This window comes from Carboxylicivirga longa, assembly GCF_050589825.1.
GTDB classification, from domain to species: Bacteria; Bacteroidota; Bacteroidia; order Bacteroidales; family Marinilabiliaceae; genus Carboxylicivirga; species Carboxylicivirga longa.
This window is the reverse complement of record NZ_JBNGOZ010000001.1, coordinates 173015-230685: the sequence shown is the minus strand read 5'-3', so window position 1 is coordinate 230685 and position 57671 is coordinate 173015. Positions and strand designations below refer to the sequence as shown.

The following is a 57671-nucleotide window of genomic DNA, read 5'->3' as shown; positions in this document are numbered from 1 at the left end:
ACAATGGAAGTAGCTGGTGCTGCCGAAGTTAAACCTGACTCATTACTGGCAACGGATACTTTTTCTGTATTAAGTTGCTCCAACAGCATTAACTCTTCGTTAATGTTTGCTACTTTAGTGCGGGTTAAGTTGATAAAAGCTGCATTCAGCTCCTGTTTGCTCTTAAAGGTGCTAACCAATGTGTGAACCTCCTTAAGGTCGTGAAGGATAATATCAATGAGTGCTTCTTTTTCCATGGTGTTTGTGGCTTCTAACTTATTCCACAAAGTTAATGATTGCTATTAAATAATAAGGATACACTAAATGTTTCTTGAGAATAAGGCAAATAGAGATTCCCAAAAAGGCTGGATCGAAGTAATTGTAGGCTCCATGTTTTCGGGCAAAACAGAAGAACTTTTACGACGACTTAAACGGGCCAATATTGCACGGCAAAAGGTAGAGATATTTAAACCCATGGTTGATGTTCGTTACAGTAACGACGAAGTGGTATCGCACGATGCCAATGCCATACGCTCAACACCGGTGGAGTCATCGGGCAACATCCTGCTTTTGAGTGGTAACGTTAATGTGGTGGGTATTGACGAAGCTCAGTTCTTCGACCAGGGCCTCGCCGATGTGTGTCAGCAGCTGGCCAATCAGGGCATACGAGTGATTGTGGCCGGCCTCGACATGGATTTTAAGGGCAAACCCTTTGGCCCCATTCCCTCTTTATTGGCCACCGCCGAATACGTAACCAAGGTACACGCCATTTGCATGCGCTGTGGCGATTTAGCACAGTTCTCGCATCGCCTGAGTGACGATGACAAGCTCGTTGTCCTTGGCGAGAAGAATGAGTACGAGCCCCTTTGTCGTCGTTGTTTTATCAAGGCAAAAACAAAGGCATGAATTATTCACTCGCTCAACTGGCTACTTTCGCTTCGGCGCGCACCCATGGCAACGCACTTGCAAGGGTAGAGAAGATTGTTTATGACAGCCGAAAAACCTTTGTGCCCAACAACACGCTGTTTGCGGCTATCAGAACAGAGAGTAACGATGGACACGCTTATATAAATACCCTTTACGAACGGGGCATCAGAGCCTTTCTGGTGGAGGAAGATGCCGGGGTCAGCTATGTTGACTACCCTGAGGCCGGTTTTATTATTTGCGACGACACCATAACCTGCCTTCAAGCCATTGCCATGCAGCATCGCCATTCATTTACCGTGCCTTTCGTGGGCATCACAGGCAGCAATGGTAAAACCATAGTAAAAGAGTGGCTGACACGACTGCTTCTCCACACCCATAAAGTAGGACGATCGCCGCGTAGCTTCAACAGTCAGCTGGGCGTACCCCTATCCATCTGCATGCTGCCCGGCAACATTGATGTGGCACTTATTGAAGCAGGCCTCTCAAAGCCCGGCGAAATGGAGAAACTGGCGAGCTGCATTGAGCCTGAAGTAGGTATCTTTACCAATATCGGGCAGGCGCATCAGGAGAATTTTAAAGATACTGATCACAAAATCAAAGAGAAACTCAAACTTTTCAGAAGCGCACGTGTAATCCTGTTTAACGGCGATGATAGAAGAGTTGCTTCGGCCATAACCACACATTATCCAAACGCCAAACGCCTGAGTTGTGGCCATCAGCCCGGCAACAGCCTGCGTGTTATTGAACAAATTACAAGCAACAACATAACCCATCTGACACTTAACTGGCAGGGCGACTTGCTGCACATCAGCAGTCCCTATCAGGATGCCATATCCATTGATAACCTGATACTATCGATCCTGGCAGCCCTGGAGCTGGGCGTGCCGCCGGAAGCCATCAAAAAAGAATGTCCCCACCTGCAACCCATTGCCATGCGTCTGGAGCAGAAAGAGGGCATTAATAACTGCCTGCTTATCGACGATGGCTATAACGCCGATTTAACTTCGCTGGAGCTGGCACTGGACTTTTTAAATCAGATGGGCACCAAAAGCGGCTTATCCAAAACACTCATTTTATCCGATATACAACAGAGTGGCGTAAACGACAAACAGCTGTATGAACGTATTCAACAGTTAAGTAAAGAAAAGGGAATTAGTAAATTTATCGGCATTGGCAAGGTGCTATACCGCGCAATGGGTGGTACTAATGCCTATCCCACTACCGAAAGCTTTCTTGAACAAATTGACATTAATGGCTTTAAGAATGAGGCCATCCTACTGAAGGGTGCCCGTAACTTCGCCTTCGAACGCATTTCGGCCTTACTGGAGCAGCGCCGCCATAAAACAGTGCTGGAAATCAACCTCAATGCCCTGACCAACAACCTGCAATACTACAGAAGTAAGCTACACAAAAGCACGAAAACACTGGCCATGGTAAAAGCCTACTCCTACGGCACCGGAGCCTTTGAGATTGCCAACCTCTTACAGCACCAAAAAGTAGATTATCTGGGCGTTGCCTTTGCCGATGAAGGCATAGAACTACGAAAGGCCGGCATCACGCTGCCTATTATTGTGATGAACCCCGAGCTAAGCAGCTTTCCGATGATGCTCAATTACGAGCTGGAGCCTGAGATATACAGCTTTGAAGTACTGAAGGCTTTTATCAATGCTGTACAAAGGGAAGGCCTAACCAGAGTACCCGTACACATTAAACTAGATACCGGCATGCACCGCCTGGGCTTCCTAACCCATGAAGTGGATCGCCTGATACAATGCCTCAAGGAGGCACCTCAACTGCGTGTTTGCAGTGCCTTCTCTCACCTTGCCGGCAGCGACGAGGCTCAACACGATGACTTTACCCGCTCGCAAATAGACGCCTTCAAAAGCCTGTGCAGCCACTTGCAAAAACAACTGGGCTACCCATTTCTCCGACATATTCTTAACTCGGCCGGCATCGAGCGCTTTCCGGATGCTCAGTTTGATATGGTGCGCTTGGGCATTGGCATGTACGGCATATCATCCATCCAAGCCCCCTTAACACCGGTTAATACACTCAAAACTTATATCTCACAGCTAAAAACTGTTGAGCAAGGTTATACCATTGGCTATGGGCGCAAAGGAAAAGCCAAAGAAACAACGCGCATAGCTGTAATCCCCATTGGTTATGCCGACGGCTTTAATCGTCGTTTGAGCAATGGCAAAGGTTATGTACTAATCAACGGCCGGCAGGCGCGCATTGTAGGTAATGTATGTATGGACATGTGCATGGCCGATGTTAGCCATATTGATGCCAAAGAGGGCGATGTGGTAGAAATATTTGGCTGTGGCATTCGGGTGGAAGAACTGGCGGATACACTCGACACCATTCCCTACGAAATACTCACCGGCATTAGTCGCCGCGTAAAGCGTGTTTATGTGATGGAATAAACGCTCTTTACTTTTTGCCACCAAGGTCTGAATATAAACCAAGTACAAAGGTTTGTCAAATATTGGTCACTGAAAAGCTGATGCAGCCTACGTGTTTTCAGCATTGGGGCTGTCATATCACCGTAGATAAATCTTATTTTTGCAGCATGAAGCAATTAACGGGTGACATTTCTGATTTGGTGAAGGCGCATATTCAATCCCTCGATCCGTATGCCGAGGTGGTATTGTTATTTCCGCAGGGAACGAGCATGCACGAGGACATTCAAATTTATGTTTTAACCAACGAAAAGGTGGACTTTCAGCTGGAGCAACAGTATCTGGATGCCCGCTATCAAATCGAACTTCAGTCTGCGCAGTCCATCTCACTTTACATCTACTCAAAAGAAAACTGGCACCAGCAATTTAAGAATACACCCATCTACCATAAGGTGGATGTGGAAGGAGTTTACTTATGATTATTGATCGGGAGTGATACATAAAATATAGACCCTTTATCCGGGGCACTGTCCACCCATATACGACCTGATAATAACTCAACCATTTTCTGTGTGATAGCCAATCCGAGACCGGCTCCTTCGTTAACACTCCGGGCATGCTTAACTTGCCAGAAGGGTTTGAAGATGGAGTCCTGATCGGTAGTATCGATACCAATACCGGTATCGGCCACATAAAGAATAACATGGTCTCCGTCGATATGAAAACCCACCTCAATACTACCGTGTGGAGTGTATTTTATTGCATTGGATAAAAGATTGCTTAACAGTCGCTTAACCAATATTATATCGCTGTACAAAATACAGTCAGACTCGCACTCCTGAGCTCTATCAATGAGGGTTAGTGTACTGCCTGCCTTATAAGTAAAAAGACTCAGGCTGTCCTTAATTACTTCCTGTACCGAGAAGGTAGTGTAGGAAGGTTTAGTGAGACCCGAATCCATTTTGGCCACTTCAATAATATTGTTGAGGATCGCCAACAAATGGGTACCATTTTTTACAATAATGGCAGCATAGGACTGAAGATCAGATTGATCCGCCAAGTCTTCTTCGAGCAACTGAGCAAAGCCCATAATGCTGTTCATGGGTGTTCTGATCTCATGGCTGATATTGGCCATAAAAGCTTTGGTGAGCTTCTCATTCTCAGCGGCTTTTCGAATCGCCACACTCAAATCAGAATTTATATTTCTCAACTGCTTTCTTTCATTTTTAAGATCAATATTCGCCTGATTCAAGCGGTCGATCGTTCGCGCAAGTTGTTTTTGCATGGCATCAAAGGCGGTGGCCAGTTTACCTATCTCATCCGATCGTCTCAAAAGCTTATCCTTCACCTGAATATTCAAACGGGCATGCGCCATATCACTACTTAGCTGCGTTAAGTGCAGAATGGGTCTGGAAATGTTTCTGGCCAAAAGTGAAGTCACAATAAGTGTTAGTAGAAGCACCACCACCGTTAGCCAGATAGTGTTATAGCTAATAACATTGAGAATCGCCAATAAATCGCGCTGTGGAATGACCATCACTACCAGATATTGGGTGCTCCCCACTCGCATGCTTGCCATTTCACAGGTACGTCCCTTAAAGGATACTTCGCGGATAATTTGTTCGGCACCACCGCTTAACAGTTCATCCACAACAGCGCTATCCAGGAGGCTATTCAGCGAGGTATTTACCTCCCCTAACTTCTCCGACAAGAGAATTTTACCCTGCTGATCAAGAAGCCACAAACGCGTATTCTTAGAGGGCTTATTGTACTCAAACTGATGAATAAGAAACGATGGATCAATGCCGATACCGGCCACTCCCAATGGATCTTGCGTATCGCCTATCAATGCATTGACAAACAGCATCGACCGATTTAAATTATTGTCGTGATCGAAGTTAAGCTGACTCTTAAGACCTCCTTTAAGGGAATTAAAAAACCAGGCATCATCGGGGTCATCTTCCGACACGATATCAAGCAATGAATAGTCTTTATACCAATATTCCAAGGTGCTTTTGTTAACGGCAAAAATGGCCGGATAGTCCAACTCATCATTAAAGAAATCGAGTCTCTCCAGGGCAAGGGCCTTCATCACACTATCTTCTTTGCTACTGCCAAACCAAGCAACAAAGGCTGGATCGTTGGCCAGTATGTCAACCGCTTCAATGGCCTTTTCAATCGTTGTCAAAAACTGCCCCTGGTGCGCTTTTAAAGTCATTATGAGTTGATTATCATACACATCTTTCATTACAGCTTTACGTACTGCATAGTAGTGCACCAGTCCAAAGCTCATAATGCTAAACGTAACAAACAAGCCCATAATACGCATTAGCCGTTTTTGTAGTGTCCGCGGTTTTAAAAGCAAATTATTGTGTATTGATCGGTTAATGAGGAAAGCGAATTTGCAGAATATAATTGATTTAGACAAGCCCTGTAAGAAGTCAAACTTAACTTAGCACCACAGCGTATAATTATTTTCTTTGCCTTACCGCGCTTTTAATGGTAATTTAGATAAATTTGCTGAGGATTAATTTTATAACACGTCATGGGATTATCATAGATGAAGAACACGTATTTTGATTTGATTGAGCAAAGTTTTTACTTTCCACAGGAAGGTTTTGACTTAAAGAATGACTACCTCACCTTTCATGGGGTATCGCTAAAATACCTAATTGATAAATACGGAACACCGTTTCGATTTATCTATTTGCCAAAAATTGGTGACCAAATCAAAAAAGCACGTAATTTATTTAACCGTGCCATTAAAAACAACGCTTATAAAGGTAAGTACCATTTTTGTTACTGTACCAAATGCAACCACTTTAACCACGTTATTAACGAGGCACTTAAGCACAATGTAAACATTGAGACCTCCTCGTCGTTCGACATCGACCTGGTGCGTTACCTACACAAAAAGGGTAAGATAGACAAGGATATCATCACCATTCATAATGGTTATAAAACCGATGAATATCTTAAGAAAATCATTAAGTTACAAGAGGCCGGTTTTACCAATTCCATCATTGTGCTCGACAGCATCAATGAGTACGATCGGCTGATGAAACTTAAAGCCAAGCAAAAGCTAAAGATTGGCATCCGCATGGCCATTAACGAAGAGGCGCAGTCGGCTTACTACACCTCGCGCCTGGGTATTCAGCACAATAAAATCATCGATTTCTTTAATCAGAAGATAAAGAACAATGATAAGGTAGAGCTTAAAATGCTCCATTTCTTTGTGGACTCAGGTATTAAAGATACCCCCTACTACTGGGGTGAGTTTCAGAAGGCAGTAAAGCTGTATGTTGAGCTTAAAAAAGAGAGTAAAGAGCTGGAATCATTTAACCTGGGCGGTGGATTTCCCATACGCAACCACCTGGGCTTTGAGTACAACTATGAGTATATGATTCACGAAATTATATCAAATATCAAAACTGCTTGTACCAAAGAAAATGTGATGGAGCCCGATATATACACCGAATTTGGTAAATATACCGTGGGTGAGGCCGGTGCCATTATTTTTGAGGTACTGGAACAAAAGCAACAAAACGACACCGAGAACTGGTACATCATCAACAACAGCCTGATGAACACCATACCCGATGCCTGGTCGATACAGGAAAAATTTATTTTACTGCCGGTAAATAAATGGAATAACGAATATGGCCGGGTGAATATTGGGGGCATCAGCTGCGACCATTCGGACTATTATAACTCCGAAGACTTTAACCAGGAGGTACTACTGCCCAGCTACAAAGCTAGCGACAAAGAACCGTTGTACCTGGGATTTTTCCATACAGGTGCCTACCAGGATTCGGTGAGTGGATATGGCGGTATTAAACACTGCCTGATACCGGCCCCTAAGCATGTGATCATCGACCGTGATGATACGGGAAATATTGTGGATACAGTTTACCGCGATGAACAATCGGTGCGGGAAATGTTGGATATTTTAGGCTACCTGGAAGATGAATAAGATTTTTGGAGACATTGACGACCAGCCCATTGAGCTGAGCGAGGCACAAATATTGCTGCAATCTATCCCCTACGATGGTACCAGCACCTGGGGCAAAGGAGCCGATAAAGGTTTTGACGTTTTTATGGAGACTACCCCCAATCTGGAGTTTTACGATATAGAAACCGACTCAGAGGTGTATAAGAAAGGTATTCATATACTGCCTCAAATCGAAGAAAACAGATCGCCCGAGCAGGTTTATGAGGCTGTTCTCAATAGCACCACAGAACTGCTGAAACACAATAAATTTCTGACTTTCTTTGGGGGTGAGCACTCGATCAGCATCGGCATTATTGAAGCCTACCGTAAGAAATACAAAGACTTGACGGTATTGCAGCTGGATGCACACTCCGATTTGCGACCCCACTACCACGGAAGTGAGTACAACCATGCCTGTGCCCTGCACAAAGCGGCTCAAAGCACCAACCTGGTGCAGGTGGGCATACGTAGCATGGATGTGGTGGAAAAGCCTTTTTTGAACAAGGACAAATGCTTTTTTGCAGAGTCTATATACGGAAACGAGGAATGGATGGATAGAAGCATTGAGCTGATGGGCGATGATGTTTACCTGACCATCGACCTGGATGTTTTTGACCCCTCCATCATGCCATCAACCGGCACGCCCGAGCCGGGTGGCCTGAGCTGGGATACCACAATACGTTACCTCAAAAAAGTATTTCAGCGTAAAAACGTAGTGGGCTTCGACATCGTGGAGTTTGCACCCATCGATGGGTTGCGAGCGCCAGACTTTATGGTGGCTAAGCTATATTATAAGTTACTCAGCTATAAGTTTTTTGCCTAGAACAATTAGAGAATACACGGCAGACGCATTTAAAATTCAACCCCATTGTGGTTATTAATATTATGTAAAATCAATAGCCCTGCACTTCGTACAGGGCTATTGATTTTTAATACCCTAAAAATTATTAGTCTCCCCAAAATGCTCCATATCGTTAAGATGCAGATCGAGCGCGCGCACCGATATCCTAATCTCCCACCCCGACAGTAAAAGTGATATGATAAGCAATAAAAGCCCAAGGCCAAAAGCATAGGCAGCGGGTGCAAATACCTCTATATAAATCAGAAACATCGACAGTACACAAAACATAAGACTGGCAACACCCAGCAACTGCATGTTTTTAATAAGATACAAACGCTTGCGTAAATTTATGATCTGATATTGTAATACCATATCCGGATTACTACGGAATTGATCGTAGAGCTGACGTACCAGGGCGGCGTAGCCCATAAAACGGTTCGTATAAGCAAGTAGTATTAGTGATACTGCCGAGAATAATAAGGCCGGCGTTGTTAATGTTAAGGTCTCCATTATAATATTAATTTTAAACTCAAACCATGCACATGTCTGTTTGTTTGCCAGGCAGGAGCTTTTTAACAAAGATTAATTATAGCAATGCTTCCAACTGATTGATATTGCTAAGCTCAAAAAAGCAAGGCGACTCAATAGCTTCATCTACCAGTTCATGTTGCCAGGTAGTATGAAAAGGAATATGCACGGCCCAAGCTCCCGCTTCTATGACAGGTTGAATATCTGATTTCAGAGAGTTACCCACCATCAGCAACTCATGCGCCGACACATCGAGATGTGCCATCAGACTTTCGTAGGCTGCCTTATGCTTGTCACTCATCACCTCAATATGATGAAAATACCTTAACAGACCCGACTTACGCAGCTTGCGCTCCTGATCCAGTAAATCTCCCTTGGTGGCTACCACCAGCTTATAGCGCTGTGACAAAAGGGCAAGAGTGTCTTCTACTCCATCCAAGAGGTAAACAGGCTTATCCAACATGGCCTTCCCAAGCTCCATCAATTCATTAATCTCATGTGCACTAATGCGAAAACCGGACAGCAAATTAGCCGTCTCAATCATGGATAAGATAAACCCTTTGATACCATAGCCGTAAACGGGTATATTGCGCAATTCAACTTCATACAAAATACGCATAGTCTCTTCGCGATCGGCATAGTTCACCATTAGATCAGCAAAATGACGCTCAGCTTCTCTAAAATAAGTCTCATTCTCCCATAAAGTATCATCTGCATCAAAAGCGATAACCTTTATACCTTTAATTCTTCTCACTTCTACTATTTAATTGCTTATAGATAATTACTGATAATTTTATGCAAAGTACTTACATTTGCCATAAAAATTAGCAACAATGGCGAAAAAGAAAAAATGGAGAAACCTGGATGGAATCGTCTTTTCAACTAATCAGGATTTTGACTACCAATATAGCGGAGAGAATCAGGAGGATACCCTACCACCCCAACAACAGGACTTACGTGTGATGCTGGATAAAAAGCAACGGGCTGGCAAAAAAGTAACCCTGGTGTGCGGATTTATCGGACACGAAGATGACTTAAAGGATTTGGGAAAAACACTGAAAAGCAAGTGCGGTGTGGGTGGATCGGCCAAGAACGGAGAGATTATTATCCAAGGCGATTTCAGAGACAAAGTAGTTGACTTATTGCATAAGGCTGGCTACAAAGCCAAAAAAGCAGGAGGTTAAAGCCAAAATTTCCCTATTTTTTTCTACTACATCGTTCAGAAAGATAATGTTATTTAACGAATAACTCAATTATGGCATATGCCTTAGTAATCTGAACTGTATCGCGAGAAAACTTAAGATACGTAATAAAAAATAAGAAGAAAACATTATTTTCGGCACAAACTTAGAATACATGGGTCTATTAGAATCACTGATTGAACTGGATAAGCAACTTTTATTATTTTTAAATAGCTTTCACAATGGCTATTGGGACAATTTCTTCTGGATGTTTACCAGTAAAGAGGTATGGATTCCACTTTATTTAACCATGGCCTATGTTATCTTTAAAAAACACGGCCTTCGTGGTTTCGTCACCCTGCTTTCTATTGGCCTACTGATCGTGCTGTGCGATCAGATTTCTACCAACGTATTTAAGCACGGCATCGAGCGTTTTCGTCCCTCTCACGATGAAGAGCTAAAGTATCTGGTGCATCTTATTAATGGTAAACGCGGTGGCCTTTACGGTTTTGTATCATCGCATTCCACCAACTCATTTGGTCTAGCCATGTTCACATCTTTATTGTTCAGAAAACCTGCTTACAGCTTTTTCATATTTGCCTGGGCCACCATTAATGCCTACTCCCGCATCTATATGGGTGTACATTTCCCGGGAGATATACTGGGCGGCTTTTTACTGGGCTTATTGCTGGGCTGGGTGGTTTACCGTATCTACCTGCGGGTATTGCCACGTTTCATGGTTATATCGCACCATAACAAACGCCTACTCAAGTCGGGCATTGCCCGCACCTTCGACCGCGATGCCCGCCTTATCTATTTCAGTATTATACTGATGACAGGCACATTGCTGGCGGCCGCTAAGGTGATGCTTAAAATAACAGCTTAAAACCAAAACAATACCGCCACGCCTGCTACAGCCAGCAAAGCACCTACCACTTCTTTTAAAGTCACTTTTTCCTTAAAAAGAATGATGGCAGGAGGAATAATTAGCACCGGCACAATGGCCATAATAGTAGAGGCCACACCTGTGGTAGTGTATTTTATGGCCAACAGCGAGAAGGAAACACCCAAGAAAGGACCAAAAAAAGCACCAATAGAGATGCGCACCATGGCTGCTCCATGTTTTAAAGCCTGCAACACCCGAGGCCAGTGACCCGTAAAGAGAAAGAGAATGGCAAAACCTATGGTACCCGCAATAACGCGTATCATGGTGGCCGATGCCGCATCGTAAGTACCCATGCCCAACTTACTTAATACCAAACCCAAGGCCTGTCCTGTAGCACCCCCAAAAGCCAGTAATACACCCTTCAGGGGGTACTTAACATCAATCCGCTTACCTTTCACCGGCTTACCCAGTATCACCAATGCAATACCACTTATGGTAACCATCATCCCAATAAGATGAGCCAAGGTGAGCTGTTCGCCAAGCACCAGCCAGCCAAACAAGGCGGCCAAAGGTGGTGATAAAGACATAACCAGCATGGATATGCGTGCACCCACCACAACAAAGGCCTGGAACAATAACATATCGCCCACAACAAAACCCACTAAACCACTTACCGACAACCACACCCACTGATCAACGCTGGCTCCCTCCGGAAAAAAATATCCAAAACGTAGGTATTGCAAAGTCCCAAGCAAACCAATAGCCATCACCAGGCGAATAAGATTAACGGCCATAGAGCCTACTTTCTTACCGGCAGACTCAAAGGATAACGAGGTAAACATCCAACAGATGGCCGTAACCAAAGCAGCCAGCTCGCCCTGGTGCGTAGAAAAAATTGACATCTTACAGTAATTAACTATTATTCAATGTTTTAATACTTTAATACACAACTCAGAACAAGCGGATTTACGATCAATCGTTTCGGGTGGTTACGGGCTGTTGCTGCTCATCTTTTTTAAGCGAATATTTAAGCAAGTAAAATCCTAGCAATCCAGATATAATAGAGCCGATAAAAATACCCAGTTTAGCTTGATTCAATAGATCAGGCTGTCCTTTAAACCCGAGACTGGCAATAAATATCGACATGGTAAAACCAATACCGCCAAGTAAAGCCAAACCAAAAAAGGAGGTCCATGACGATTTGCGGGGTTTCACCGCAATGCCGGTACGAACTGCCAACCATGAAAAGAAAGTGATACCAATACCCTTACCAACCACCAGACTAAAGGCTATGGCCAGGGATAAAGTAGTAAAAACTTCGCCACTCCCCTCTCCTTGATGCACTAAGGTAACACCGGCATTGGCCAGGGCAAAAACAGGCAATACAAACATGCTGATAAACCCATGAAACTGATGCTCGATGAACTGTAAAGGACTCTGCACCTTTTTCACACAGTACGAAACTTCATTAATGGCATATAACTGATCATCGGTCAACACCCTTTTATTTTCACTCTTCGGTACCGAATTGAAACGAGTAAGAGCCGACTTAATACGTGCCAAAAACTCATTAATATGAACCTTGGGGCGCATGGGAATAGTAAAGGCAATGAGCACACCGGCAATGGTGGCATGTAATCCTGTTCCAGGGCCATCTACACCCGACTGCAAAAACAAGTACCAGATAACGCAGCCCAGCAAGGTATAAACCTTTAAATTCTGAACATCACGCAGGTTAGCCACTGTAAGCACCAACATAAGGCCGGCCGCTATCAAAAGGTAGGTCCAGTTTAGGTCGCCTCCGTAAAATAAGGCAATTACTAACACGGCACCCAAGTCGTCAACAATTGCCAAGGCAGTCAAAAACACCTTAAGTGCCAGTGGCACTCTTTTGCCTAAGATGGCCAGCACACCCAACGAAAAAGCGATATCGGTGGCCATGGGTATCCCCCATCCCTTTTGTGCATCACCCTCAAAGCCAAATAAGAAATACAGCAAAATGGGCACTAACATACCTCCGATGGCAGCAAAGATAGGCAGCGAGGCCTGCTTGAAGGAGCTCAGCTCACCGGCCAGAAACTCACGTTTTATCTCCAGCCCCACCACAAAGAAAAAGACCGCCATTAAACCGTCATTCACCCAGTGCATCAGCCCCATATTCACATTAAACATTTCGCTTGACAGGCCAAAGGGACTGTGCCAGAAATGGTGATAGCTTTCGTGATCGAGGTTAGCCCACACAACAGCAATAGCGGTTGCCATCATTAAAAGGGCACTACCACTTGAAAAGAGTTTAATAAAACGTTGCAATGGGTCACCCAAACGACGGCGCCCCGTTCCACTCTGATGTTCATTCATTAGTTCAATTATTTCCCTGATTTATAATATAATTCTGCTTCTTTTAATTTCTCAATTGTACCCACATCAAACCAAGGCACCTCATTGCTTACCCGATAACCAACAATACGATGCTGCGCCGCCAGCGACAGATAGGCTTGTATAATGGAGAAAGGACGCACATCGCCCATGGCCTCTACCAAGGGAGGCTCCACTATATGAACACCGCTAAACGCCAAATCAACAGACGAATGCACCTGACATACGTCAATATGCTCGCCTGTATTTATATTTTTCCAGCCACACAGGCGCATCTGCTCATCGAAAGACAGGTAACGCGATGAGTTGCGTTGCTTCACCATCAGCGTTGCGGCATTACCACCTTGTTGGTGCGCCTTGAGAAAAGCGTCCATATCAGCGCTGCTTATGATGTCCACATTACGAATTAATATGGGTTTTTGGGCAATAAACAAAGACTTGGCTTTCACCAGGCCTCCTCCAGTATCCAGCAATTGATCCGTCTCATCAGAGATGCACACATCAAGCCCCCAATCGTTGGATTGTAAATAGTCAATTATTTGGTGGGCAAAATGATGCACATTAACAATAACGCGCTCCGCACCCGCCTGCTCAACACTTTTTATAGCATGCCACAGCAAAGGACGCCCATTAAAAGGAGCCAAGGCCTTGGGCAAGTTATGAGTCAAGGGTTGTAATCGAGTGCCCAGGCCGGCAGCAAAAATCATGGCATTCACTATTTCTTAATTTTTTGAGGTTTGCACAGCTTTTCTTCCTTCTTTGAGCCACAGCCACATTTCTTGCATACATACTTATGACTCTCTTTAACCACCGGATGCTTGAGATTATCCGGATCCTTACACTTCTTCTTTCCCATAACCGTATAAACTATCACTTCTTCATATCCTGCTCCACATGTTTAAGCTCAACATTTAATTTGTATTTATGCTGAAGGTGCGCCGCCAACTGCTCTGCACTATAAACTGAACGGTGCTGGCCACCTGTGCAACCGAAGTTTACCATCAGATGCCTGAATCCCCTTGTAATGTACTTCTCTACCGACTTATCAACCAGGGCAAATACATCGCTAAGGAAGTTGGCCATCTCGGGTTCCTTACCAAAAAAGGCGATAACCTCTTCATCTTTCCCCGTTTTATCCGCATACTCGGGATAACGACCGGGATTATGAATGGCACGGCAATCAAATACAAAACCACCTCCATTGCCCGATACATCAACAGGAATACCCCGCTTATAGGAGAAACTGGTGATGCGAACCGTCAGTTGGTTGCTACGTTGCCCAATAGTCATTAACTCCTCCGACTCTGTTACATTGCGCAAGGCCGAAAAAAGTGTTGGCAGTTCAATGCCCAAATCCACTGTTTTCAATAAATATTTGAGGTTATTAATGGCATAGGGAATGCTTTTTAAGAAGTGTTCCTTTTTCTCATAAAAACCCCTAAAACCATAAGCACCCATAGCCTGCATGATACGGATTAACACATAAGCCTGATAATGTCGCTTAAAGGCAATTCGATCCACCGTTTTATATGCCTCCAGCTCATCCATGTAATACTCCAGAAGTGATTCACGCACCTGAGGCGGAATATCCGCTTTGGCATCATACAGCAGCGAAGCCAGATCGTATTGCAAGGCTCCCTTACGACCCCCCTGATAATCAATAAACCAAGGCTCATCATCAACCACCATAACATTGCGCGATTGAAAGTCGCGATACAGAAAATAATGATGCTCGGCTTCCAGCAGAAAATCAATAAGCTGATGGTAGTCATCCTCAAGTGCCTGCTCATCGAAGGGTACACGCGCCAACTTTAAAAAGTAATACTTAAAATAGTGCAGATCCCACAACATGGACTGACGATCGAAGGCATGACGCGGATAACACTTATCAAAATCCAGGCCGTCACCACCATTAATCTGGAAACAAAGCAGCTTCTTAATAGTCTTTTTATAGAAGCAAAGCAGTTCATCAGGAAAGTCCTTTCCCTTTCGTAAACCCTGCAAAAAGCTGTAAAGTGTTACATCACCCAAATCCTGGTGCAAATAGATATTATTCTCGAGGTCAACACTATATATCTCGGGCACCGGTAGACCTTTGGATTTGAAATGATCGGAGAACGACAGAAAAGCAATATTCTCCTTTTCGTCGGCATTATAGGCACCCAAAGCCGATTTACTGCGCCCGCTAATGCGGTAATACTCGCGGTAAGATCCTGAGGGGGGCAACATTCTGAATGAACGCGCATCTTCTCCGGCCCATGCCTCAAACATCTTAATCAATAGTGCTTTTGTATTTGCTTCCAAGGTATATTAATTTTGATCATATAGAATTATAAACAGCCGTAAGCCACACCAACAGTAATATAACGCCCAGCGATGGCAACATATTCATAATTCGTATTTTCTTAATTTCTAGAATATTAACACCCAACCCCAGCAGTAAAACACCACCCACGGCTGTTAGTTCGTTAATGGCAACCGGCGACATAAAATCACCCATCCAATAGGCCAACAGGGTAATACTACCCTGAAAAAGGAATAATGGCACTGCTGACATTGCAACACCTGCACCAAAAATGGCAGCCAATGCGATGGATGAGAAACCATCCATCATCGCCTTGGTCATCAATATCTCCGATCCCTTTCCCATCCCCTCTTCGATGGCACCCAATATGGTCATTGAGCCCACACAGTAGAGCAGAAAAGCAGTTAGCAAACCCTCTGCAAATTTGGGATTTTTTAGCTTCAGCCGCTCCTTTAGTCCATCGCTCAGCTTGTCAATGCGCTTATCCAGCATCAGCAGTTCCCCCGCTATGGTGCCAATAATAAGGCTGAAAACAATTTGTAACAATAACTGCCCTTGTATAGCCATGCTTGCACCCAAAGCCAGGGTAAACAGACCAATTGCCTGAAACACCCCCTTGGTTATTCGGGCGGGAATACGGTTACCTACGGCAAGGCCAATAAGGCTGCCCACAATAACAGTAAGTGCATTTACAATGGTTCCGGCTAACAACATCTATTATATTTTTCATTAACAAGCCGATAAAATTAATCTAATATCAACGATTCACGAAATCATTCCTCATATAAAATATCAAGCTTCCTCCCAACAGTTTCTATAACAATGATAAAACTCAGTGATTGACTCACTTATTTTCTCGATTAATCTTCTATTTTTGTTACTGACCAAAAAAAGATAATAATAACCTATTAAATCAGTACTATGACCCACAAAAAAATGAGCCCCGCAGATTATATTGCCCGCGAAGAGAAATATGGCGCACATAACTACCATCCTCTCCCCGTTGTTCTCGAAAAAGGAGAAGGCATCTATGTATGGGATGTTGAAGGCAAGCGCTACTTCGATTTCCTGTCGGCCTACTCGGCGGTTAACCAAGGGCACTGCCACCCCAGAATCATACAAGCACTGAACGACCAGGCTCAACAGTTAACCCTTACCTCACGTGCCTTTTACAATAATGTGCTGGGTGAGTTTGAAGAATACATGACCCGCTATTTTGGTTACGATAAAGTTTTGCCCATGAACACGGGTGCCGAGGCCGATGAAACCGCCCTTAAGCTATGCCGCAGATGGGGATACGACAAAAAGGGCATTCCCGAGAACGAAGCTAAAATCATAGTTTGTGCCGATAACTTTCACGGACGAACCATCACAATCATATCCATGTCAACCGACCCGGACTCCTACAAAGGATTTGGCCCTTACACACCGGGGTTTGTTACCGTTCCCTATAATGACATTGATGCCCTGACAAAAGCACTGGAAGATCCTCATGTAGCCGGTTTTTTAGTGGAGCCTATACAGGGCGAAGCGGGTGTTTATGTACCTGATGAAGGCTATCTGCGTAAAGCTTACGATATGTGTAAAGCTAAAAATGTACTATTTATGGCTGACGAAGTACAAACCGGCATAGCCCGCACAGGAAAGCTGCTGGCCTGTGATCACGAGGGCGTGAAACCGGACGTACTGATCCTTGGCAAAGCCATATCAGGGGGTGTATTCCCCGTGTCGGCCGTGCTGGCTAACGATGATGTAATGCTGGTGATTAAACCCGGCGAACATGGCTCTACATATGGAGGTAATCCCCTCGGCTGCAAGGTGGCCATGGCTGCCCTTGATGTGATAAAAGATGAAAAGCTGGCGGAGAATGCAGAGCGCCTGGGTAAGATTTTCCGCGACGAGATGTGCAGTATCAAATCGGATATGATAGAGCTGGTACGCGGCAAAGGACTGCTCAATGCCGTAGCCATCAAACCAAAGAACGGAAAAACCGCCTGGGACGTTTGTATGGCCATGAAAGAAAATGGTGTGATTGCCAAACCTACGCATCAGCACATCATCCGCTTTGCGCCACCCCTTGTTATCAGCGAAGAACAACTGCGTGAAGCCATTGATATCATAAAGAAAACCCTGGAACAGTTTGCCTGATAAAACAACCATTTACAAGCCGGCCAGAAGGTCGGCTTTTTTTTGAGCTACAGTTGGCAATAAGCACATAACGGGCCAAGCAGTTACATCGAAGAGTTTTATCCTTATCGCTTTTTTTTCAGCCATTACCCCCAATAAGCAGCCCGTTATCAAAAAGCAAACAAGGAATGAAGCCATCACAAACATTATTTTTTACATTTAGTACCCAATAGTTCATCACAACATTAATGAAGGCTGTATGACCATCGATGCATCATATTTAGAATTACTGGAGAAGCAAATGACCCTGATTGACCAAAGGGATTTCGACCTGGCATCATGGAAAAAAGCCACCATACTAATTACCAGCTCCTGCTTCGGAGTAAATTCGCCACAGGTAGCGGCCATCGATAAGATAGACTATGCATACAGCAGCTGGGCTCTTCGTGACGAATCGGGAACAGGCGATCCGGTAAAAACTGAATGTAAAACCATCCTTTCAACCATTATCAGTGAATATAAAATAAGGCTTTCTGCTAAGCCTTCTGATGATGCAACAAACACTAGTAATGGTTTGGAATTTATGTGGTTACCCTTTGAGGATGAGTTAACGGGCGCCGCATTAAAGAAACTAAAGCTACTGATTACCAAGGCCAATGTTCAGCCGGAAGAGGTGGAGGCTTTTCTTAAGGATTTCCCCAACCAAACACTTGTTAACATTTTACAACGTGCCCTGCTGGCAAAAGAATTCAAACAATGGCTAAACCAATAGAAACCCTTAACATACAACAAATGATATCCTATGCCTTTATCGACAATATACTACATGTTTCCATCGAAGGGCCGGCAACCCTTTATGACTTGTACGACTTTTTAGACGAACTGGGAAGCATGCAAAGCCTGCCTGATGAACTAAAAGTATTTTACGATTTACGGCATGCATCCATCGATCTGCGACTGGATGAAATCCATTTACTGTCGAAGAAAGCAGAGGAAAAAACCATGCACTGCAAATCGGTGAAGACCGCGTTTTGCGTGCAAGATCCTAAAATTACAGCCTATGCCATGCTCTTCTCGTGGCTGCCCGAAAATTCAGTAACCAAACGACATCAGTTCTCCACAAAAGAAGCGGCCATGCAATGGCTCAATGACGATTAGCAGGCATTAAGAAATCTTAATACGAAAAGCACCCGAAAAGCCCATGACATTATTAACTTTGTGCAAATTTTTTTTAAAGTTAATATGAAGTTTTTAAGTCATTCGGATAAAGAAAAAAACGAATACCTCGTTTTACTATATCAACTGGTGGTGGTAATGCTTTTTTACAGCGCTTTCCGCATCATCTTTTATCTGTTCAACACGGAATTATTTCCCAATGTTACCTTTGGCAGCTTCCTGACAGTTATGAGGGGTGGACTTAAGTTTGACTTAAGTGCAATGCTATACCTTAATGCCTTTTATGCTCTGCTATACCTGTTACCCCTGCCCTTCAAATTTAGTAAGGGCTACCAGAATTTTCTTAAGACTATTTTTGTAAGTTTTAATGGAATTGGACTAGCTTTAAACAGTATAGACCTGATCTACTATCGCTTCATTCTTAAGCGAACCACCTATAATGTGATTAATATTCTGGAAAATGAAACCAACATGCTTCGCTTATGGGGGCAGTTCTTAATTGACTACTGGTACGTTGCCGTTCTTTTTATTGCTGCCATTTACTGCTTAACCAAAGCCTACTCATGGATAAAACCACGACCTGCCAAACTACCCAATAAATGGCTTTATGCACTGGCATCGCTGGTCGCCATCACGCTCTTTTCAGGCTTTTCGGTAATTGGCATGCGCGGAGGATACCGCCATTCCACCCGCCCTATCAACATGGCCAATGCCGGTAAATATGTAAACACACCCGACGAGATGGCATTGGTTTTAAATACCCCCTTCTGCCTGATTCGCACCTGGGGCAAAAAGAATTTTACAACGTATAATTACTTCGAAGATGAAGCAATCCTTGAGCAAGCTTATAACCCTATTTATTATCCGGATAGTACGGCGCATCAAAATAGAAAAAACATTGTTATCTTCATTCTCGAAAGCTTTAACCGAGAGTTTTTAGGTTCCTTTAATCCCCATCTGGATAATGGCAGATACAAAGGCTACACACCCTTTTTAGACTCACTGGCACAGCATTCACTCATCTTCCCCAACACCTACGCCAATGGCCGCAAATCTATTGATGCCATGCCCTCGGTGCTGGCCAGCATACCGGCATTGGTACTTCCCTATGTTGTATCGGAATATTCGGCTAACCAAATCAATGGAATGCCCCACCTTCTTAAAAAGGCGGGTTATCAAACAGCATTTTTCCATGGGGCACCCAATGGCTCTATGGGTTTTGATGCCTTTGCTAACGTAGCAAAATTTGATCGCTACCAGGGCATGACAGAATTTGATAACGACGATGAGTTTGATGGTATGTGGGGCATCTGGGACGAACCCTTCTTCCAGTTTTTTGCCCGGGAAATGAACAAAATGCAAGGTCCTTTTATGACCGCTTTGTTTTCCTTATCGTCACACCATCCCTTCAAAGTACCTGAGCAGTATGAGGGATTCTTCCCCAAGGGCACACTGCCCATTCATCAATGCATTGGCTACACCGACAATGCCTTGCGCAAGTTTTTTGAAGCCGCCAAAAAAATGCCCTGTTACGACAATACACTGTTTGTTATAACAGCTGATCATAGCACGGTAGCCCATTACGATATATCTCGTACCAGCCTCAATAAGTTTCAAATACCACTCTTATTTTTCAGCCCGGGCGACAGCACCCTAAAAGGCGTAAACAACGCAGTGGCGCAGCAAATCGATATCATGCCCACGATACTGAACTACATCGGCTATAGCGAAAGTGAATATGTGGCCTTTGGGAACGATTTATTGGATGAGAAAGCTGATAAATTTTCCATCAGCTACACCAATGGCAGTTATCAGCTGTACCATGGCGATTACGTCATCCACTTCGATGGGGAAAATATTATTAGTGCCTACAACCTTAGCAAAGATCCATTTTTGAAAAATAACATCAAGGACACTGATCAGCAATACCTGAATCACCTTCCCCTAATGAAAGGCATTATACAACAATACAATAACCGCATGATTGAAGATCGACTGACCGTTGAATCAGGAGATAAAGAGTAAAAATAAAACCACAAAAGGCCACCTCACATGAGGTGGCCTTTTATAACCCGGCAGGTACATCTGCACATAAGGGGTTGATTAAAACTTATGCTTCAGCTTTTCATCCATCAGCTCACGTGCCAACTTCTGCTCGCGTTTAAGTGCTGACTTACGATGGGTCTCAAACTCCTCCTCTACTTCATTGAGACGGCTTTTGGTTTCGTGAGTAACAAAGTTACTGCGTTTAAACATGAGGAAAAATACCACCGCAATGGTGATTAAACCAAACACCAGACCCCACATAATAGTATTATAAAGGCTCTTTCCAAGCTCCATACCCAAAAATACAAGGCTATTCTTTGAGTTGGTTGCCGCATTTAAATCCTCGGTCAACTGCTTAATTTTATCATCTTTCGCAGCAAGTGTCTTGTTCAGATCTAGCAATTCATTCGTGCGTGTTTCCAGCTCATTCTTATACACTTCTACACTGTCTAAAGAATTTTTCTTTAATAAGTTAAACGTACTACGCTTTACCACTTTGTAATGCTCGTAAGTCTCCGACTTATCAAAAACATAATCGTACTGAGCCTTTAAGCTCATTGAATCAAACCTTGAACCTAAATCGCTTTGTGCAAAGACACCTAAGGATGAGCCCATTAAGAGTACCGATAAAACCAATGATGAAATTTTCATGTGTATTGTAATTTTTGTTTGAGTGTCTGTTGAGACAACGGTACAACATCAAAAATATTATATCAGACCGTTATCGTGTAATAATCAAAGATATAGAATATTCAGCAAAAAAGGGAGGTATGGTTCTAAAAGACCCTGTGTTTAAAGTGAAAAGCCCGCTATCAGCAGGCCTTTCATTATGATTTGTTTTCTTAATATTTTACATGCGTTCCGGCACATCAATACCCATCATCCACATACCGTTCTTGAGGGTAGTTCCCACCACTTTACATAGTAGCAGACGCATGGCTCGCTTGGCTTCATCCTCTTCCACTGCAATGGGTGATTCATGATAAAACTGGTTAAACTCCTTAGCCATATCATAAACAAAATTAGCAATGATGGCCGGACTGTATACCTTACCGGCTTCGGCTACTACTGCCGGGAAGTTAGCCACCATGCGCATCAACTGTGCCTCTTTATCGCTCATCTCTGTGTCTTCAGACACTGTGCCTGGCATTTCAATACCCTTGGCTGCTGCCTTACGGTAAATGGACTGAATACGCGCATAAGTATACTGAATAAAAGGTCCGGTGTTACCATTGAAATCGATCGACTCACGAGGATCGAAGGTCATATTTTTACGGGGATCCACCTTGAGGATAAAATACTTAAGTGCACCCAAGGCAATAGTGCGATACACTTCCTCAGCCTCTTCCTCGCTGTAACCCTCCAGCTTACCCAGCTCTTTGGACATCTCACGAGCCGTATCAATCATATCCTGCATCAGGTCATCGGCATCCACTACCGTTCCCTCGCGCGACTTCATTTTACCTTCGGGCAGCTCAACCATACCATAGCTGAAATGCACCAAATCCTTACCCCATTCAAGCCCTAGGCGATCCAGCAGAATGGCCAGCACCTTAAAGTGGTAATTCTGCTCATTGCCCACCACATACACCATCTTGTCGATACTGTAATCATCATAACGCAACTTGGCGGTACCTATATCCTGCGTCATATACACACTTGTTCCGTCAGAACGCAGCAGCAGCTTCTCATCCAGACCATCTCCTTCCAGGTTAGCCCAAACACTGTTGTCATCACGACGATAGAAAACCCCTTTATCCAGGCCTTCAAGTACCATGTTGCGACCTACCTTGTACGTATCTGATTCGTAATATATTTTATCGAAGTCAACCCCCATCTGCTTGTAGGTCACATCAAAACCAGCATACACCCACTGATTCATTTGCTGCCACAGAGCATATACTTCAGGATCGTGAGCCTCCCATTTAAGCAGCATTTCACGGGCCTCTTTCATCAGGGGTGAGTTTGCCTCTGCCTCTTCCTTGGTCATACCATCAGCTATCAGGGCAGCTTGCTCCTGCTTATACTCCTGATCAAACTTCACATAGAAATCACCCACCAGATGATCGCCCTTTTTGCCGGTAGATTCAGGGGTTTGCCCTTCGCCCCACTTCTTCCAGGCCAGCATAGACTTGCAAATATGAATACCCCTATCGTTAACAATATTCGTTTTGATAACACGATTACCATTGGCAGCCACAATGCGCGATAAAGAATACCCTAAAAGATTGTTGCGGATATGCCCAAGGTGCAAAGGTTTATTGGTGTTCGGCGATGAGTATTCAATCATCACCAGCGGTGACTCTTCGGTAGCACTTGAAATACCATAACCGGCATTATGCACATGCTCGTTAAGCACCCCCAGCCAATAGGCCGTTGATAACTGTAAATTCAAAAAGCCTTTAATCACTTCAAAGCCGGCCACCGCATCGCAATCATCCTTGATAAAAGCACCTAAATCGTTGCCCGTCTCTACCGGATTTTTCTTCGATAGTTTTAACAAAGGAAAAACAACCACCGTGTAATCGCCTTTCATATCTTTGCGTGTAAGCTGCAACTGCACCGCATCTGCATTCACACTTGCTCCGTAGAGCCTCTCTACAGCCTTAACAACAGAAGCTTTTATCTGACTTTCAATTATCATTTTTGTACCTTTAAAATGCTTGATATTTTTTATTCAGACTGCAAAGTTAAAAAAGTTAATGCTTTTAGCGGGTAAGAATATTCGAAATGTGTGCATAATTATAAGTAAATGATTAAGAACCTTCTTAATATACATTATTTAAGCTTTAGTTTTTTGTTATTCCCTGTTAAAAAAATAGTTTTGCGACTTGATTTTTTTTGTAACCCGAGATTTAGTTGATTATCCTTGAGCCTAATTAGTTTTTCATATCAAATACTACAAGTCAGTACGTCGGCACTGCTATTGAACTCTACAAACAGTAATGTTCCCGACCTGAACTCGATACAAAGCCTGTTCTATCAGGTCATTGCCTTACTGGGCGTGGCCATGCTGGTTTTTTTATATATCAACCTAAAAAACAACCGCCGAAGCAAAACACACAGAACCCTATCCACCCAACCATTAACCAACAACAAACTGAGCAGTAATCTACAGGAAGTGGCCGACCTGCTACCTTACGCCGCCTGCATCGCTAACAAAGAATATAAAATTGTTTGTTCCAATGCTCTATATGACCAACTGCCCAAAGACAAGCAATTAGAGGCCGGCGCCTACTGGGACAAGCAACTAAAAATTGATCGTAAAAACACTTTGAACCATAATGGGCAACCATTTATGGCCCTTGGCAAAAACAACACCAACTATCGTATCAGCATCCGCCCTCTGAAGCTTGAAAACTTAAGTTTCCAACTCTATGCTGTACTCTTTGAAGAGACCACTGAACTACAGGAGCAGCTGCAATCGATTGAGGAGATAGATCCTAATTTCAAGCGAAACATAAGCAACGCACATCTGCCGGTGATGCTCATTAGTAATGATTATCAGGTTTTTGAATTTAATGACCGCATGTTACACCTTCTGCAAAGGAAACCCCAAAACTTAATGGGTTGTAACTTCCTTGAGTTATTTACTGAAGATGAGCATGAAGGACTGCAACAATTGCTGAGTAATGAAAACACACCGGCAGCACCACAGAATACCTTCTCGGTTATTCTGCCCAATAAAAACCTGCTGGCGGTAGAGTTGAGCCACATCCCCTTTAAGCTTTTTGGTGTACAGGCCATTTTATGCATTATTAAGGATGTATCGGAGCGAAAACAAATGGAGCGGGAAGTAAAAAAGGCACGGCAACGTGCCGAAGAATCAGATCGTCTTAAGTCATCCTTTTTGGCCAATATGTCGCACGAAGTAAGAACGCCCCTAAACAGCATCATGGGATTTACCGAACTCATGTGCGACGAGCAGATTACAACACAGGAACGCCGTGAGTTTCATTCCATCGTTAAAAACAGTTCCAATGAACTACTCAGCCTCCTGAATGATATTATGGAGTTTTCTAAAATAGAATCGGGACTTATTCAATTAAGGGTTGACAACATAAAACCCCATGATATTATCAACGAGTTGCGCGAACAGCTGCAAAAACAGCTGAGTAAACACCCCAACCTAGAGCTACGCATTGAAGAGCCCATTGGTATTAATCATCCTCCGCTAATACAATCGGATAAAGAGCGCACTAAACAGGTATTGCGCCACCTACTGGACAATGCTATAAAATTTACCTATTCCGGCACCATTACCTTATCCTACCACTATCGTCTTGACGGGTCGCTTGAGTTTATTGTTTCGGATACAGGCATTGGCATTCCCGAGGATAAGATACCCAATATCTTCCATAAATTCAGGCAAGCCAACAATGATAACTCACGTGACTTTGGTGGTGCCGGCCTGGGACTTAGTATCTGCAAGCACCTGTCCACTGTGTTGGGTGGCTTTTTATGGGTGTCTTCACGCGAAAACAAAGGCTCTGACTTTCACTTTATTTTACCTCCTAACCACCGCGACCATCCAAAATTCGGCCTTGATAACACGCTTGTATATTTCTCGAAAACACCTAAAACACTCCCCCTTAATCTGCCGGAAACTAAAGTATTGTCCCTCTTTCAGCATGAGGCACTGATGAATGTACCCATGGCTCACAATGTTTCAGCAATCATTCTGGACAGTCCACTACCCCAGGGTGTTCTAAACCGTTTATTAGCTATTCGGCAAATTCGCAGCCTGTCCATCATTCTCTATGAAAAAGAGGCATCAGAAATTATCTTTTCGCCCATTACCCGGGAAATTAACCAAAAACTAAAAGGACATCATCAGCTAAAACGCTATATTAATGAGTGCTTTGAACGGCGACAAAAGCAAAAAAATACCAATTAATCGAGTGCAAACTCAATGGTTATATGGTATTCGCCTTCAACGGCCTGTCCCCTTTGTGTGGCGGCAATAAACTGCCAGTCGGGCGGCATGATTTTCGCCACTTCAACAACGGCTTTATCAATCAAAGGATGAAGCCGTTCGGCCAAATAAAAACCTGTAACACGGCCATGGCGACTTACTTTCAAGGCCAAAACTACCCGGCCTTCAACAGCCTCGCTGATGGCACGTTGCGGATAAGCCAGCTGATTAACCAAAAACAGATATGGGATGAGTGGGCTGCCCTTATACAAACAGGGCGTTTGTTGCTTCAGCATCGCCCGATCGATACCACTCACATATACCAATTTCCGTGTATCAAAATCATATTCATAGTCAAGAATACTCTCCAGATTAAAGAAGCGCCAACGCCCTACACGCTCATTATTCCGATAAGGCCCCTGCTCAATAATCTTGCCCTTGTAATAGGTTGTACTCGGCCCCATCCGCACAGTGCTGTCCTGCACATTCACTGCCGACACTATTTTAAAGAAACCCTTACGTTCCGTTACGAATACTTTCCCCTGCCCCAACGCGCTGATGTCCAAAAGCAAAAACACAATAGACATTAGCATCATCGTGGCCTTTATTTTTATATACATGTAGTTTTATTTAAGCTGCTTGAAGGTAGCATTAATTGGCGGGATCGAAAAGACATAGACAAGCATAAAATTGAGAGTACAGATTACATTTTTTCCCTGTGTTTTTTAACTTAAATTTGCCACCAAACAACATACACATGAAGAACACGATTATCACAGTTGTCCTGACTGCCATGGTTGGCTTAGTGTTAGGATATGTATTTTTTGGTAAAATAGGTGGCGAATATATCAGCTTATCTACATTGTTAAAACCGGCTGAAAACAGCCTGATTGCCTTTGGGCAAAAAATCAGCGGAATAGAATCTATAAAAAATAATATTGCCATCTGCGGCGGTGTTGGCGCCCTTGCGGGCATTGCCTACCGGGTAATTAAAAAATAATACATAAGCACAAGGCCTGTATAAATATACAAAAACAATAAAGTATATTCGTACAGGCTTTTGACTGGAATTTCCTTCGGGCAAGGACAATTCCATCACAGCAGCCTTTGGGTTCATTTCGGCCAAAAGCCTATTTTACTCATGAGAAAGCTACCGCAGTCAATGAACTACTCTCTCAAGCGAACACAGGACTCCCTCTTTTAGATATTCGTGATTTATACCCTGATATTTGTCTTTTTTTGATAATTTTACGCCTCCATTCTAAAACAGTTAAAGGTGACCCAAACAGATAGTCAATTCGAGCACGTCATAAATATTTGCAAAGACATCTTTGAGAAAAAGATGAAGGATTACGGAACAGCCTGGCGCATCCTGCGTCCCTCCAGTATGACAGACCAAATTTTTATTAAAGCACAACGCATACGAAGCATCGAAACCAAAGGTATTTCAAAGGTAGATGAAGGAATACGCGATGAGTTTATCGGCATTGTAAACTACTGCGCCATGGCCCTTGTGCAGCTTAAGCTAAAACCTGCCGATAAACCGGAGATGGATCATAAACAGGCACTGAAGATGTACCTGGACAATATATATGCATCCAAAGCCTTAATGACCAATAAAAACCACGACTACGACGAGGCCTGGCGCAAGATGCGCATAAGCTCTTTTACCGACCTTATTCTGATGAAGCTCCATCGCACCAAGCAAATAGAAGATAACCAGGGACAAACCATTATATCAGAAGGCATTGATGCTAATTACATGGACATGATCAATTATGCTATCTTTGCACTCATAAAAATTGAGTTTCCCGAAGATGAGGATAACGCTTAAAAAATCTGTAAAATGTTAAAGTTAGTGAGTCGCCTGCTGACCGGCCTTGTTTTTTTGTTTTCCGGTTTTGTAAAGGCGGTCGATCCCAAGGGCAGCGCCATCAAAATCAGTGAGTATCTCGAAGTAGTGGGCATTCACAACAGCGATACCATTGGCTTAATACTGTCCATTGCCCTTTGTAGTGTTGAATTTATACTGGGCTTTCACCTGGTGCTGGGCTTTAAGATAAAGACCGTAGCACTGCCAACACTCCTCTTTATGCTTGGCTTTACCGCCATCACCTTTTTCATAGCCCTGTTCGAACCCGTTTCGGACTGTGGATGTTTTGGTGACGCTATAAAGCTAAGTAATTGGGAGACACTATTTAAGAACCTGATCACACTGCCTTTTGCGCTGGTTATTTATTACCGAAGAAAAGAATACAAAGCATCCCTGACATTGGGCAGGCAACATCTACTCACCTTTATAGGCCTGTCATTTATCATGGGGCTATCCTTATACAGCCTTTACTATCTGCCCGTACTCGATTTCCGCCCCTACCACATTGGCGCAGACATACCCGCACAAATGCGCATACCGGAAGGTGCCGATGAGGGTGAGTACGAAACCACCTTCATCCTTGAGAAAGAAGGAGTACAAAAGGAGTTTAGTGTGGATAACTATCCGTATGAAGACAGCACCTGGGTATTTATCGATAGTAAAACTACCGTGATACGCGAGGGCTATCAGCCGCCTATTGCTGCCCTTAACTTCCTGTCAACCGAAAATGATGATATCACGGAACGCATCATTCATAACACACAGCCTGTGTTCCTAATGGTAGCGCCCAAGGTGGAGAATATCTCCACGGAACACATTCAGCATTTTATTGATATTAAGAATACGGCGCTGCAAAATAAAGCGCTTTTTTATGTTGCCACAGCTTCGTTAAGCGATGCCTGCTATCAGTTTGACATGAAGCATCAGGCAGCCTTTGACTACGCCCTGTGCGACGAAACGACATTGAAAACCATTATACGAGGCAATCCTGGCCTGGTAATCATTAAAGAAGGAACCGTAATTGCAAAGTATAATCACACCCAACTGCCGGCGGCAAGTGAATTAAAGAACCCACTTTCACATTCGGTTCAAGTACTGCATGCGGGCAACAATCACAAATGGCTATGGCTGTGTATGATTGTTTTATCGGGATTGATTTTTATATTATACAAATTCTAATAAACTAAAATTTTTATCAATGAGACAAAACATTGTTGCAGGGAACTGGAAAATGAATAACACCCTAGAAGAAGGTGTAGCATTAGCCAAAGAAGTGAATGAAATTTTAAAGGCTAACAAGCCTAATTGTCAAGTTGTATTAGGTGCGCCATTTATCCACCTTACGGAAGTTGTGAAAACGGTTGACGCTGACCTTGTAGGTGTAGCTGCACAAAACTGCGCTGATAAAGTAAGCGGTGCCTACACCGGAGAAATCTCAGCCAGCATGATTAAGTCAACAGGTGCTCAATATGTTATCCTAGGTCACTCAGAGCGTCGTGCATACTACGGTGAGACCAACGCCATTTTGAAAGAAAAAACAGACCTGGCCTTGGCCAATGGCTTAACGCCCATCTTCTGCATTGGCGAAGTTTTGGAAGAGCGTGAGGCTGAAAAACACTTTGAAGTAGTAAAATCTCAGATTGAGGAGGCTTTATTCCACCTTTCGGCTGAGGACTTTGGTAAAATTGTACTGGCCTACGAACCCGTATGGGCGATTGGAACCGGCAAAACAGCCAGCCCTGAGCAGGCACAGGAAATTCACGCTTTCATCCGTCAAACACTAGCCGACAAGTATGGCGCTGAAGTAGCTGACAACACCAGCATTTTGTACGGTGGTAGCTGTAAGCCATCAAACGCTAAGGAATTATTTGCCAACCCCGATGTGGATGGTGGATTAATTGGTGGTGCCTCATTAAAAGCAGAAGATTTCCACGGCATTATCGCGGCCTTTTAATTAAAAAAACGTCGATACTCAAAATAGTTTTTCAGAAGAAGAGGCTGCATTCTATGCGGCCTTTTTTTATTAATATACCGGAACAATCTATAGCTTTTTAATGGCGATTACGCTCAGGCTTCTAACCGGTGCATTCTACCATTGCTGGGGCTAACATAGGAAGCATGGCCTTTTGGAAGGTATCTGGCATAAACTAACCTGGCTAGGCAGCTAATAAAACAAGCGGGCCTTGTAAGGTCCGCTTGTTATTCTATAAATTGTACGAATCAATGCCTACTCCGCAACAACAGTTTCAAGTGTTACCGCTTCCACTTCGGTAACCAAACCATTTTGTACTGCAACACCTTCAATTTCTTTTTCAGCATACTCTGCCGAAGGCTCAAATTTTACTTTATAAGTACCGGCTTCCAGGCCGCTTAGCAGATAAAACCCTGACTCAACATCGGCATAAGTACCGATAGTATCGCTCTCGGCAGAAATAGCCATCACGTAGGGCTTTGCCTCAACGGGCAATACAACTCCCTTGATAGCACCACTTGTGGCTTCGGTATAAGTTCTGATAACCGGCTTAAGTGAATAACCACCATTACCCTTTTTCACAATCGAGCGTCCGGCATCAAAATCGATCCATAGCTTATAGGTAATACCAGCGCTAAGATCAGCATGAATATTAAACTTAAGTCCGGACTGTTGCGCTGATGGCGTAGCAAGATCATAATAAACATCATCAATCTTTACCTGATTATTGTCGCCAAGAACAAGACGCATCTGCGAAATTTTACCGGCTGGTAAATATTCATCCACCAGTAAAGTATCCATCCCGTTTGTAAAATCCAAAAGGTTATAAACACCACTTTGTGTACTCTCCAAAGTCTGCCATCCTCCTTCACTATCTTCTGACGAGACATTGATCTGTACTTCCTGCACATCAATTAACACTTCCTGATAATCTCCTGGTGCATCCGTTAAACGAATACTAAATCGTGCCTGCTCATCGTTGCTGTCGGAACAAGCCCCTGCAAGGGTTGCCAATGCCACCAAGGCAATGAAAAATAATTTATTCATAAGTAATTGTCTTTTAAGACTGTAAATACAGTCGTATGATTGTTTTCCAATGGCTAATATAAGCAAAAACACAAAAATACAATCGCAGTAAGACTTAGTAATTATCCCATATAAACCCATTTATCTGCCTCCAGCAAACCATTTTGCTACTTTCCTATGTTTTGATTTTCCTTCTCCTCCTCAATGCGCGACTGGGTATCCCAGGCACAATCCATTTCCTGATAAGGGTGTTTCTGATGCATCAAAAGTATATTCTCCAAATGCTCGGAGAACTTGCGGGTTTCCATCAGAAAATGAGGATCATCTTTGGAATAACGCTGCTGCAAGTTAGCCATAAAACGCTTATCAAGGTGCTTGAAAGTAAGAGCCGAACGGTAACTCTCATGCCGGCTAAAGCCGATGGCCGACAACGCACTTGTTCCCAACTCAATGGCCGAGTCAAAAATAGCCTGACGATGCCCCATCACCCCGATATTCTGAAGCGCCAGCTCGTGCGCCACATCAACGGCACGCACGATTAGCTTAAGATTGGGATAATGCTTTTGGGCCAGTCCTACGAGTTTATCAATCTGATGTCGCTCACTCATCGTCACCACAAGCACTTTGGCCTTGGCAGCACCTGCGGCCTCAAGCATCTCTTTACGGGTCATATCGCCAAAATACACCTTGTAACCAAACTTTTTTAGATACTGAACATTATGCGGGTTATTATCAATAATGGTGAGCTTAATGCCGTTGGCATTCAGGAAACGCCCCATCACCTGACCGAAACGTCCAAAGCCGGCAATAATAACCGGGTGGTTATTATCTTCCACCTCATCGGCCTCCAAACTCACTTCCTTCAGTATCCGGGGCTGTATAAGGTGCTCATTGATAATAAAGAGCACCGGCGTAATAAGCATCGAAAGGGCTACCACAATGAGCAGCACACCCGCCGTAAACTCATCGTAAATAGCACTTTGCAAGGCAAAAGTAATCAACACAAATCCAAACTCTCCGGCCTGTGCCAAACTAAATGAAAACAGCATATTATGCGACAGGGGCAGTTTAAAGAGCTTACCCAGTAAAAACAAGATTACCAGCTTAACACTTACTACAATTGTAAGTATTAGTAAAATAAGCGCCCAATACTCTATCAGTAAGTCGAAGTTGATACTTGCCCCTACCGAAATAAAAAAGACTCCTAACAGTAAGCCTTTAAAAGGCTCCAGGTTATCCTCCAGTTCATAACGGTATTCACTATTGGCCAAAACCACACCGGCCAGGAAGGTACCCAGGGCCGGTGATAGTCCTACAGCATCCATAAACACAGCGATGCCAATGACCAAAAGCAAGGCTGTAGCCGTAAATAGCTCACGCAGTCCCGTTTCGGCAATCAGCTTAAAAATATAATGAGCCAGATAACGCCCCCCTACGATAATAGTACCCACGGCAGCAATGATAATGAGCAACTGCTGCCATCCACTTTCTGTCGCCTCGGGAGCATCGCTAATCACGCCGGTGTCCTTCACCACCTGAGTGGCCAGCAGAGCCAGTATCGCAAAAATTGGAACCACGGAAATATCCTGCATCAGCAGTACTGAGAAACTATGGCGTCCTCCTCGTGTTTGCAACATACCCTTCTCGGTGAGTGTCTGTAATACGATGGCGGTAGATGACAAGGCCAGGATTAAACCAGTGGTAATGGCTTGTGCCGTATTCAGCCAAAACAAAGCCGTGAGGGTGGCAAATACCAGGGCGGTAAAACCAATTTGCATGCCGCCCAAACCAAAGATAAGACGCTTCATACGCCACAGCATGCCGGGGTGCAGCTCTAGGCCGACGATAAATAACATGATCACAACACCGAACTCGGCAATGTGCATCACATCCTCACCCTCGCTACCCACCAGCCCCAACACAAAAGGGCCAATCAGAATGCCGGCAATCAGGTAACCAAGTACCGAGCCCAGCCCCGCCTTTTTGGCCAATGGTACTGACACAACGGCGGCCAGCAGGTAAATCATTATTTGGAAAAATATGGCGTCGAGATGCATACTACTGTGTTTAATTATTGTTTCTTACCGCGGCTCATAAAAATATTAAAACTATCCTCCCTGTTGATCTGCTCTTCCTGCCACTCTTCATCACGCAAAAAAGATATAAATCGGGTATAATCTGCTACCACTTCCTTAATGTTGTTTTCATTCAGCAGATGAACACCATGCACAATATAAGGTGACAAATAGCGCATTTTGCACAAAGTAGCAGACTGATCGAAGGGTAACAAAAACTGACGCACCGGAAAGCGATTTACACCACCTGCCTGATAAGAGGCGGCGCGTCCCCCTGTGGTAACACAATTAATTGCCCATTTTCCTTTCAAAAAGTTGCCTTCCTTGCCATAGGCAAAGCCATGCTCCAGCACCAGATCAAACCATTCCTTCAACAAAGCCGGACCACTGTACCAATACATAGGATGATGCCACACAACAACATCATGCTCCTCCAGTAGGCTCTGTTCATGCTTTACATCAATAAAAAAATCAGGGTAATTCTCGTAAAGCTTATTAACCCTTACATTGGACATTGACTCAACAGCCGCAATCATGCGCCGATTAACCCTCGACTTGGTTTCAATGGGATGTGCGTAAATGATTAAAATCTTCTTCATGCCAATTATTTGTGATATAAAAATACACAAAAGCCCTTTCGACAAAAAGGGCTCCGGCAATTTTCATGTAAAATCATCTTATCCTATCCATTCACCTTTCAAGGCTTTCTCCAGTCGTTTACTCACTACCTTCCAATTCACAACCTTCCAAAACGCATCAACATAATCGGCCCTTCTGTTTTGATAATTAAGATAATAAGCATGTTCCCATACATCAATACAAAGCAATGGAATACCTTTGAGCGGCACAATATCCATCAGCGGATTATCCTGATTTGGGGTAGCAATTACCTGAAGTTCCTTTTGTTCATTCAGAATTAGCCAGGCCCAGCCACTACCAAACTGCGTTTTGGCAGCTTTGGAAAAGGCATCCTTAAATCCATCGAATGATTTAAAGTCCTTCACCAGCTTACTCAAGAGTTTAGCAGAAGGTTGTCCTCCCGCTGGACTCATATTTTCCCAGAACAGATTATGATTGTAATACCCTCCCCCATTGTTACGCACTGCTACGCCATGCTTGGAAACCTCACTAAAAATGGCGGGCATACTTTGCGTCTCCAAGGACATACCATCGATGGCTGCCATAAACTTCTTATAATAACCTCTGTGATGCTTATCGTAATGTAAGGCCATGGTTTCTGCATCTACATAGGGCTCCAATGCATCGTAGTTATAGGGTAGAGCAGGAAAGAAGTGACCTGAAATAGGTGCTTTACTCACGGCTTTTTTATTATTTGCGCTTGCTCCTCCTTTAGCCCCTCCTGTGCAGGCAGCCATGGTGCCGGCACCAATTAAACCAATAAATTGTCGTCTTTTCATAGTGCGTAGTACGTTTTTCTTGTAAACAATATGTAAACGGCTTTGTTCAGGGGCAAATCCAAATTAAAATTGTTCCTCACACATTTACACGATGCATTCTTTTATCAAAATCATGTGCATCATTCAGTTAAAAATTGCTTACTTTAATGCACTAACTGAATCTCATCATGACGCCAAAACTCACACTATTAGCCCTGCTAATTATCTGTCTGCAGGCACCGGCACAAAAAAAGTACGAACAACGTGCCGATAAGTACTACAAATATTTTAACTACGAAAAAGCCCGCAAGGACTATATCCGTGTGTGGCGAAGAGATAAGGACAACAAAGACCTGTTAAACAAAATTATTGACTGCTACCTTAGCGATAACACCCTGCGCGAGGAAGCCATGCCCTACATTGAGCATTTACTTAAACTTAAACCCAATGATGAGCAGGCCTTGCTTTACAAAGCACAAGCCCTTTTTCATGCCCACGAGTTCAGCAAGGCTGAAACCCTACTCAACGCTTTACTGCCGTGCCTGTCAGGACAAAGTGAGGCACTGAAGCAGGCCACTACCCTGAAGGCTAACATTGCCAATGCTCAAACTTTAATAAAGCAGCCCATAGATGTAACATTCATTAACCCCGGCAATCACATCAACACCCGACGCAATGAAGTAAGTCCCTTCATTACACAGGATGAGCACACGCTTTTCTACTCTTCCGACAAGCGCTATAACAGCTATGCCGGCATCTATTATTACAACATTTGCGCGGCCCAAAAATACAAGTTGGACTTTGAAAAAGGAAAAACCATCGGTTCGCAGCTAAACTCTATTTACGACGAAATGGTGGCGGGTATCTCACCCGATGGAAATCAGCTTTTTGCCTTTCATAATCGCGATGGTGCCGAAACCATGGGCTATGCCATCCACAAAGGCAACCTGCGCTTCGAACCCATGGCCGACTTTGGCCCACCGCTCGATGCGAGAGGAGCCGAATATGGCGTGTGGATGACGACCGGAAAGGACACCATACTGTTTGCCTCGGAGAGCGAGAGCGGTTTAACCGACCTTTATTATGCCATCAGGCTGCCTTCCGGCGAATGGGGCGAGGCACGACTGCTGCCCGGCGCCGTTAACTCAGCCAATTACAATGAGAATTTTCCTGTTCTGGCACTTAATGGACAACGCCTGTATTTTTCATCGGACAACGAACAGTCAATGGGCGGATATGACCTTTTTTATGCGGACTGGGATCCAACACAAAAGCAATGGGGAAAACCAATAAATATGGGCTACCCCATTAACGACACTTACGATAACTACAATATATCCTGGGTTCAGGATAAGCGATTTGCCTACGTTTCGGCCATCCGGCCGGGTGGCGAAGGCAAGTACGACATTTATAAGGTCGTATTTAACAACACGGAGCCTTACAATGCGGTAATTAAGTGCGATATTCGCCTTAAACAAGAACGCAGAAGAGTGATTCCCGGCTTTTGCCCTGATGTAATAGTAACCGACACACTGGATAATATGGTGGGACGCTACCAAGTAAGCCGCGATTCGGCAAAGTTTGTGCTGGCCCTCACGGCCGGCGCTTACCGCATACACATACAGCACGATAACATTGAGCCCCTGGTCCACGAACTAATTATTCCGGACAACCGCTACGAAGCCGTGGCCGACCGCATACGGCTGGTGATCATTCCCCGGCAAAAAGAAATGACCTTGAAATAAGTGATAAATAATGCGACAAACCGTTGTTTTGGCTATTTTTGTGGCTCACAAATTTAAAAAAACGATAACAAACTATGGATCTTCATCTTAAAAATCCCATTGTATTTTTCGACCTGGAAACAACCGGTATCAATATCTCCAAGGACCGCATTGTGGAAATTGCTATTTTAAAAATCAACCTGGATGGATCGGAAGAATCATACTGCTATAAGGTGAATCCGGAGATGCCCATCCCCAAGGTCACCTCTGAAATTCATGGCATCTACGATGAAGATGTGAAAGACGCGCCTACCTTTAAAGAATTGGGCAAGACGCTGTGCAAAATAATTGAAGGCTGCGACATTGCCGGTTTTAACTCCAATAAGTTTGATGTGCCGCTACTGGCCGAGGAGTTTTTGCGTGCCGAAATTGATTTTGACATGAAGAAACGCAAATTTGTGGATGTTCAAACAATCTTTCACAAGATGGAGAAACGCACACTGGGAGCCGCCTATAAGTTCTACTGCGATAAGGATTTAGAAAATGCGCACTCGGCCGAGGCTGACACAAGAGCCACGTACGAGGTACTAAAAGCACAGCTCGATCGCTACGAAGAACTTGAAAATAGCATTGAGTTTCTCAACGATTTCTCATCCTTCAACCGCAATGCTGACTTTATCGGCCGCATCATTTTTAACGATAAGGGCGAAGAGGTATTTAACTTTGGTAAGTACAAAGGAAAAAGCGTAGAGCAGGTACTGGAAAAAGATCCGGCTTATTACGGTTGGATGATGAAGGGTGATTTCCCGCTGTTCACTAAGAAGGTGCTGACCAATATTAAGCTGCGAAACTTTAATAAATAAATCAGAAACGATGAAAATATTATGCGTTGGGCGCAATTATGTGGAGCATATTGAGGAACTCAATAACACAAAGCCCTCAGAGCCGGTGATATTTGCCAAACCCGATTCAGCGCTTTTATTGAAGAACAAGCCTTTTTTCATTCCCGATTTTGCGGCCGAATTTCACCACGAAGTGGAGCTGGTAATTCGCATTAACCGCATTGGTAAAAACATAGCACCGCAGTTTGCTCACCGCTATTACGACGAGGTGGGGCTGGGAATTGATTTTACCGCGCGCGATTTACAGGCAAAACTAAAAAGCAAAGGACTGCCCTGGGAAAAGGCCAAAGCTTTTGACGGATCGGCCGTTTTGTCACGCTTTGTAGACAAGGCACAGTTTGCTGCCATGAATGACATTAACTTTAGCCTGACGAAGAATGATGAAACCGTGCAGAAAGGTAACTCTGGGCAGATGATTTTTTCCATTGACGAAATCATAGCCCATGTATCACAGTTTTTTACCATGAAGATTGGTGACCTAATCTATACGGGTACACCGGCTGGCGTGGGTCCTGTGGCCATCAATGATCGTCTGAAAGGCTACATTGGTGATGAATTGATGTTTGATTTCCTGGTGAAATAGAAATATAAAAAGGGCCGCTACACAAACTAAACAATTTTGCAGCGGCCCTTTATGCTCTTCATTTTCCTATTTTATAGGGCTATCGGGCTCTTTGGCCATGTGATTGTAGCTCAGTTTATCAATTAGCTTCGGCCACCATTTGCTCAAAAATACTGTAAGCTTGCCTTCAACAAAAGTGAGCACCAGGGTGCGCTTACGCTTTTTAACAGCATTGGCAATATGCCGCGCCACCGCTTCGGCACTCATCATTTTCTCTTCCTTGCGCGGTGTTTCACCCTGGCTACTACCAGTGGCCGTAAGGGCAGCCTTGCGCACATTAGAGGCGGTGAAGCCTGGAGCTGCGATCAGCACATGCAGACCTTTCTTCAGGTTCTCCACACGAATAGTTTCTAAAAATCCATGCATGGCAAATTTGGAAGCCGAATAGCCGGTGCGCCCCGGCAGACCAATGAAGCCAGCGATGGATGACACGCCTACCACAGAGCCTTTACTTTCAAGCAGGGCAGGCAAAGCATACTTGGTACAATAAACCGTTCCCCAAAAATTAACATCCATCAGTTGCTTCAATACGCTGAGCTCCACATCTTCAAAAGCAGCCCGCATAGAGATACCGGCATTATTAATCAATACATCAATACGTCCATAAGCACGCAAAGTCTCACTCACCAGGTGCTTACAATCCTCCTCCGCACTCACATCAGTCTTTACAGACAGCACCTCGGTGCCATTGGATTTAAGCTCCTGCTCAATGGTAATCAATTTTTCGGCACTACGCGCGGCCAAAGCCAACTTAGCGCCCCGCTGCGCAAATTCACGGGCGCAGGCCAGTCCAATGCCCGATGAGGCACCGGTTATTATTATTACTTTATCTTGCATACATATATAAAATTACGCGGTGAAATTAGCGAAATATTTGTGTTTTACTACAACTGCCGGCGCAGCCATTCGAACAAACATACCGAGGCGGCATGCGATACATTCATGGATTTGATGGCACCGGGCATGGGCACATAAACAGCCCTTTTACACTGTGCCAGCAAACGGCTTGAGATTCCATATTTTTCATTGCCCAACACCAGTGCCATTCGACTTGGTAAATCAGTAGCAAACAAATCATTAGCACCTTCTACGGTTTCCAGCGCCACCAAGTCATAACCTTCCGGCAGCCTTAAGTCCTCCTGCCCCAGCCAGCTGACCTGCACATGCCCCAGGGCAGCACCGGCTGTTTTTTTTACTTTGCTTTGGCGACATCCTTCACTACCTACCACCATTACCTGCGAGGCATTGACATTGGCAGCAAGCCGTATAATGCTGCCAATATTCTCGGGTGTGGAAAAATCGTCTGTGACAATAATCACATCACTCCCTTCGCCAAGCTCGCACTGATGGCGGCCATCAAAAAAATATTTCGAATGCGTCTCTGTCATCTACTTTACCTGCTTCAGCCCCATGTCTTCACCTTTCTGCAACATCAAGGCAAAGGCTTCTTCGTAATTATTCCCAATTTCACCCTCCAGAATGGCCTCTTTGATAGCGGCTTTCAAGTCTCCTATCTCTTTGCAGGGCGTCAGTCCAAAGGTTTCCATAATAACTTCCCCGGTTACCGGCGGTTGGAAATTACGAATATGATCCTTCTCTTCTATCTCCTTTAGCTTTTGGCGCACCACCTTAAAGTTTCGCATGTATCGCTTCACCTTGGCCTCATTTTTCGAGGTAATATCGGCCTCGCAAAGGGTCATCAGATCATCAATATCATCGCCAGCCTCAAAGAGCAGACGCCGCACCGCAGAGTCACTTACCACATCCTCGCTCAGCACAATAGGGCGCATATGCAAGCCTACCATTTTCTGTACGTATTTCATTTTTTCATTGAGCGGCAGCTTCATACGACCAAAAATCTTGGGTATCATTTTGGTGCCAATAAAGTTATGATTATGAAAGGTCCAGCCCGTTTTTTTATCGTATCGCTTGGTACGCGGCTTGGCAATATCGTGCAGGATAGCCGACCATCGCAACCACAAATTATCGGTATTGGGCACAATACGGTCGAGCACCTCCAGTGTATGATAAAAATTATCCTTATGGGCACGTCCATCTACCTTATCGACCCCCTTCATAGCCTGTAACTCCGGAAAGATAATCTTTAACAAACCGGTCATCTCAAGCAGCTTAAAACCAATCGAAGGTCGATCGGCCATCACCATCTTATTCAGCTCATCGGCAATGCGCTCGCCCGAAACAATCTCAATACGTTCCTTCTGTGCCTTAATGCCCTGCATGGTTTTATCATCGATACGAAAATTCAGTTGCGTTGCAAAACGTATGGCACGCATCATGCGCAACGGATCGTCAGAGAAGGTAATGTCGGGATCCAGCGGTGTGCGGATAATCCCCTTTTGCAAATCTGTTATACCATCGAAAGGATCCACTAAAGCGCCATAATCCTTCTTATTGAGCGATAGCGCCAGTGCATTAATAGTAAAATCACGCCGGTTCTGATCATCTTCAAGGCTGCCATCCTCCACAATGGGTTTACGCGAATTGCGCTGATACGACTCCTTACGTGCACCCACAAACTCCACCTCTAAGTCGCGGTAGCGCAACATAGCCGTTCCAAAATTCTTAAAAACAGTAAGGCGCAGACCCCCCAGCTTTTTCGCCACCTGCTCGGCCACCTCAATGCCACTACCTAACACCACCACATCAATATCTTTCGAAGGACGGTTTAAATATAAATCGCGCACAAAACCGCCAATTACGAAAGCCGGACGGTTTAATTCTTCACTTACAGCGCTTATTGTATGAAAAACAAGGTGATTCAGACTTTTATCAACCCTTTTTTGTACTTCTTCTCTCATATTGCTGACAAAATTACAATATTAATACGGCTTTTTTACCATTTTTGGCAGATATAGCTTTTGGCATAATACTTGTTTCATGAATACATATACATTTGTAGATATTTAGAAATGTATTATCTTTGCAGTATTCATAAATAAAAAATAAACATCATGGTACAACACTTAACCAACGAAACATTTAAAGAAAAAGTTTTCAATTACGCTGATAGTAAAGACTGGAAATTCGAAGGTAACAAGCCGGCGGTTATTGATTTTTATGCCGATTGGTGTGGTCCCTGTAAAATGGTAGCACCCATACTGGATGAGCTGGCCAGCGAATTTGACGGCAAAATAGATATTTACAAAGTAGATACTGAGGCCGAGCGCGAACTTGCCGGTGCCTTTGGCATTCAAAGCATTCCTTCCATTTTATTTATTCCGCAGGATGGTCAGCCACAAATGGCACAAGGAGCCCTTCCCAAGGACACCTTTATACGTGCCTTTAAAGATGTACTAAAGGTAGAAAAGTAATGCGATGACAACAGGGTTGCAACAAGTTGTTAAAACCCTGTTAATGCCTACTTTTTAACAAACCCAAGGCATGGTAATTGCGTTTTACATTTAGAAATCATTTGAAGTATTAGATCATGAAAAAGTTATTATTACTCATCGGCGGAACATTATTACTTACAGCTGTTGGTTTTCAAACTGAAGCATCATCCATGAGTGATGAGAAGGTGAAGGAGGAGAACGCTGTTATCTATTTGAATGCCGATACCTTTAAAGAAAAAGTATTCAACTACGAAAGCGGTTCGGAGTGGGATTACAAGGGTGATGTGCCGGCCATTCTGGATTTTTATGCCGACTGGTGTGGCCCCTGTAAAATGCTATCGCCGGTATTGGACAAAATACAAAAAGAATACAACGGCAAGGTACAGATTTATAAGATCGACACCGACAGGCAAAAGGAATTGGCTGCCACATTTGGCATCAGAAGCCTGCCAACCATTGTTTTTGTACCCCTTAAGGGTGAGCCTCAGGCCGCTATGGGCTTTCGTTCGCAAAGCGATTTGGAAACGATGATTAGTGAGATACTTAAGGTTGAAAAGTAAAATACTGAAACCTATCATCATAAAGAAGCCGAAGATATTTTCTTCGGTTTTTTTTGTTTACAGCCTTATATTTCTCGTACTTTTGGGAATATTCAGCCTACCCTAGACAAGTTTATGCAGGCAGAAAACCGGAAAACAGCCAAACTAAAACATAACTAAACAGATAAATGCGTTAAAAACCATACTCCCAGCCAAGTTAAGGGGGAATATTTATATTGAACTAAAAATCAATATCATGAAACCAATTGTAATCTGTTATCCATCAAAACTGGCTCACGAAACAGAAGCCATTAACGCACTATTTTCTGCAGGCCTACAAGTCTTGCACTTGCGCAAACCTACCTTCAAGGAGACCGATATGGTGACCTTTATTGACGCCATAGATGCTGCCTACCACAAAAACATTGTTATGCACAGCCACCTTTCTATTGTTGAAAGAAAAGGCTTAAAAGGGGTTCATTTTACTTCGTATAACCGACATCTGATTGATGACTATAGCCATAAGTCACTGCCCAAAAGCATTACCGTACACTCCATGAGTGAACTTATCAATCTGAGTGCAGCATTTAGCTATGCGCTGTTAAGTCCGGTATTCGAAAGCATATCAAAAGAAGGATATGGACCAACCATCGACCATGAGGTATTAAAAAAATACCTGACACATGAACATGAAGTACCTGTATTGGCTCTTGGCGGCATCGATCATAAGAATGTGGAAACAGCCCGTAAAATGGGCTTTGATGGCGTAGCCTTGCACGGTTACTTATGGGCACAGTTTGAGAAAGACCACGACATAAAAACACTTGTTGAACGATACACAATGGTAGCTGAAAAATGGCAATAATCCTATAAGCACCATAGTGGCAAGACACCCTTGGCAGACTACTGCCACATTATAAATCATTAATTAACACACAATGCAAAAAAAGAACATATCACGACTCCACTACATTACCACCCCCTGCAACTACAGCTATATGGAACAAATAAAAGCCATAGTGCTGGGCGGTGGCAATTGGGTGCAGCTGCGCATGCCAGAGGCTTCGCTTAAGGAAAAAGAACAGGTGACCATTGAAGCCCTCCGCTTTTGCATGGATAATGGTGCAACACTGATTATAGACAACAACGTGGAGCTGGCAGCCAAATTAGGAGCTGACGGCGTTCATTTAGACATGAAAGACATGCAGCCAAACAAAGCCCGTGAAATACTAGGTCCGCAAGCCATCCTGGGCGCAAGCGCTAACTCCTTTGCCGAAGTTCAGCAGCTACACGAGGCAGGCCTTGATTACATCCATCTGGGACCACATCGCATTGACCCAACAAAAAGCACGCAGGACGCTCCGTTGAGTGTCGAGGAATATCAAAGCATCCTCAGTCAATGCAAGGCAGCAGGCATTACCACTCCCATTATAGCATTTGGCGGCCTGGTACCTGATGATGTAAAGCCCCTTTTTGATATCGGTATTCACGGCGTGGCCTTCGACTCCTACCTGGCGCAAAGTGAACAGCCGGGCGCACTAACGCTGGAACTACTTGAAAAAATAGGCAGATGTAGCTCGGCCAACTGGGGTAAACTTTTTTAAACCATTCAGCAATACGCATTACAATAAATTCATCACAATAATAACCAGACACTTACAATACAACTTATTCTGATTCAGACAAGCCATAAAACACATGACTTCCATCAAAAAAAGACAATAAGATATCAATACTCTTTGATAATTGCTGTTAAGTATCTATGTTTGCGGCCTATTCCAATGGGGTGCCCCTTACGGGCTGAGATTATACCCTTCGAACCTGGCCAGGTAATGCTGGCAAGGGAACAGTGTTATCTCCTATGACATCCTCATTGCGGTATTTGTTATTTACTTAAACTGCGATTTAAAAATGAAGAGGTTTTATGCATTTATGCTGAGCGCCATGTTAACATTGGGCGCATTGGCACAAACGACAATCAACGGTCGTGTAAGCGATGAAAACGGCGAAGCCCTGATGGGTGTTAACGTGATCATTCACAACTCTTACAAAGGTACCGTTACCGATGAAAACGGCAATTACAACATTGTAACAAAAGAAGCATCGCCCAAGTTGGTTTTCTCCTATGTGGGCTATCAAACAAGCACACTGAAGGCCGAGGGTAGCACCCTGAATGCCACCCTCATACCCGCTGCGGTACTGACCGACGAGGTAATCGTATCCGCCATCCGAGCCAATAAAAATGCGCCGGTGGCTACCTCCGAGATGGACTCGGAAGCCATTCAGGAACAAAATTTTGGCCAGGATCTTCCCTTCCTGCTCAATCAGATGCCGGGCGTGGTAACCACCTCTGATGCAGGTGCCGGCGTGGGTTACACAGGACTTCGCATCCGTGGTACCGACATCACCCGCATCAATATTACGGTGAACGGCATACCCATGAACGACGCCGAGTCGCAAGGCTTATTCTGGGTGAACATGCCCGACTTTGCCGCTTCGGTGGATAAGCTACAAGTGCAGCGCGGCGTGGGTACATCTACCAACGGTGCTGCTTCCTTTGGCGCCTCGGTGAACCTGAATACTCTGAACTCAGCGGCTGAGACCATGGCTTTTGTGGATAACAGCTATGGTTCATTTAACAGCATGAAGAACTCGGTGGCCGTATCAACCGGCCTGCTGAAAAACAACATTGCCTTCGATTTGCGCCTCTCGCGCATCAAGTCCGATGGCTTTATCGATCGTGCCACAGCCGACCTGAAATCCTATTATTTCTCGGGCGGTTACTATGGCGAGAAAACCACCCTTAAATTCATCACCTTCTCGGGTAAGGAAAAGACCTATCAGGCCTGGAACGGCGTGCCCAAGGTAAAGCTGGAAAACGACCGTGCCGGCATGGAAAAACTGGTAATGATGGATGGCTGGACCGATGCCGAAGCCGAGAACCTGTATAATTCAGATGCCCGTACTTTTAATAAATACCTGTACGAGAATCAAACCGATAATTATCAGCAGGATCATTACCAGCTGCACTTCGCTCACGAGGCCGGCGAGCACTGGGACGTGACAGCCGCCCTGCACTACACAAGGGGCAAGGGACACTACGAGTCGTTTAAAGACGGCCGTAAATTTGAAGACTATAATCTGAACTTCGATTACATTGTTTACGAAGGTAACGATACGGTGCGTAAATCGGATATGATACAGCGCAAATGGCTGGATAATGATTTCTACGGTGCCACGGCTTCAGGCATTTACAGCAACGACCGCCTTGAATTAATTATTGGCGGTGCCTATAACCACTACGACGGCGATCATTATGGTAACATCATCTGGAGCGAGCACAATGCCGGCATCCCCCATAACCATCAGTGGTATTTTAACAACGGAACCAAGAAGGATTTTAACAGCTATGTAAAAGCAAGCTACGCTGTTATGGATAATATTTGGCTCTATGGCGATGTGCAGTACCGCCATATTGATTATACCATGAGTGGCACCCACGATGACAATGCCGACTTAGCGCAAAGCCATTCGTTTAACTTTGTGAATCCCAAGGCAGGGGTTAATTTTCAGATTAACCAACACCAACGTCTTTTTGCCTCTTTTGCCATGGCACAGCGTGAACCCTCGCGCAGCGACTTCAGAGATGCCCCGGCCAATCAAATGCCTGAACATGAAACACTGTACGACTGGGAGCTGGGCTATGAATACATGCGCGAGAAAGCCTATTTAGCGCTGAATGGCTATTACATGCAATACAAAGATCAGCTGGTGCTAACGGGTGAAATCAATAATGTGGGTGCTGCCATTATGACAAATGTACCGGAGAGTTACCGTGCCGGTATCGAAGCCGAAGGAGGCTTTAAGTTACTACCCAAGCTCAGCTGGACACTCAATGCCGCTTTTTCGCTTAACAAGATTAAGAACTTCACCGAATATGTAGACAACTGGTCTTTCGACTGGGATCTGCCTGCGGGACCAGATAATCAACTGCAGATTGTTAATGAGCTGGGTAAGACAGACATTGCCTTTTCGCCAAGCATAACAGCAGCGAGTAACATCAGCTGGATGCCGGCCAAAGACCTTACGCTATCACTCATGAGCAAATATGTGGGTGAACAATACATCGACAACACCTCCAACGATGAGCGGAAACTGGATGCCTGGTTTGTGAATGACCTGCTGGTGAACTATGACTTCACCATTTCATCGGTGGGCAACTTTAACCTGGGACTTAAAGTAAACAACCTATTCAATGCCGAGTACGAGTCTAACGCCTGGGTGTACCGCTATTACTACGCCGGGGAACACGATGTACTGGATGGTTACTTTACACAGGCAGGTACCAACTTTATGCTGCGCCTGGGAATGCGATTCTAAACAAAAAAAGCTATATACTCCTTGCCCGCATCACATCGATGCGGGCTTTTTTATACCCCAGCAGCCTAATGTCAATCAAGGAAAAAAACATTATAAGAGCGAAGACATTTACCTCATTTACTCTTTTTAAATTCTTCAACCCATAGCAGGGCCTTTTCCTTATCTTTCTCCAACACCATTACCTTAACATCCGGCACAATGTGTGGGGCAATGGATCCCATTAATGCGTTACTTTGCGTGGCTTCAATGCCCTGATCAATCAACACCTCACAGAGCATCGCCGCTTCCATGGGTGACCCCTCAAATACAGTAGTTAATTTGCTATCCTTTTCCATAGTTCATTTTTAAAATTTAGTTTGACTGATGCAATATAAGAAAACCTTCCTCGCCGCAGCAAAGAAGGTTCACAATCAATTGGGAAGACCCAACTACAAACAAAGTTGGGACTAGCAGATTTAAAGGCGCTTAAGCCCTTTCATCTCTTTCTTATTTATCACCGGCGTCAGACTAATGGCATAACCACCACCCGAGGCACAGTGCTGCGATAGCTTAGATTTACTGCTTACCACATATTTACTTATCTCGTAAGCCTTAGGATTCGTTTCCCAATGGGCATCTTTGGCATCGGCATATACGGTAGCTATGTATTTCTTACCGCTCTCCAAAAAGTTGAAACGCACACTGGAATTACGCACCTCATCCCCATTCGTGGACCCAACAAACCACTTGTCACTTCCTTTTTCCTTGCGGGCATAGGTAATATAGCGACCCGGTTCGGCCTCTAACACACGCGTATCATCCCAATCCAATGCTACATCTTTAATAAACTGAAAAGCATCCAGGTGCTTGGCATAGGTCTCCGGCAGGTCGGCTGCCATTTGCAAAGGACTGTACATGGTAACATACAGCGCCAGCTGACGCGCAATGGTGCTGCGTACACGAGAGCCATTATCGGGATTATACTGACTTACATCGGTTTCGAAAATGCCCGGTGTATAATCCATAGGTCCGCCAATCAAGCGTGTAAACGGCAGAATAGTAGTATGATTCACATTATTACCACCGAAAGACTCATACTCAGTCCCCCGGGCACTCTCATTGCCAATCAGGTTAGGATAGGTACGACACAGACCTGTTGGGCGCACCGCCTCGTGGGCATTCACCATAATTTTGTACGCTGCTGCTTTCTCAAGGGCATACTGATAGTGATTCACCATCCATTGCCCGTAATGATACTCACCGCGTGGCAAAATATCGCCCACATAACCACTCTTCACCGAGTTGTAGTTATTATCCACCATAAATTGATAGGCCTTATCAATATGACGCTCATAATTACGCACCGAGCTCGAAGTCTCGTGATGCATCATAAGGCGCACTCCTTTGCTCTTGGCATAATCGCGTAGCATGGCCACATCAAAGTCAGGATAGGGTGTTACAAAGTCAAACACATAATCTTTTGACTTATCAAACCAGTCTTCCCAGCCTTCGTTCCAGCCCTCTACCAGCACAGCATCAAAACCATGTTCGGAAGCAAAATCAATATAACGCTTCACCTTGCTGTTATTAGCTGAATGTTTACCATTGGGCACCGTCTTGGAATAATCCGTCTCTCCCAGCTTCACACTTGGCAAATCGGTATAAGCCCAACTTCCCTTGCCGGTAATCATCTCCCACCATACACCAATGTATTTCACGGGTGTAATCCACGACACATCTTCATAAGCGCAAGGCTCATTCAGATTCAGAGTAATGTTCGACATGAGTATATCGGCGGCATCATCGCTAACAATCACCGTGCGCCAGGGCGAAGTACAGGGAGCCTGAAGATAGCCCTTATCACCACGAACATCAGGTGTTAAGTACGATTCAAAAACCAAATTTTCATCATCCAGCTCAAGATGCATGCAGGCATACTCAATCAGGGCTGCCTCATGCAGGTTGATGTAAAGGCCATCGTCACTCTTCATCATCAAAGCCGTTTGTACGCCCGTATCCGAAAAAGGCGTTTGGGAAGCATTGGGCGTGATAGCCTTGTCCATGAGCCCGCGAATTTCGCTTAAACGCGACTCGGTATAATCATACTCCTGGGTATCGTAATCACCCGGTATCCAAAAAGCCGTATGGTCACCGGCCATGGCAAACTGCGTACGCTCTTCCTTAATTACAAAATGCGTCATGTTATCTTGCTCCGGAAATTCATAACGAAAGCCCAGTCCATCGTCAAACAGGCGAAAACGCAACAGCAGCTGACGACCCGTTTCTACTTGCGTTAGGGTAGCGGCCATCTCGTTGTAATGGTTACGAATGCTCTTCCACTCGCCCCACACAGGTTGCCAGGTATCATCAATACTGGATGTTTCCACATCCGTCAGCTCAAAACCATCCATCAGATCAGTGGCATCTTTTAGCTCCAGCCCCAGGTAACTAGGTTTAATCACCATTTTACTACCTCGCTCCAGCCAATAAACAGGCTTGCCCTCTTTTACAGAAAAGTTCATTCTTAATGTGCCTCCGGGCGATGTCAGTACTTCGGCAAAAAGCCCAAAGCCCATCATTAATAGTAACTGCAGAACAAATAACTTCTTCATATACTGGAATATTTAAATTAGCTCTATTACTTTATTTATCACCTTGATAAATTACCCCAAAAATAAATACATTGAGGTGATTAGGCTTCTCAACAGCACCTCACTCTCAGGCAAAAAAGCTTAAACGAGGCACGGCAAGGATCATTAATACACTGCCAAACAGATACATAGACACATGAATGCTTTACTGAAATTATTAATTAAGACACCTAAAATATTTTATAGCAGCAGATAGCAAACGTTTGCAAATAAATGCTTGACACAATAACCTGAAATGAGGAATGTTAATAATGAGAATATTCTCATTTGAAACCTTGCTATATGAGAATATTCTCATTATATTTGTAGCATCAATATTCAATTATGCCACGACGAAGACGTTTACGAAAAATAGTAGCCCCGCCGGGGTTCAAAGGATTTAGACCTTATGGCCATATCAAGAACAATCGGGTAGTCGAACTAAATTACGAAGAATATGAAGCCATAAAACTAGCCGATTATGATAATATGAACCAGGAAGAGGCCTGTAAGCTAATGGGAATTTCTCGGGCTACCTTTGCCCGCATTTACGAAAGTGCCCGTCAAAAAATTGCTAAATCACTGGTTGAATCCTGTGAGTTCAAAACAGTGTTTGGCAACGCACACCTCGATGATGACTGGTATGTATGCAATGCCTGTCACGCGCGCTTTAACCTGCCCGATGACAACAGTAAAGACTGTCCCATCTGTAAGTCAGATGCCATTGAACCCATCATTAAAAAAATGAAATAACACGAGATATTATGAAGATTGCTATCACATCAAGCGGAGACAGCACCGATGCAAAATTTGACCTGCGCTTTGGTCGCGCTGCCTATTTTTGCGTTTATGACACAAGCAATGGCAGTACGCAGTTTATTGCCAACGAACAGTGCGATGCACAAGGCGGTGCCGGCACAAAGGCAGCCGAGAAGATGATTGAGCTGGGGGTGAAACGAATTATCTCCGGTGACTTCGGACCCAAAGCAAAAGATTTGCTTAATCAATTTAAGATTCAGATGGTGATGCTGGATGATGCCAACAGTACCGTGGGAGTAATCATCGATAAATTATCCGTTTAAAACCGGTTTATTATGCCAAGATTCGACGCAAGCGGACCATCGGGACAAGGTCCCGGTACCGGAAGAGGTAGAGGCAAATGCCGTACTTCAAAAAACAGTAAAGATGCACCTTCTCAATCAGAGGCGGGCATGGGACGAGGAAGAGGTCGCCGTAAATGGGGCTTCGGATTCAAATTCAGATCCGGAAACGAGTAAGTGTTTCAGCAAACTCACAAATAAGCAAAATGAGTGGTGACAGAGGGTGACTCAGAATCATCTATTTCTCACAATTGTAAGTCATCCTCTGCCTTTTATTTATTAACTACAGATAACCGATGAAGAAGTCAAGCATCAATTTCATTATCGATGCCTTGCTATTATTTTGCCTCTGTGCAATAAGTGGCATTGGGCTTTTAATAAAATACACCCTGCCCTCGGGGCAGGATCGGTGGGCACAAGCGGGCGCAGGTAAAAATCTGCAATGGCTGGGTATGGACCGGCACCAGTGGGGCGATATTCATTTTTATATCAGCCTGGTGATGATAGCCCTTCTGGTGGTTCATATTGTGCTACACTGGGGCTTCATTAAAACCATTTTCAGTAGAATGGTTAATTCCTCAAGTGCTAAATCACTTATATCATGGTGCTTCGTATTTATTTGTCTTTCATTATTGATTATTCCGTTTTTTGTAAAACCAAGCGACATAACAAGACCAGTAGAAAATAGCAAACATACAAGCCATCAGCATCCCCAGGCACCCGTTACAAAGCATGCTATACAGGCAGATCTTAAACAAACAACAGTCATTAACGGTAAACTAAGGCTTCAGGAAGTGGTAGACACCTACAAAGTACCTCTGCCCTATCTGCAGCAGCATTTACAACTACCTAAGCATGTTAACGGTGAGGCGCAACTGGGACAACTACGCAAACAATATGGTTTTCAGATGTCAGAAATCAGAAATATCATCAACCAGTATCATGAAGAATGTCAGTAAAGATAGCTATCGCCAGTGGTAAAGGAGGCACGGGCAAAACCACCGTTTCACTGAACCTCTTTCATCACTTAAAAACACAGGCAACAGCCTCGGTGCAACTCATCGACTGCGATGTAGAAGAGCCCAATGATGCTCTTTTTTTAAAGGGTTACAAGAAACAAAGCGAAGAAGCTATTCATCAGATGATACCACACATCGACACATCCCAATGCACTTTCTGCCGTCAATGTGTTGAATATTGCGAGTTTAACGCCATTGTAGTTCTTCCCACAGCCAACTTTGCCGAGGTCAACAAAAGCCTGTGCCACTCCTGTGGCGCATGTACTTACGCCTGTCCCGTTCCCGAGGCTATTATTGAAGAGGCGCATCCCATTGCACAACTGAGCTGCTACGGTAACTGCGAGCATACTTCGCTGGTTGAAGGGCGACTGAATATTGGCTCACCCATGCAAACGCTGGCCATTAAAGAGCTACTTAAGAGTCATCACGTAAATGCCGACATACAGCTGCTGGACGCCCCTCCGGGAACAAGCTGCCCGGTGGTAGCCACCGTAACCCAAGCTGATTACACTATTTTGGTTACCGAACCAAGCCCCTTCGGCCTGCACGATTTAAAGCTGATGGTTGCCCTTATGCGCGAGCTTCAACAACCCTTTGGGGTCATCATTAACAAATACGAGGACAACTTCAAGGCGCTCGACGACTACCTGGCAGCAGAAAAGATTGAAGTACTGGGAAAGATACCTTTCTCAAGCAACTACGCTCATCAATACGCCCGCGGAGCGCTGCTGGATGACATTCCGGATACAATTACAACAGCCTATCAAGCAATTATTACCCATCTACAAAGTAAGCTATTGCAATATGCATGAAATAACCATATTAAGCGGCAAGGGAGGCACCGGCAAAACCACCATCACAGCCGCACTCACAGCACTAGCCGACAGTGCTGTGATCTGCGATAACGATGTGGATGCGGCCGACCTGTTTCTGCTGCTGCAACCCACAGTGTTAGAAAATGGCGTTTTTACCAGCGGATGGACGGCTCACATCAATGATTCAGATTGCTCGCAATGTGGACTTTGCTTTGAGCACTGCCGCTATAAAGCCATTGAGCTAAAGGACGGAAGCTATCATATTAACCCCTTTAGCTGCGAAGGCTGCCGCCTGTGCGAACGCTTATGCCCTCAAGAGGCCATTACGTCAACGCCCAACAGCGGTAACCAATGGTTTCTGTCTGATACAGCCAATGGTCCTTTTGTGCATGCACAGATGGGTCCCGGCGAAGAAAACTCGGGCAAGCTGGTAAGCTTTATCCGCCGTAAAGCCGCACAGGAAGCAAAAAACAGGAAGGCACGCTACCTGCTAAGCGACGGACCACCGGGCATTGGCTGCCCTGTTATTGCTTCGCTCACCGGCACCCATCAAGTACTGTTGGTTATTGAACCCACGCAAAGTGGCTGGCACGATGCCCAGCGGCTCATTAGCCTCATCCGTAATTTTAATATCCCCATTTCGGCTGTTATCAATAAATCCGGCATTAATCAAATGGTTGAGCAAGAAGTAGAGCAAGGGCTGAAAAGAGCTAACATTCCTCTACTGGCCAAAATACCATTTAGTCGGGTCGCAAGGGAAGCCATGCTGGCACAAAAAACCATTGTTGACTATGCACCGCAATCAGAAGCAGCCATACAAATACGCCGTGCCTGGAATTACCTGGCACAAAGAGCACAGGAGTAGAACAATTTTACTCGCTTTACCATCGCAAATTGTATTAAGTATATAAATAGCCTAAACAATAACACTATGTCAGAATATAAAATGGTAATTCCGCAGCAGGAGAAAGAGCTTTTGCCCGATGTAAAACACATCATCATGGTGGCCTCGGGCAAGGGAGGCGTAGGCAAATCGACAGTAGCTGCTAACCTGGCCGTCAGCCTGGCACGCGAAGGCTTATCAACCGGTCTTTTGGATGCCGATTTATACGGCCCCTCCACTCCTATTCAGTTTGGCCTGGAAGGTCAGCGACCCCGCCTGAGCCAACAAAACAATAAGAACTACATCGTACCCATCGAAAAGTACGGGGTCAAAATCATGTCCATTGGACTCCTTACTAACAAGGAAGATGCGGTAATATGGCGGGGACCCATGGCATCAAAAACACTAAAACAAATTATTAACGACACCCTTTGGGGGCCACTTGATGCTTTGGTGATTGACATGCCACCCGGCACCGGCGATATCTGCATTACGCTGGCGCAAGACCTAAAAAAGGCGCAAGCATTGGTAGTAATTACCCCCCAGCAACTGGCGGTGGCCGATGGCAGGAAGGCACTAAGTATGTTCAGACATTCTTCCATTAAAATGCCACTGCTGGGCATTGTGGAAAACATGAGCTGGTTTACGCCTAAGGCTCATCCCGATGAACAATATAACATATTTGGTAAAGGTGGTGGCGAAGAGTTGGCCCGTGAATTTAATATTCCTCTTTTAGGGCAAATACCGTTGTAATGGATATTGAAGCCACAAGCGATAGTGGTAAAAGCATTTATCACTCTTCGGACAAAACACTTCACAAAGCCTTTGAAAAGCTGGCAACACAAATAATTACAAGCTTGTCACCAGCCTAAGAAAATTTATTTCCTTTACTGTTAGTCAATACGGGGACCTCGAAAGGGGGCCCTTTTTGTTGCTTCAACTTTTTCCTATCTTTACAAAAAAAGGACCTTATGATCAAATACATTCTCTCTTTTGCAGCACTGATATCAGCCCCGCTGCTTACATCAGCACAAACCGTTAAGGCCATCACCCAATATGGCAAAACTGTTATTCTTTATGAAAATGGCACCTGGAAATACGAGAAAGATACCGGAACACCTGCTGTGAGTGCACCAACTACGGAAACAAAACCTGCTACTGAAAGCAAACCAAGGGCCAGTCTAAGCATCAGTTCCGATAAAGAAGCCTCCTCAGAAAAAATGGAACTCTGCAACGCAGTAAGTAAACGCCTGGCTCGTTTCTTCGGTGAGGAAAAAGGACGGGTACGGTGCATGGCTGCCGTCACTAACAACAAAGGTGAAATATCCATTAACTTTGAGTTTATGATGCCCATTGGTGACGCCAACCGCTACTTTGGTTATACGGCCATGGATCGCCCCATCACACTGTCGTTAGCCGATGGCCGAAGTGTAAGCGGCACCTTCACCAATACCGAAGAGAAGTTTATTGATAAATGGAATGTTTCGTACTACAAAACACAACTTCTTCTGAGCAAAGATGACATCGTCCACCTAATGGAAAGTAAGGCCATGCGAATGACAATCGACTGGAAAAAGCTGGAGGAAGAATACCAAATTGAGGATACACGCGCCATCCAACAAATGCTATTGGAAGTATTATAACCATGGATCAACTTGGAAAAACAGGACTGGCCCTGGGCGGCGGCGGTGCCAAAGGATTTGCACACATCGGCGTGATACGGGCACTTGAGGAATACAATATTCCTGTCCACAAGGTGGCAGGCACCAGCATGGGCGCCATCATTGGTGTATTGTACTGCGCCGGCTATGATGCAAAGCAAATCCACAAGCTGCTGAAGGAAGAGAAAGTTTGGAACTGGTTTAACCTGGATCTGCTCAGCGGTGGACTGGTGAATTTAAACGGTGTTAAAGAAGCCCTTGAGAAACAGGTAGGGCACGATGATTTTAGTCGCTTGAAAAAACCATTTTGCGTGGTGGCCAGTAATATGAATACGGGCAAAGTGAAAATGGTGAGCGATGGTAATCAGCTGTTTGAATGGGTAATTGCCAGCAGCAGTGTGCCCGTAGCTTTCAAGCCGGCAATTATTGATGGGCACACCTATGTGGACGGTGGCTTATTTATGAACCTGCCCGTTGAACCCCTTATGTTTGACTGTGATACAGTCATTGGCTCCAGCGTAGTGACCGACCGTAAAACAGAGTCTTTTAAAAGTGCCAAAGAGGTAGCAGAGCGCGTTTTCAACCTCACCATTCTGCAGAACCAACGGCCCAGCCGCTTGCATTGTGACCTGTATATTGAACCTGAAAAAATATCGGATTATTCGATGTGGGATTTTAATAAGCTTGATGAAATTATTGAGCTGGGCTACAAAACAGCAAAAAAGAAGATTGACAATGAGCTGCTGCCCCTCGTCAAAGACTGATCCGAACAGCCACCCCATCTCCTAACCCCATCTTTCAAGATGGGGGACAACCCCTCACGCGGCAAATGGCTTTAGCCATGACTTTATTACAATTTGAACATCCTGCCAATCCGGGATAGGAAAACCATGCTACACCCTATCCACAACACCTTGAAAGGCCGAATTATTAGTTTGATCTTATCCCATTATTAGTTTACTTTGGAGGCAGCAAAATAATACACAAATCACTTATTGAATATCCAATGAAGAACCTTTTTATTCTCACGCTCATGCTGTTTATACTGCATACGATGGCCTGGGCACAAAAACCAATTACCCCTTCTAATACGATTAAGATAGATGAAGGCGACACCCCCGAAGAAATAATTCGCAAAGCAGCTCATGTGGTCCCCAGCCCCAACCAATACGAATACAAAAAACACGAGTTCACCGGATTTGTGCACTTTGGCCCCAACACCTTCACCCGCATGGAATGGGGCAACGGTAAAGAAGACCCCAAAATATTCGACCTCCATAACCTCGACACCGACCAATGGTGCAAGGCAATGAAAGCCGCGGGCATGAAACTGGTAGTGTTTACGGCCAAGCACCACGATGGCTTTGTGTTGTGGCAGTCTCGCTATACGCAGCACGGCATCATGTCAACACCCTTTAAAAATGGCAAGGGGGATGTGCTCAAAGAGCTATCGGCCTCCTGTCAAAAATACGGCCTTAAGCTGGGTGTTTACCTGTCGCCGGCCGACCTGTACCAGATCGAAAACCCCGAGGGTTTATACGGCAACCTGAGCAAATACACCACACGCACAATACCCCGCCCTGTGGAGGGACGTCCCTTTGCCAACAAAACCACTTTTGAGTTTGAGGTAGATGATTACAACGAGTACTTTTTGAATCAACTATTTGAGTTGCTCACCGAGTATGGCCCCGTGCACGAAGTATGGTTCGACGGAGCTCACCCCAAGCGCAAGGGAGGACAGAAGTATCATTACCCCGCCTGGAAAAAACTCATCCGTACTCTGGCACCCGAAACGGTTATCTTTGGCCGCGAAGATGTTCGCTGGTGTGGAAACGAGAGTGGCGCTACGCGAGAAACCGAGTGGGATATCGTTCCTTTTGAAGAAGATCCAGACCAGATGAGTCGCTTTCCCGATCTGCATGGCGACATAGGCAGCCGCGAAAAACTAATGAATGCCAACTATCTGCACTATCTGCCAGCCGAAACCAACACCTCTATTCGCGAGGGCTGGTTCTACCGCGATGAGACAACCCAGAAGGTTCGTAACCCTGATGATGTATTCGACATTTACGAGCGTGCCGTGGGTGGTAACTCTACCTTTTTGCTGAACATACCCCCCAACCGAGAAGGGCGTTTCTCAGATAAAGATGTGGCGGTACTGGAAGAAACAGGAAAAAGAATACGCGAAACATACGGCAACGATAAGTTAGCCGCCGCGAAGGCTCCGAAAGAAATTCTGGATGATGACGAGCTAAGTCATATCAACACGGCCGAATATAACAATGAAATAATCATCACCCTGCCCAAGCAGGAAATCATCAACCGCTTTGTTTTGCAGGAAGCGATATCAACGCACAGCCAGCGCATAGAAGAACATGCATTGGATGCGATGATAGATGGATCGTGGAAGGAGATAGCCTCGGGAACCACTGTAGGCTATAAAAAGATACTGCGCTTCCCCAATGTAACAAGCAAGCAATTTCGTATTCGCATTCTCAAGTCACGATTGGATGCCACACTCAATAAGGTATCTGCACACTACTACCAAAGTCGTCCGCCGCAAATTGTTATTAATCGTAACAATGAAGGCGAAGTAAGGCTGTCGCCAAAAGCCAACGATTTCGGGTGGAAGAAGCATGGCATTGATGCCACAGGCAACCTGAATGCCAATATGGAAATACGATATACCCTGGACGGAAGCACCCCTACAAGCACATCGACACTTTATACTGGCCCTTTTAACATGCCGCTATCCAAAGAGATTAAAGCACGTGCTTTTAGTCAAAAGGAATCCGGCAGCGTTACCTCACTGCACCTGGGCATACTTAAAAACAACTGGAAACTAATGGAGGTAAGCAGCAGTAAAGAAGGGTTTGAAGCCAGCAGTGCATTTGACAACAACGACGGAAGCTACTGGCAATCTGACGATGAAGCAACACATCCGCATACCATCGCCATCGACCTGGGGGCTGTTCGTAGCATTACCGGATTTGCCTACACGCCTCAAAACCAACACAAGGAGGGGATGATGGAAACAGGAAGCATTTACTGGAGTAAAAACGGTAAGAAATGGAAAAAAATCAGCGACTTTGAATTTGGTAACCTGATTAATGATCCGGTAAAAAGAACTAAAACATTCGCAAAACCGATAAAAACAAGGTATATAAAAATTATATCCGAAAGAGGTGCCGGAGGCAGCCCATCGGTAGCCATAGCCGAACTCGACTTTTTTGAGAATTAAGCAAAGTACTTTTTCTCCTTTTCTGGAATCACAACTCCCGTTCTGCTTTGCAGGGCGGGAGTTTTTTAATTGTTTTCACCCACCTCTCAATCCATAAAACACTGATAATAGTTTAACCATAATAATGCTGCCTCAATTCAGTATACATATTACCTAAAGAATATCCTGAAAGCCGCACCCTTTCTATTATGCTGAATAACAGATGAAGATTTTTTAAAAGCATCATATAAATAAAAGCAAATCAATCCCTTTGAGTTTAACTATTATTCATTATCTTCAACTGTTTAAATATCTAAAACGAAACTTATGAAACGATTATCATTCCTAACCCTGGTAGGTTTGCTGGTGCTATTTTCGTGCCAGCAGCAAAGCTATCAAACCCAACAAAAAACTGACAAAAATGGTTACCACTACGAAACCGTCACCAACGATCCTTACAACGCACGCATCTACACTTTAGATAATGGACTGAAGATTTACCTGACGCGCAACCTGAACGAGCCACGGGTGGCAGCCCTCATCGGCGTAAAAGCCGGATCGACCTTCGAAAACCCCGATGCCACCGGGCTGGCTCATTATATGGAGCACATGATGTTTAAAGGCACCAGCAAGGTGGGTACCGTTAACTGGGAGCAGGAAAGCGCTTATCTTGAACAGATTTCTGATTTGTTTGAGCAGCATCGTGCTACTGATGACCTCGATGAGAAAAAGAGACTGTACGCCCAAATAGACAGCCTGTCGCAGATAGCCGCTACCTTTGTGGCTACCAATGAGTTTGATAAGCTCAATACCGCCATGGG

At 44.5% G+C, this 57671-nt stretch carries 57 protein-coding genes (2 of these 57 running past the window's edge); 35 read left to right on the top strand and 22 right to left on the bottom strand.

The features are described 5' to 3' along the window. Positions 1 to 236, bottom strand: the start of a protein-coding gene (locus tag ACRD7A_RS00960; RefSeq protein ID WP_430809464.1) for a DUF8457 domain-containing protein. The gene continues 652 nt to the left of window position 1, outside the view; only the first 236 of its 888 coding nucleotides appear in the window; the start codon lies at positions 234 to 236; the stop codon falls past the left edge of the window. Positions 237 to 303: 67 nt separating this feature from the next. On the opposite strand from ACRD7A_RS00960, the gene ACRD7A_RS00955 reads away from it, so the two are divergent. From ACRD7A_RS00955 to ACRD7A_RS00945, 3 genes are all read left to right on the top strand, one after another. Then, a complete protein-coding gene (locus tag ACRD7A_RS00955; RefSeq protein ID WP_430809463.1) occupies positions 304 to 885 on the top strand; it encodes a thymidine kinase in 582 nt (193 codons plus the stop codon). Then, entirely contained in the window at positions 882 to 3332 is a 2451-nt protein-coding gene (locus ACRD7A_RS00950; protein ID WP_430809462.1) for a bifunctional UDP-N-acetylmuramoyl-tripeptide:D-alanyl-D-alanine ligase/alanine racemase, read from the top strand. The genes ACRD7A_RS00955 and ACRD7A_RS00950 overlap by 4 nt, the downstream gene beginning before the upstream one ends. 146 nt (positions 3333 to 3478) lie before the next feature. After that, entirely contained in the window at positions 3479 to 3787 is a 309-nt protein-coding gene (locus ACRD7A_RS00945; RefSeq protein ID WP_430809461.1) for a hypothetical protein, read from the top strand. Here ACRD7A_RS00945 and ACRD7A_RS00940 read toward each other — a convergent pair. Beyond that, positions 3778 to 5637 carry a sensor histidine kinase gene (locus ACRD7A_RS00940; RefSeq protein WP_430809460.1) on the bottom strand — a complete coding sequence of 620 codons (1860 nt, stop codon included), beginning with the start codon at positions 5635 to 5637 and terminating at the stop codon, positions 3778 to 3780. The genes ACRD7A_RS00945 and ACRD7A_RS00940 overlap by 10 nt on opposite strands. Positions 5638 to 5868: 231 nt before the next feature. Here ACRD7A_RS00940 and ACRD7A_RS00935 point away from each other — a divergent pair, with 231 nt between their 5' ends. Continuing rightward, on the top strand, positions 5869 to 7281 hold the full coding sequence (locus tag ACRD7A_RS00935; protein WP_430809459.1) for a type III PLP-dependent enzyme domain-containing protein: 1413 nt from the start codon (positions 5869 to 5871) through the stop codon (positions 7279 to 7281). After that, positions 7274 to 8122, top strand: a complete 849-nt coding sequence (gene speB, locus ACRD7A_RS00930; RefSeq protein WP_430809458.1) for an agmatinase — start codon at positions 7274 to 7276, stop codon at positions 8120 to 8122. Before ACRD7A_RS00935 ends, speB begins: the two co-directional genes overlap by 8 nt. 114 nt (positions 8123 to 8236) lie before the next feature. Here the strand turns inward: speB and ACRD7A_RS00925 are convergent, their stop codons facing one another. Then, positions 8237 to 8650, bottom strand: coding sequence for a DUF2721 domain-containing protein (locus ACRD7A_RS00925; protein WP_430809457.1), 414 nt, complete (start codon positions 8648 to 8650; stop codon positions 8237 to 8239). 76 nt (positions 8651 to 8726) lie between these two features. Continuing rightward, positions 8727 to 9422: an HAD family hydrolase gene (locus tag ACRD7A_RS00920; RefSeq protein WP_430809456.1), complete on the bottom strand. Its 696-nt coding sequence runs from the start codon at positions 9420 to 9422 to the stop codon at positions 8727 to 8729. 79 nt (positions 9423 to 9501) lie between these two features. Here ACRD7A_RS00920 and ACRD7A_RS00915 point away from each other — a divergent pair, with 79 nt between their 5' ends. Then, a complete protein-coding gene (locus ACRD7A_RS00915; protein WP_430809455.1) occupies positions 9502 to 9852 on the top strand; it encodes a translation initiation factor in 351 nt (116 codons plus the stop codon). Positions 9853 to 10024: 172 nt separating this feature from the next. Next, a complete protein-coding gene (locus ACRD7A_RS00910; RefSeq protein WP_430809454.1) occupies positions 10025 to 10735 on the top strand; it encodes a phosphatase PAP2 family protein in 711 nt (236 codons plus the stop codon). Here ACRD7A_RS00910 and ACRD7A_RS00905 read toward each other — a convergent pair. From ACRD7A_RS00905 to ACRD7A_RS00880, 6 genes are all read right to left on the bottom strand, one after another. Then, positions 10732 to 11637: a DMT family transporter gene (locus ACRD7A_RS00905; RefSeq protein WP_430809453.1), complete on the bottom strand. Its 906-nt coding sequence runs from the start codon at positions 11635 to 11637 to the stop codon at positions 10732 to 10734. The genes ACRD7A_RS00910 and ACRD7A_RS00905 overlap by 4 nt on opposite strands. Before the next feature lie 70 nt (positions 11638 to 11707). After that, complete coding sequence (nhaA, locus tag ACRD7A_RS00900) at positions 11708 to 13093, bottom strand: Na+/H+ antiporter NhaA (RefSeq protein ID WP_430809452.1); 1386 nt, start codon at positions 13091 to 13093, stop codon at positions 11708 to 11710. Positions 13094 to 13101: 8 nt separating this feature from the next. Next, positions 13102 to 13818 carry a nucleotidyltransferase family protein gene (locus tag ACRD7A_RS00895; RefSeq protein WP_430809630.1) on the bottom strand — a complete coding sequence of 239 codons (717 nt, stop codon included), beginning with the start codon at positions 13816 to 13818 and terminating at the stop codon, positions 13102 to 13104. 8 nt (positions 13819 to 13826) lie between these two features. Further along, a complete protein-coding gene (locus tag ACRD7A_RS00890; protein ID WP_430809451.1) occupies positions 13827 to 13967 on the bottom strand; it encodes a hypothetical protein in 141 nt (46 codons plus the stop codon). Positions 13968 to 13981: 14 nt separating this feature from the next. After that, complete coding sequence (locus ACRD7A_RS00885) at positions 13982 to 15415, bottom strand: RapZ C-terminal domain-containing protein (RefSeq protein WP_430809450.1); 1434 nt, start codon at positions 15413 to 15415, stop codon at positions 13982 to 13984. Between the two features lie 16 nt (positions 15416 to 15431). Continuing rightward, positions 15432 to 16130 (bottom strand): DUF554 domain-containing protein, encoded by a 699-nt coding sequence (locus ACRD7A_RS00880; RefSeq protein ID WP_430809449.1) that lies wholly within the window; start codon positions 16128 to 16130, stop codon positions 15432 to 15434. A 207-nt stretch (positions 16131 to 16337) separates the two neighbouring features. Between ACRD7A_RS00880 and rocD the strand changes: the two genes are divergently transcribed. From rocD to ACRD7A_RS00860, 4 genes are all read left to right on the top strand, one after another. Then, positions 16338 to 17564, top strand: coding sequence for an ornithine--oxo-acid transaminase (rocD, locus tag ACRD7A_RS00875; RefSeq protein WP_430809448.1), 1227 nt, complete (start codon positions 16338 to 16340; stop codon positions 17562 to 17564). Positions 17565 to 17802: 238 nt separating this feature from the next. Then, positions 17803 to 18315, top strand: coding sequence for a hypothetical protein (locus ACRD7A_RS00870; protein WP_430809447.1), 513 nt, complete (start codon positions 17803 to 17805; stop codon positions 18313 to 18315). Further along, complete coding sequence (locus tag ACRD7A_RS00865) at positions 18300 to 18701, top strand: hypothetical protein (protein ID WP_430809446.1); 402 nt, start codon at positions 18300 to 18302, stop codon at positions 18699 to 18701. Before ACRD7A_RS00870 ends, ACRD7A_RS00865 begins: the two co-directional genes overlap by 16 nt. An 84-nt stretch (positions 18702 to 18785) precedes the next feature. Then, a complete protein-coding gene (locus ACRD7A_RS00860; RefSeq protein WP_430809445.1) occupies positions 18786 to 20744 on the top strand; it encodes an LTA synthase family protein in 1959 nt (652 codons plus the stop codon). A 78-nt stretch (positions 20745 to 20822) separates the two neighbouring features. On the opposite strand, the gene ACRD7A_RS00855 is transcribed toward ACRD7A_RS00860, so the two are convergent. Together ACRD7A_RS00855 and argS are read right to left on the bottom strand one after the other, a co-directional pair. Continuing rightward, a complete protein-coding gene (locus ACRD7A_RS00855) occupies positions 20823 to 21416 on the bottom strand; it encodes a hypothetical protein (RefSeq protein ID WP_430809444.1) in 594 nt (197 codons plus the stop codon). A gap of 199 nt (positions 21417 to 21615) precedes the next feature. Further along, complete coding sequence (gene argS, locus ACRD7A_RS00850) at positions 21616 to 23409, bottom strand: arginine--tRNA ligase (RefSeq protein WP_430809443.1); 1794 nt, start codon at positions 23407 to 23409, stop codon at positions 21616 to 21618. Between the two features lie 225 nt (positions 23410 to 23634). On the opposite strand from argS, the gene ACRD7A_RS00845 reads away from it, so the two are divergent. Continuing rightward, positions 23635 to 25662: a PAS domain-containing sensor histidine kinase gene (locus tag ACRD7A_RS00845; RefSeq protein WP_430809442.1), complete on the top strand. Its 2028-nt coding sequence runs from the start codon at positions 23635 to 23637 to the stop codon at positions 25660 to 25662. Here ACRD7A_RS00845 and ACRD7A_RS00840 read toward each other — a convergent pair. After that, positions 25659 to 26300 (bottom strand): energy transducer TonB, encoded by a 642-nt coding sequence (locus tag ACRD7A_RS00840; RefSeq protein WP_430809441.1) that lies wholly within the window; start codon positions 26298 to 26300, stop codon positions 25659 to 25661. The genes ACRD7A_RS00845 and ACRD7A_RS00840 overlap by 4 nt on opposite strands. A gap of 137 nt (positions 26301 to 26437) precedes the next feature. Between ACRD7A_RS00840 and ACRD7A_RS00835 the strand changes: the two genes are divergently transcribed. From ACRD7A_RS00835 to tpiA, 4 genes are all read left to right on the top strand, one after another. Further along, positions 26438 to 26680, top strand: a complete 243-nt coding sequence (locus tag ACRD7A_RS00835) for a hypothetical protein (RefSeq protein WP_430809440.1) — start codon at positions 26438 to 26440, stop codon at positions 26678 to 26680. Between the two features lie 276 nt (positions 26681 to 26956). After that, positions 26957 to 27514, top strand: a complete 558-nt coding sequence (locus ACRD7A_RS00830; RefSeq protein WP_430809439.1) for a DUF1599 domain-containing protein — start codon at positions 26957 to 26959, stop codon at positions 27512 to 27514. A gap of 12 nt (positions 27515 to 27526) precedes the next feature. Then, positions 27527 to 28732 carry a BT_3928 family protein gene (locus ACRD7A_RS00825; RefSeq protein ID WP_430809438.1) on the top strand — a complete coding sequence of 402 codons (1206 nt, stop codon included), beginning with the start codon at positions 27527 to 27529 and terminating at the stop codon, positions 28730 to 28732. 19 nt (positions 28733 to 28751) lie between these two features. Further along, positions 28752 to 29507: a triose-phosphate isomerase gene (gene tpiA, locus ACRD7A_RS00820; RefSeq protein ID WP_430809437.1), complete on the top strand. Its 756-nt coding sequence runs from the start codon at positions 28752 to 28754 to the stop codon at positions 29505 to 29507. 273 nt (positions 29508 to 29780) lie between these two features. On the opposite strand, the gene ACRD7A_RS00815 is transcribed toward tpiA, so the two are convergent. From ACRD7A_RS00815 to ACRD7A_RS00800, 4 genes are all read right to left on the bottom strand, one after another. Then, complete coding sequence (locus ACRD7A_RS00815) at positions 29781 to 30572, bottom strand: DUF4382 domain-containing protein (RefSeq protein WP_430809436.1); 792 nt, start codon at positions 30570 to 30572, stop codon at positions 29781 to 29783. A 146-nt stretch (positions 30573 to 30718) separates the two neighbouring features. Then, positions 30719 to 32608 (bottom strand): monovalent cation:proton antiporter-2 (CPA2) family protein, encoded by a 1890-nt coding sequence (locus ACRD7A_RS00810; RefSeq protein WP_430809435.1) that lies wholly within the window; start codon positions 32606 to 32608, stop codon positions 30719 to 30721. Between the two features lie 14 nt (positions 32609 to 32622). Further along, positions 32623 to 33225, bottom strand: a complete 603-nt coding sequence (gene kefF, locus ACRD7A_RS00805; protein WP_430809434.1) for a glutathione-regulated potassium-efflux system oxidoreductase KefF — start codon at positions 33223 to 33225, stop codon at positions 32623 to 32625. 78 nt (positions 33226 to 33303) lie between these two features. Continuing rightward, a complete protein-coding gene (locus ACRD7A_RS00800; RefSeq protein ID WP_430809433.1) occupies positions 33304 to 34044 on the bottom strand; it encodes a superoxide dismutase in 741 nt (246 codons plus the stop codon). Between the two features lie 167 nt (positions 34045 to 34211). Between ACRD7A_RS00800 and ACRD7A_RS00795 the strand changes: the two genes are divergently transcribed. The 3 genes from ACRD7A_RS00795 (at position 34212) to ACRD7A_RS00785 (ending at position 37232) form a co-directional block, all read left to right on the top strand. Next, positions 34212 to 35768, top strand: coding sequence for a hypothetical protein (locus ACRD7A_RS00795; protein ID WP_430809432.1), 1557 nt, complete (start codon positions 34212 to 34214; stop codon positions 35766 to 35768). Positions 35769 to 35842: 74 nt separating this feature from the next. After that, positions 35843 to 36610 carry an exonuclease domain-containing protein gene (locus ACRD7A_RS00790; RefSeq protein ID WP_430809431.1) on the top strand — a complete coding sequence of 256 codons (768 nt, stop codon included), beginning with the start codon at positions 35843 to 35845 and terminating at the stop codon, positions 36608 to 36610. A 10-nt stretch (positions 36611 to 36620) separates the two neighbouring features. Then, a complete protein-coding gene (locus ACRD7A_RS00785; protein WP_430809430.1) occupies positions 36621 to 37232 on the top strand; it encodes a fumarylacetoacetate hydrolase family protein in 612 nt (203 codons plus the stop codon). A gap of 66 nt (positions 37233 to 37298) precedes the next feature. On the opposite strand, the gene ACRD7A_RS00780 is transcribed toward ACRD7A_RS00785, so the two are convergent. Genes ACRD7A_RS00780 through ACRD7A_RS00770 form a run of 3 tightly spaced genes read right to left on the bottom strand, consistent with a single transcriptional unit; the run spans position 37299 to position 40090 of the window. Further along, a complete protein-coding gene (locus ACRD7A_RS00780; protein WP_430809429.1) occupies positions 37299 to 38108 on the bottom strand; it encodes an SDR family oxidoreductase in 810 nt (269 codons plus the stop codon). Between the two features lie 47 nt (positions 38109 to 38155). Next, complete coding sequence (locus ACRD7A_RS00775; protein ID WP_430809428.1) at positions 38156 to 38659, bottom strand: TrmH family RNA methyltransferase; 504 nt, start codon at positions 38657 to 38659, stop codon at positions 38156 to 38158. Further along, entirely contained in the window at positions 38660 to 40090 is a 1431-nt protein-coding gene (locus tag ACRD7A_RS00770) for a CCA tRNA nucleotidyltransferase (RefSeq protein WP_430809427.1), read from the bottom strand. A gap of 153 nt (positions 40091 to 40243) precedes the next feature. Here ACRD7A_RS00770 and trxA (ACRD7A_RS00765) point away from each other — a divergent pair, with 153 nt between their 5' ends. From trxA (ACRD7A_RS00765) to ACRD7A_RS00745, 5 genes are all read left to right on the top strand, one after another. After that, positions 40244 to 40603: a thioredoxin gene (trxA, locus tag ACRD7A_RS00765; protein WP_430809426.1), complete on the top strand. Its 360-nt coding sequence runs from the start codon at positions 40244 to 40246 to the stop codon at positions 40601 to 40603. A 116-nt stretch (positions 40604 to 40719) separates the two neighbouring features. Beyond that, positions 40720 to 41184, top strand: coding sequence for a thioredoxin (trxA, locus tag ACRD7A_RS00760; protein WP_430809425.1), 465 nt, complete (start codon positions 40720 to 40722; stop codon positions 41182 to 41184). A gap of 235 nt (positions 41185 to 41419) precedes the next feature. Beyond that, positions 41420 to 42028 (top strand): thiamine phosphate synthase, encoded by a 609-nt coding sequence (locus tag ACRD7A_RS00755; RefSeq protein WP_430809424.1) that lies wholly within the window; start codon positions 41420 to 41422, stop codon positions 42026 to 42028. Between the two features lie 73 nt (positions 42029 to 42101). Further along, positions 42102 to 42767 (top strand): thiamine phosphate synthase, encoded by a 666-nt coding sequence (locus ACRD7A_RS00750; protein ID WP_430809423.1) that lies wholly within the window; start codon positions 42102 to 42104, stop codon positions 42765 to 42767. A gap of 307 nt (positions 42768 to 43074) precedes the next feature. Then, positions 43075 to 45543, top strand: a complete 2469-nt coding sequence (locus ACRD7A_RS00745; RefSeq protein WP_430809422.1) for a TonB-dependent receptor — start codon at positions 43075 to 43077, stop codon at positions 45541 to 45543. A 113-nt stretch (positions 45544 to 45656) separates the two neighbouring features. On the opposite strand, the gene ACRD7A_RS00740 is transcribed toward ACRD7A_RS00745, so the two are convergent. Further along, the gene (locus tag ACRD7A_RS00740; RefSeq protein WP_430809421.1) at positions 45657 to 45878 is read right to left on the bottom strand and encodes a putative signal transducing protein; all 222 of its coding nucleotides are present in this window, start codon (positions 45876 to 45878) and stop codon (positions 45657 to 45659) included. Positions 45879 to 45998: 120 nt separating this feature from the next. Next, positions 45999 to 48134, bottom strand: a complete 2136-nt coding sequence (locus ACRD7A_RS00735; RefSeq protein WP_430809420.1) for a glycoside hydrolase family 97 protein — start codon at positions 48132 to 48134, stop codon at positions 45999 to 46001. Between the two features lie 363 nt (positions 48135 to 48497). Between ACRD7A_RS00735 and ACRD7A_RS00730 the strand changes: the two genes are divergently transcribed. The 11 genes from ACRD7A_RS00730 to ACRD7A_RS00680 all read left to right on the top strand — a co-directional run. Continuing rightward, positions 48498 to 48905: a DUF134 domain-containing protein gene (locus tag ACRD7A_RS00730; RefSeq protein WP_430809419.1), complete on the top strand. Its 408-nt coding sequence runs from the start codon at positions 48498 to 48500 to the stop codon at positions 48903 to 48905. Between the two features lie 11 nt (positions 48906 to 48916). Further along, complete coding sequence (locus ACRD7A_RS00725; RefSeq protein WP_430809418.1) at positions 48917 to 49234, top strand: NifB/NifX family molybdenum-iron cluster-binding protein; 318 nt, start codon at positions 48917 to 48919, stop codon at positions 49232 to 49234. 12 nt (positions 49235 to 49246) lie between these two features. Then, the gene (locus tag ACRD7A_RS00720; RefSeq protein ID WP_430809417.1) at positions 49247 to 49429 is read left to right on the top strand and encodes a DUF5320 domain-containing protein; all 183 of its coding nucleotides are present in this window, start codon (positions 49247 to 49249) and stop codon (positions 49427 to 49429) included. 119 nt (positions 49430 to 49548) lie between these two features. Beyond that, the gene (locus ACRD7A_RS00715) at positions 49549 to 50211 is read left to right on the top strand and encodes a DUF4405 domain-containing protein (RefSeq protein ID WP_430809416.1); all 663 of its coding nucleotides are present in this window, start codon (positions 49549 to 49551) and stop codon (positions 50209 to 50211) included. Further along, complete coding sequence (locus tag ACRD7A_RS00710; RefSeq protein WP_430809415.1) at positions 50202 to 51083, top strand: ATP-binding protein; 882 nt, start codon at positions 50202 to 50204, stop codon at positions 51081 to 51083. The genes ACRD7A_RS00715 and ACRD7A_RS00710 overlap by 10 nt, the downstream gene beginning before the upstream one ends. Next, on the top strand, positions 51076 to 51951 hold the full coding sequence (locus ACRD7A_RS00705; protein WP_430809414.1) for an ATP-binding protein: 876 nt from the start codon (positions 51076 to 51078) through the stop codon (positions 51949 to 51951). Before ACRD7A_RS00710 ends, ACRD7A_RS00705 begins: the two co-directional genes overlap by 8 nt. 66 nt (positions 51952 to 52017) lie before the next feature. After that, entirely contained in the window at positions 52018 to 52722 is a 705-nt protein-coding gene (locus ACRD7A_RS00700; RefSeq protein ID WP_430809413.1) for an Mrp/NBP35 family ATP-binding protein, read from the top strand. Between the two features lie 218 nt (positions 52723 to 52940). Then, on the top strand, positions 52941 to 53612 hold the full coding sequence (locus ACRD7A_RS00695; RefSeq protein WP_430809412.1) for a hypothetical protein: 672 nt from the start codon (positions 52941 to 52943) through the stop codon (positions 53610 to 53612). Positions 53613 to 53614: 2 nt separating this feature from the next. Beyond that, positions 53615 to 54394 (top strand): patatin-like phospholipase family protein, encoded by a 780-nt coding sequence (locus tag ACRD7A_RS00690; protein ID WP_430809411.1) that lies wholly within the window; start codon positions 53615 to 53617, stop codon positions 54392 to 54394. Positions 54395 to 54636: 242 nt separating this feature from the next. Continuing rightward, positions 54637 to 56871 (top strand): alpha-L-fucosidase, encoded by a 2235-nt coding sequence (locus ACRD7A_RS00685; RefSeq protein ID WP_430809410.1) that lies wholly within the window; start codon positions 54637 to 54639, stop codon positions 56869 to 56871. A gap of 306 nt (positions 56872 to 57177) precedes the next feature. Next, a protein-coding gene (locus ACRD7A_RS00680) for a M16 family metallopeptidase (protein ID WP_430809409.1) crosses the window boundary here: on the top strand, positions 57178 to 57671 show its 5' portion. 2434 nt of this gene lie beyond the right edge of the window; 494 of the gene's 2928 nt are visible here — the first part of the coding sequence; its start codon is at positions 57178 to 57180; its stop codon lies beyond the right edge, outside the window.

Bases quoted from the DNA above. Each gene is read 5' to 3' on its own strand.
- ACRD7A_RS00955 (WP_430809463.1), top strand. From the start codon at position 304: ATGTTTCTTGAGAATAAGGCAAATAGAGATTCCCAAAAAGGCTGGATC.
- ACRD7A_RS00950 (WP_430809462.1), top strand. From the start codon at position 882: ATGAATTATTCACTCGCTCAACTGGCTACTTTCGCTTCGGCGCGCACC.
- ACRD7A_RS00945 (WP_430809461.1), top strand. From the start codon at position 3,479: ATGAAGCAATTAACGGGTGACATTTCTGATTTGGTGAAGGCGCATATT.
- ACRD7A_RS00940 (WP_430809460.1), bottom strand. From the start codon at position 5,637: ATGCGTATTATGGGCTTGTTTGTTACGTTTAGCATTATGAGCTTTGGA.
- ACRD7A_RS00935 (WP_430809459.1), top strand. From the start codon at position 5,869: ATGAAGAACACGTATTTTGATTTGATTGAGCAAAGTTTTTACTTTCCA.
- speB (WP_430809458.1), top strand. From the start codon at position 7,274: ATGAATAAGATTTTTGGAGACATTGACGACCAGCCCATTGAGCTGAGC.
- ACRD7A_RS00925 (WP_430809457.1), bottom strand. From the start codon at position 8,650: ATGGAGACCTTAACATTAACAACGCCGGCCTTATTATTCTCGGCAGTA.
- ACRD7A_RS00915 (WP_430809455.1), top strand. From the start codon at position 9,502: ATGGCGAAAAAGAAAAAATGGAGAAACCTGGATGGAATCGTCTTTTCA.
- ACRD7A_RS00910 (WP_430809454.1), top strand. From the start codon at position 10,025: ATGGGTCTATTAGAATCACTGATTGAACTGGATAAGCAACTTTTATTA.
- ACRD7A_RS00905 (WP_430809453.1), bottom strand. From the start codon at position 11,637: ATGTCAATTTTTTCTACGCACCAGGGCGAGCTGGCTGCTTTGGTTACG.
- nhaA (WP_430809452.1), bottom strand. From the start codon at position 13,093: ATGAATGAACATCAGAGTGGAACGGGGCGCCGTCGTTTGGGTGACCCA.
- ACRD7A_RS00895 (WP_430809630.1), bottom strand. From the start codon at position 13,818: ATGATTTTTGCTGCCGGCCTGGGCACTCGATTACAACCCTTGACTCAT.
- ACRD7A_RS00890 (WP_430809451.1), bottom strand. From the start codon at position 13,967: ATGGGAAAGAAGAAGTGTAAGGATCCGGATAATCTCAAGCATCCGGTG.
- ACRD7A_RS00880 (WP_430809449.1), bottom strand. From the start codon at position 16,130: ATGTTGTTAGCCGGAACCATTGTAAATGCACTTACTGTTATTGTGGGC.
- rocD (WP_430809448.1), top strand. From the start codon at position 16,338: ATGACCCACAAAAAAATGAGCCCCGCAGATTATATTGCCCGCGAAGAG.
- ACRD7A_RS00870 (WP_430809447.1), top strand. From the start codon at position 17,803: ATGACCATCGATGCATCATATTTAGAATTACTGGAGAAGCAAATGACC.
- ACRD7A_RS00865 (WP_430809446.1), top strand. From the start codon at position 18,300: ATGGCTAAACCAATAGAAACCCTTAACATACAACAAATGATATCCTAT.
- ACRD7A_RS00860 (WP_430809445.1), top strand. From the start codon at position 18,786: ATGAAGTTTTTAAGTCATTCGGATAAAGAAAAAAACGAATACCTCGTT.
- ACRD7A_RS00855 (WP_430809444.1), bottom strand. From the start codon at position 21,416: ATGAAAATTTCATCATTGGTTTTATCGGTACTCTTAATGGGCTCATCC.
- argS (WP_430809443.1), bottom strand. From the start codon at position 23,409: ATGATAATTGAAAGTCAGATAAAAGCTTCTGTTGTTAAGGCTGTAGAG.
- ACRD7A_RS00840 (WP_430809441.1), bottom strand. From the start codon at position 26,300: ATGTATATAAAAATAAAGGCCACGATGATGCTAATGTCTATTGTGTTT.
- ACRD7A_RS00835 (WP_430809440.1), top strand. From the start codon at position 26,438: ATGAAGAACACGATTATCACAGTTGTCCTGACTGCCATGGTTGGCTTA.
- ACRD7A_RS00825 (WP_430809438.1), top strand. From the start codon at position 27,527: ATGTTAAAGTTAGTGAGTCGCCTGCTGACCGGCCTTGTTTTTTTGTTT.
- tpiA (WP_430809437.1), top strand. From the start codon at position 28,752: ATGAGACAAAACATTGTTGCAGGGAACTGGAAAATGAATAACACCCTA.
- ACRD7A_RS00815 (WP_430809436.1), bottom strand. From the start codon at position 30,572: ATGAATAAATTATTTTTCATTGCCTTGGTGGCATTGGCAACCCTTGCA.
- ACRD7A_RS00810 (WP_430809435.1), bottom strand. From the start codon at position 32,608: ATGCATCTCGACGCCATATTTTTCCAAATAATGATTTACCTGCTGGCC.
- kefF (WP_430809434.1), bottom strand. From the start codon at position 33,225: ATGAAGAAGATTTTAATCATTTACGCACATCCCATTGAAACCAAGTCG.
- ACRD7A_RS00800 (WP_430809433.1), bottom strand. From the start codon at position 34,044: ATGAAAAGACGACAATTTATTGGTTTAATTGGTGCCGGCACCATGGCT.
- ACRD7A_RS00795 (WP_430809432.1), top strand. From the start codon at position 34,212: ATGACGCCAAAACTCACACTATTAGCCCTGCTAATTATCTGTCTGCAG.
- ACRD7A_RS00790 (WP_430809431.1), top strand. From the start codon at position 35,843: ATGGATCTTCATCTTAAAAATCCCATTGTATTTTTCGACCTGGAAACA.
- ACRD7A_RS00785 (WP_430809430.1), top strand. From the start codon at position 36,621: ATGAAAATATTATGCGTTGGGCGCAATTATGTGGAGCATATTGAGGAA.
- ACRD7A_RS00780 (WP_430809429.1), bottom strand. From the start codon at position 38,108: ATGCAAGATAAAGTAATAATAATAACCGGTGCCTCATCGGGCATTGGA.
- ACRD7A_RS00775 (WP_430809428.1), bottom strand. From the start codon at position 38,659: ATGACAGAGACGCATTCGAAATATTTTTTTGATGGCCGCCATCAGTGC.
- ACRD7A_RS00770 (WP_430809427.1), bottom strand. From the start codon at position 40,090: ATGAGAGAAGAAGTACAAAAAAGGGTTGATAAAAGTCTGAATCACCTT.
- trxA (WP_430809426.1), top strand. From the start codon at position 40,244: ATGGTACAACACTTAACCAACGAAACATTTAAAGAAAAAGTTTTCAAT.
- trxA (WP_430809425.1), top strand. From the start codon at position 40,720: ATGAAAAAGTTATTATTACTCATCGGCGGAACATTATTACTTACAGCT.
- ACRD7A_RS00755 (WP_430809424.1), top strand. From the start codon at position 41,420: ATGAAACCAATTGTAATCTGTTATCCATCAAAACTGGCTCACGAAACA.
- ACRD7A_RS00750 (WP_430809423.1), top strand. From the start codon at position 42,102: ATGCAAAAAAAGAACATATCACGACTCCACTACATTACCACCCCCTGC.
- ACRD7A_RS00745 (WP_430809422.1), top strand. From the start codon at position 43,075: ATGAAGAGGTTTTATGCATTTATGCTGAGCGCCATGTTAACATTGGGC.
- ACRD7A_RS00740 (WP_430809421.1), bottom strand. From the start codon at position 45,878: ATGGAAAAGGATAGCAAATTAACTACTGTATTTGAGGGGTCACCCATG.
- ACRD7A_RS00735 (WP_430809420.1), bottom strand. From the start codon at position 48,134: ATGAAGAAGTTATTTGTTCTGCAGTTACTATTAATGATGGGCTTTGGG.
- ACRD7A_RS00730 (WP_430809419.1), top strand. From the start codon at position 48,498: ATGCCACGACGAAGACGTTTACGAAAAATAGTAGCCCCGCCGGGGTTC.
- ACRD7A_RS00725 (WP_430809418.1), top strand. From the start codon at position 48,917: ATGAAGATTGCTATCACATCAAGCGGAGACAGCACCGATGCAAAATTT.
- ACRD7A_RS00720 (WP_430809417.1), top strand. From the start codon at position 49,247: ATGCCAAGATTCGACGCAAGCGGACCATCGGGACAAGGTCCCGGTACC.
- ACRD7A_RS00715 (WP_430809416.1), top strand. From the start codon at position 49,549: ATGAAGAAGTCAAGCATCAATTTCATTATCGATGCCTTGCTATTATTT.
- ACRD7A_RS00710 (WP_430809415.1), top strand. From the start codon at position 50,202: ATGTCAGTAAAGATAGCTATCGCCAGTGGTAAAGGAGGCACGGGCAAA.
- ACRD7A_RS00705 (WP_430809414.1), top strand. From the start codon at position 51,076: ATGCATGAAATAACCATATTAAGCGGCAAGGGAGGCACCGGCAAAACC.
- ACRD7A_RS00700 (WP_430809413.1), top strand. From the start codon at position 52,018: ATGTCAGAATATAAAATGGTAATTCCGCAGCAGGAGAAAGAGCTTTTG.
- ACRD7A_RS00695 (WP_430809412.1), top strand. From the start codon at position 52,941: ATGATCAAATACATTCTCTCTTTTGCAGCACTGATATCAGCCCCGCTG.
- ACRD7A_RS00690 (WP_430809411.1), top strand. From the start codon at position 53,615: ATGGATCAACTTGGAAAAACAGGACTGGCCCTGGGCGGCGGCGGTGCC.
- ACRD7A_RS00685 (WP_430809410.1), top strand. From the start codon at position 54,637: ATGAAGAACCTTTTTATTCTCACGCTCATGCTGTTTATACTGCATACG.